This window comes from Candidatus Microthrix parvicella Bio17-1, assembly GCF_000299415.1.
GTDB lineage: Bacteria > Actinomycetota > Acidimicrobiia > Acidimicrobiales > Microtrichaceae > Microthrix > Microthrix parvicella.
On the sequence record NZ_AMPG01000009.1, the window covers coordinates 1 to 53,805 of the forward strand.

Annotated in this window: 48 protein-coding genes, 1 tRNA gene and 2 pseudogenes; 25 read left to right on the top strand and 26 right to left on the bottom strand. The window is 62.7% G+C overall.

Features of this window, described 5'->3' with window-relative positions; translation table 11 throughout:
- The 3 genes from MPARV_RS0119650 to MPARV_RS21820 all read left to right on the top strand — a co-directional run.
- The coding region (locus MPARV_RS0119650; protein WP_020379477.1) for an RCC1 domain-containing protein at positions 1 to 1,301 on the top strand (1,301 nt) is incomplete at its 5' end.
- Positions 1,302 to 1,765: 464 nt separating this feature from the next.
- Positions 1,766 to 2,197, top strand: coding sequence for a helix-turn-helix domain-containing protein (locus MPARV_RS23260; RefSeq protein ID WP_238538860.1), 432 nt, complete (start codon positions 1,766 to 1,768; stop codon positions 2,195 to 2,197).
- Between the two features lie 1,025 nt (positions 2,198 to 3,222).
- On the top strand, positions 3,223 to 3,711 hold the full coding sequence (locus MPARV_RS21820) for a cupredoxin domain-containing protein (RefSeq protein ID WP_020379480.1): 489 nt from the start codon (positions 3,223 to 3,225) through the stop codon (positions 3,709 to 3,711).
- A 45-nt stretch (positions 3,712 to 3,756) separates the two neighbouring features.
- On the opposite strand, the gene MPARV_RS0119670 is transcribed toward MPARV_RS21820, so the two are convergent.
- The 5 genes from MPARV_RS0119670 to MPARV_RS23265 all read right to left on the bottom strand — a co-directional run bounded on the left by MPARV_RS0119670 (position 3,757) and on the right by MPARV_RS23265 (position 9,568).
- Positions 3,757 to 4,617, bottom strand: coding sequence for a M48 family metalloprotease (locus MPARV_RS0119670; protein ID WP_162143630.1), 861 nt, complete (start codon positions 4,615 to 4,617; stop codon positions 3,757 to 3,759).
- A gap of 23 nt (positions 4,618 to 4,640) precedes the next feature.
- Positions 4,641 to 5,036: a BlaI/MecI/CopY family transcriptional regulator gene (locus MPARV_RS0119675; protein WP_012226033.1), complete on the bottom strand. Its 396-nt coding sequence runs from the start codon at positions 5,034 to 5,036 to the stop codon at positions 4,641 to 4,643.
- Positions 5,037 to 5,492: 456 nt separating this feature from the next.
- Positions 5,493 to 5,999, bottom strand: coding sequence for a sortase domain-containing protein (locus MPARV_RS0119685; protein WP_157789751.1), 507 nt, complete (start codon positions 5,997 to 5,999; stop codon positions 5,493 to 5,495).
- Between the two features lie 163 nt (positions 6,000 to 6,162).
- Positions 6,163 to 7,818: an IS1634 family transposase gene (locus MPARV_RS0119690; protein WP_020379483.1), complete on the bottom strand. Its 1,656-nt coding sequence runs from the start codon at positions 7,816 to 7,818 to the stop codon at positions 6,163 to 6,165.
- 325 nt (positions 7,819 to 8,143) lie between these two features.
- Positions 8,144 to 9,568, bottom strand: a complete 1,425-nt coding sequence (locus MPARV_RS23265; protein ID WP_235045327.1) for a D-alanyl-D-alanine carboxypeptidase family protein — start codon at positions 9,566 to 9,568, stop codon at positions 8,144 to 8,146.
- 429 nt (positions 9,569 to 9,997) lie between these two features.
- On the opposite strand from MPARV_RS23265, the gene MPARV_RS0119700 reads away from it, so the two are divergent.
- The 5 genes from MPARV_RS0119700 to MPARV_RS0119720 are packed head-to-tail and all read left to right on the top strand — an operon-like array spanning position 9,998 to position 16,008.
- Complete coding sequence (locus tag MPARV_RS0119700; protein WP_031279496.1) at positions 9,998 to 10,213, top strand: heavy-metal-associated domain-containing protein; 216 nt, start codon at positions 9,998 to 10,000, stop codon at positions 10,211 to 10,213.
- Positions 10,210 to 11,184: a hypothetical protein gene (locus MPARV_RS0119705; protein ID WP_020379486.1), complete on the top strand. Its 975-nt coding sequence runs from the start codon at positions 10,210 to 10,212 to the stop codon at positions 11,182 to 11,184. The genes MPARV_RS0119700 and MPARV_RS0119705 overlap by 4 nt, the downstream gene beginning before the upstream one ends.
- Positions 11,177 to 13,504, top strand: a complete 2,328-nt coding sequence (locus tag MPARV_RS0119710; protein ID WP_051012079.1) for a heavy metal translocating P-type ATPase — start codon at positions 11,177 to 11,179, stop codon at positions 13,502 to 13,504. Before MPARV_RS0119705 ends, MPARV_RS0119710 begins: the two co-directional genes overlap by 8 nt.
- The gene (locus MPARV_RS0119715; protein WP_020379488.1) at positions 13,504 to 15,630 is read left to right on the top strand and encodes a heavy metal translocating P-type ATPase; all 2,127 of its coding nucleotides are present in this window, start codon (positions 13,504 to 13,506) and stop codon (positions 15,628 to 15,630) included. The genes MPARV_RS0119710 and MPARV_RS0119715 overlap by 1 nt, the downstream gene beginning before the upstream one ends.
- A 48-nt stretch (positions 15,631 to 15,678) precedes the next feature.
- Positions 15,679 to 16,008 carry a metal-sensitive transcriptional regulator gene (locus MPARV_RS0119720; RefSeq protein WP_012226026.1) on the top strand — a complete coding sequence of 110 codons (330 nt, stop codon included), beginning with the start codon at positions 15,679 to 15,681 and terminating at the stop codon, positions 16,006 to 16,008.
- A 26-nt stretch (positions 16,009 to 16,034) separates the two neighbouring features.
- On the opposite strand, the gene MPARV_RS0119725 is transcribed toward MPARV_RS0119720, so the two are convergent.
- Genes MPARV_RS0119725 through MPARV_RS0119735 form a run of 3 tightly spaced genes read right to left on the bottom strand, consistent with a single transcriptional unit; the run spans position 16,035 to position 18,120 of the window.
- A complete protein-coding gene (locus tag MPARV_RS0119725) occupies positions 16,035 to 16,901 on the bottom strand; it encodes a cytochrome c biogenesis CcdA family protein (protein WP_012226025.1) in 867 nt (288 codons plus the stop codon).
- Positions 16,898 to 17,593, bottom strand: coding sequence for a hypothetical protein (locus MPARV_RS25070; protein ID WP_157789752.1), 696 nt, complete (start codon positions 17,591 to 17,593; stop codon positions 16,898 to 16,900). Before MPARV_RS25070 ends, MPARV_RS0119725 begins: the two co-directional genes overlap by 4 nt.
- 17 nt (positions 17,594 to 17,610) lie before the next feature.
- Complete coding sequence (locus tag MPARV_RS0119735) at positions 17,611 to 18,120, bottom strand: TlpA family protein disulfide reductase (RefSeq protein ID WP_051012076.1); 510 nt, start codon at positions 18,118 to 18,120, stop codon at positions 17,611 to 17,613.
- A gap of 223 nt (positions 18,121 to 18,343) precedes the next feature.
- On the opposite strand from MPARV_RS0119735, the gene MPARV_RS0119740 reads away from it, so the two are divergent.
- Positions 18,344 to 18,682, top strand: coding sequence for a hypothetical protein (locus MPARV_RS0119740; RefSeq protein ID WP_012226022.1), 339 nt, complete (start codon positions 18,344 to 18,346; stop codon positions 18,680 to 18,682).
- A 118-nt stretch (positions 18,683 to 18,800) separates the two neighbouring features.
- Entirely contained in the window at positions 18,801 to 20,150 is a 1,350-nt protein-coding gene (locus tag MPARV_RS0119745) for an APC family permease (RefSeq protein WP_012226021.1), read from the top strand.
- On the opposite strand, the gene MPARV_RS23270 is transcribed toward MPARV_RS0119745, so the two are convergent.
- Positions 20,107 to 20,691 carry an alpha/beta fold hydrolase gene (locus MPARV_RS23270; RefSeq protein ID WP_012226020.1) on the bottom strand — a complete coding sequence of 195 codons (585 nt, stop codon included), beginning with the start codon at positions 20,689 to 20,691 and terminating at the stop codon, positions 20,107 to 20,109. The genes MPARV_RS0119745 and MPARV_RS23270 overlap by 44 nt on opposite strands.
- A 557-nt stretch (positions 20,692 to 21,248) precedes the next feature.
- Here MPARV_RS23270 and MPARV_RS0119755 point away from each other — a divergent pair.
- The 6 genes and pseudogenes from MPARV_RS0119755 to MPARV_RS0119780 all read left to right on the top strand — a co-directional run.
- Complete coding sequence (locus MPARV_RS0119755; RefSeq protein WP_012226015.1) at positions 21,249 to 21,638, top strand: c-type cytochrome; 390 nt, start codon at positions 21,249 to 21,251, stop codon at positions 21,636 to 21,638.
- Between the two features lie 79 nt (positions 21,639 to 21,717).
- Positions 21,718 to 23,115 (top strand): copper resistance CopC/CopD family protein, encoded by a 1,398-nt coding sequence (locus MPARV_RS0119760; protein WP_012226004.1) that lies wholly within the window; start codon positions 21,718 to 21,720, stop codon positions 23,113 to 23,115.
- Positions 23,116 to 23,221: 106 nt separating this feature from the next.
- Positions 23,222 to 23,692 (top strand): DUF2752 domain-containing protein, encoded by a 471-nt coding sequence (locus tag MPARV_RS23275; RefSeq protein WP_012226003.1) that lies wholly within the window; start codon positions 23,222 to 23,224, stop codon positions 23,690 to 23,692.
- Between the two features lie 349 nt (positions 23,693 to 24,041).
- A complete protein-coding gene (locus MPARV_RS23280; RefSeq protein WP_012226001.1) occupies positions 24,042 to 24,353 on the top strand; it encodes a hypothetical protein in 312 nt (103 codons plus the stop codon).
- A gap of 41 nt (positions 24,354 to 24,394) precedes the next feature.
- Complete coding sequence (locus tag MPARV_RS0119775; RefSeq protein WP_020379495.1) at positions 24,395 to 24,769, top strand: helix-turn-helix domain-containing protein; 375 nt, start codon at positions 24,395 to 24,397, stop codon at positions 24,767 to 24,769.
- A 26-nt stretch (positions 24,770 to 24,795) separates the two neighbouring features.
- Positions 24,796 to 25,791: pseudogene (locus MPARV_RS0119780) on the top strand (IS1634 family transposase); the annotation flags it as partial.
- A gap of 143 nt (positions 25,792 to 25,934) precedes the next feature.
- Here the strand turns inward: MPARV_RS0119780 and MPARV_RS26220 are convergent.
- The gene (locus MPARV_RS26220) at positions 25,935 to 26,273 is read right to left on the bottom strand and encodes a type II toxin-antitoxin system PemK/MazF family toxin (protein ID WP_081582482.1); all 339 of its coding nucleotides are present in this window, start codon (positions 26,271 to 26,273) and stop codon (positions 25,935 to 25,937) included.
- Complete coding sequence (locus MPARV_RS25075) at positions 26,236 to 26,457, bottom strand: hypothetical protein (RefSeq protein WP_012225989.1); 222 nt, start codon at positions 26,455 to 26,457, stop codon at positions 26,236 to 26,238. Before MPARV_RS25075 ends, MPARV_RS26220 begins: the two co-directional genes overlap by 38 nt.
- A 110-nt stretch (positions 26,458 to 26,567) precedes the next feature.
- Here MPARV_RS25075 and MPARV_RS0119795 point away from each other — a divergent pair, with 110 nt between their 5' ends.
- On the top strand, positions 26,568 to 27,485 hold the full coding sequence (locus MPARV_RS0119795) for a helix-turn-helix domain-containing protein (protein ID WP_020379499.1): 918 nt from the start codon (positions 26,568 to 26,570) through the stop codon (positions 27,483 to 27,485).
- Between the two features lie 36 nt (positions 27,486 to 27,521).
- Here the strand turns inward: MPARV_RS0119795 and MPARV_RS0119800 are convergent.
- The 3 genes from MPARV_RS0119800 to MPARV_RS0119820 form a co-directional block, all read right to left on the bottom strand.
- Positions 27,522 to 28,687 (bottom strand): IS3 family transposase gene (locus tag MPARV_RS0119800; RefSeq protein WP_085951978.1). Its coding sequence is split into 2 segments (ribosomal slippage): positions 27,522 to 28,435 and positions 28,435 to 28,687, totalling 1,167 coding nucleotides; the frame shifts between segments, so codons are not numbered across the junction.
- A gap of 757 nt (positions 28,688 to 29,444) precedes the next feature.
- Positions 29,445 to 29,852, bottom strand: coding sequence for a type II toxin-antitoxin system VapC family toxin (locus tag MPARV_RS0119815; RefSeq protein ID WP_020379500.1), 408 nt, complete (start codon positions 29,850 to 29,852; stop codon positions 29,445 to 29,447).
- 2 nt (positions 29,853 to 29,854) lie between these two features.
- On the bottom strand, positions 29,855 to 30,085 hold the full coding sequence (locus MPARV_RS0119820) for a hypothetical protein (RefSeq protein WP_020379501.1): 231 nt from the start codon (positions 30,083 to 30,085) through the stop codon (positions 29,855 to 29,857).
- A gap of 215 nt (positions 30,086 to 30,300) precedes the next feature.
- Here MPARV_RS0119820 and MPARV_RS0119825 point away from each other — a divergent pair, with 215 nt between their 5' ends.
- Positions 30,301 to 30,633: a hypothetical protein gene (locus MPARV_RS0119825; protein WP_020379502.1), complete on the top strand. Its 333-nt coding sequence runs from the start codon at positions 30,301 to 30,303 to the stop codon at positions 30,631 to 30,633.
- A gap of 1,291 nt (positions 30,634 to 31,924) precedes the next feature.
- Here the strand turns inward: MPARV_RS0119825 and MPARV_RS24040 are convergent.
- Positions 31,925 to 32,200, bottom strand: coding sequence for a type II toxin-antitoxin system RelE family toxin (locus tag MPARV_RS24040; protein ID WP_081582483.1), 276 nt, complete (start codon positions 32,198 to 32,200; stop codon positions 31,925 to 31,927).
- Positions 32,197 to 32,517 carry a type II toxin-antitoxin system Phd/YefM family antitoxin gene (locus MPARV_RS0119840; RefSeq protein ID WP_202948870.1) on the bottom strand — a complete coding sequence of 107 codons (321 nt, stop codon included), beginning with the start codon at positions 32,515 to 32,517 and terminating at the stop codon, positions 32,197 to 32,199. Before MPARV_RS0119840 ends, MPARV_RS24040 begins: the two co-directional genes overlap by 4 nt.
- Before the next feature lie 1,808 nt (positions 32,518 to 34,325).
- Between MPARV_RS0119840 and MPARV_RS0119850 the strand changes: the two genes are divergently transcribed.
- From MPARV_RS0119850 to MPARV_RS26230, 3 genes and pseudogenes are all read left to right on the top strand, one after another.
- On the top strand, positions 34,326 to 35,084 hold the full coding sequence (locus MPARV_RS0119850) for an HAD family hydrolase (RefSeq protein ID WP_020379507.1): 759 nt from the start codon (positions 34,326 to 34,328) through the stop codon (positions 35,082 to 35,084).
- 534 nt (positions 35,085 to 35,618) lie between these two features.
- Positions 35,619 to 36,044: an HIT domain-containing protein gene (locus MPARV_RS26225; RefSeq protein ID WP_081582485.1), complete on the top strand. Its 426-nt coding sequence runs from the start codon at positions 35,619 to 35,621 to the stop codon at positions 36,042 to 36,044.
- A gap of 906 nt (positions 36,045 to 36,950) precedes the next feature.
- A pseudogene (locus MPARV_RS26230) lies at positions 36,951 to 37,181 on the top strand (integrase core domain-containing protein); the annotation flags it as partial.
- Between the two features lie 108 nt (positions 37,182 to 37,289).
- Here MPARV_RS26230 and MPARV_RS25755 read toward each other — a convergent pair.
- The 3 genes from MPARV_RS25755 to MPARV_RS0119885 form a co-directional block, all read right to left on the bottom strand.
- The gene (locus tag MPARV_RS25755) at positions 37,290 to 37,472 is read right to left on the bottom strand and encodes a hypothetical protein (RefSeq protein WP_020379511.1); all 183 of its coding nucleotides are present in this window, start codon (positions 37,470 to 37,472) and stop codon (positions 37,290 to 37,292) included.
- A 66-nt stretch (positions 37,473 to 37,538) separates the two neighbouring features.
- Complete coding sequence (locus MPARV_RS21840; RefSeq protein WP_051012077.1) at positions 37,539 to 38,690, bottom strand: IS110 family RNA-guided transposase; 1,152 nt, start codon at positions 38,688 to 38,690, stop codon at positions 37,539 to 37,541.
- 1,139 nt (positions 38,691 to 39,829) lie between these two features.
- Entirely contained in the window at positions 39,830 to 40,336 is a 507-nt protein-coding gene (locus tag MPARV_RS0119885; RefSeq protein WP_157789753.1) for a hypothetical protein, read from the bottom strand.
- Between the two features lie 249 nt (positions 40,337 to 40,585).
- Between MPARV_RS0119885 and MPARV_RS0119890 the strand changes: the two genes are divergently transcribed.
- Complete coding sequence (locus tag MPARV_RS0119890) at positions 40,586 to 41,794, top strand: ISAzo13 family transposase (protein WP_420886298.1); 1,209 nt, start codon at positions 40,586 to 40,588, stop codon at positions 41,792 to 41,794.
- Positions 41,795 to 42,326: 532 nt separating this feature from the next.
- On the opposite strand, the gene MPARV_RS0119895 is transcribed toward MPARV_RS0119890, so the two are convergent.
- Positions 42,327 to 44,522: a type ISP restriction/modification enzyme gene (locus tag MPARV_RS0119895; RefSeq protein WP_020379514.1), complete on the bottom strand. Its 2,196-nt coding sequence runs from the start codon at positions 44,520 to 44,522 to the stop codon at positions 42,327 to 42,329.
- 252 nt (positions 44,523 to 44,774) lie between these two features.
- Between MPARV_RS0119895 and MPARV_RS0119900 the strand changes: the two genes are divergently transcribed.
- Positions 44,775 to 46,079: an IS1380 family transposase gene (locus tag MPARV_RS0119900; protein WP_020378501.1), complete on the top strand. Its 1,305-nt coding sequence runs from the start codon at positions 44,775 to 44,777 to the stop codon at positions 46,077 to 46,079.
- Between the two features lie 154 nt (positions 46,080 to 46,233).
- Here the strand turns inward: MPARV_RS0119900 and MPARV_RS0119905 are convergent, their stop codons facing one another.
- The gene (locus MPARV_RS0119905; protein WP_020379517.1) at positions 46,234 to 48,780 is read right to left on the bottom strand and encodes a restriction endonuclease; all 2,547 of its coding nucleotides are present in this window, start codon (positions 48,778 to 48,780) and stop codon (positions 46,234 to 46,236) included.
- 458 nt (positions 48,781 to 49,238) lie between these two features.
- On the opposite strand from MPARV_RS0119905, the gene MPARV_RS23285 reads away from it, so the two are divergent.
- Together MPARV_RS23285 and MPARV_RS0119915 are read left to right on the top strand one after the other, a co-directional pair.
- Positions 49,239 to 50,264 carry a VldE C-terminal domain-containing protein gene (locus MPARV_RS23285; RefSeq protein ID WP_020379518.1) on the top strand — a complete coding sequence of 342 codons (1,026 nt, stop codon included), beginning with the start codon at positions 49,239 to 49,241 and terminating at the stop codon, positions 50,262 to 50,264.
- Between the two features lie 143 nt (positions 50,265 to 50,407).
- Positions 50,408 to 50,791, top strand: coding sequence for a hypothetical protein (locus MPARV_RS0119915; protein WP_157789754.1), 384 nt, complete (start codon positions 50,408 to 50,410; stop codon positions 50,789 to 50,791).
- 230 nt (positions 50,792 to 51,021) lie between these two features.
- Here MPARV_RS0119915 and MPARV_RS0119920 read toward each other — a convergent pair.
- The 5 genes from MPARV_RS0119920 to tuf form a co-directional block, all read right to left on the bottom strand.
- Positions 51,022 to 51,094 (bottom strand) — tRNA-Trp (locus MPARV_RS0119920).
- Between the two features lie 115 nt (positions 51,095 to 51,209).
- Positions 51,210 to 51,578, bottom strand: coding sequence for an anti-sigma factor (locus tag MPARV_RS0119930; RefSeq protein WP_031279525.1), 369 nt, complete (start codon positions 51,576 to 51,578; stop codon positions 51,210 to 51,212).
- Complete coding sequence (locus tag MPARV_RS0119935; RefSeq protein WP_020379521.1) at positions 51,568 to 52,317, bottom strand: RNA polymerase sigma factor; 750 nt, start codon at positions 52,315 to 52,317, stop codon at positions 51,568 to 51,570. Before MPARV_RS0119935 ends, MPARV_RS0119930 begins: the two co-directional genes overlap by 11 nt.
- Positions 52,318 to 52,333: 16 nt before the next feature.
- Positions 52,334 to 52,495, bottom strand: a complete 162-nt coding sequence (gene rpmG / locus MPARV_RS0119940) for a 50S ribosomal protein L33 (RefSeq protein ID WP_012229764.1) — start codon at positions 52,493 to 52,495, stop codon at positions 52,334 to 52,336.
- A gap of 9 nt (positions 52,496 to 52,504) precedes the next feature.
- Positions 52,505 to 53,692, bottom strand: a complete 1,188-nt coding sequence (gene tuf / locus MPARV_RS0119945) for an elongation factor Tu (RefSeq protein WP_020379522.1) — start codon at positions 53,690 to 53,692, stop codon at positions 52,505 to 52,507.
- Between the last annotated feature and the right edge of the window lie 113 nt (positions 53,693 to 53,805).

Below are 53,805 nucleotides of genomic sequence, written 5' to 3' on the forward strand. Positions count from 1 at the left end.
TCTCGCCGTCGGGCAAGGTCACCCGAGCACCAATGGCCCTGTTCTTGTGGCGCGCCGCCGGAGAACCCGCACCTATGGGAGCCCACGGGTTCACCGACATCCCACCCAACAGCTACTACGAGACCGCGGTCACCTGGCTCATCGAACAACACATCACCTCCGGCACCAGCCCAGGCAAATACTCACCATCAAACCCCGTCACCCGAGCACAAATGGCCACGTTCCTGTGGCGTTCGAATTGCCCGCCTGCACCACCAATTTCGGCGTTGGCCGTTGGCGGTAGCCATTCGTGCGCAATCAAAGAAGATCGCACGGTGTCGTGTTCGGGGCGGAACACTTCCGGCCAACTCGGCAACGGAACCGCCAACCAGAGTCTGTCGCCGACACCAGTCACCGGACTGGCGGACGTCACCACCATCAGCGCTGGGCTCCAAACATCATGTGCAGTGAAATCTGATGGCACCGCAGCTTGCTGGGGCTACAACGCCAGTGGGCAACTCGGCGACGGAACCCTCACCCAGAGGTTGACACCAACACCAGTCGCTGAGCTGACCGACGTCACGGCCATCAGCGCCGGGACCGATCACTCGTGTGCGCTGAGTCAGAGCGGCACCGTCTCCTGCTGGGGAGCAAACGGCAATGGGCAACTCGGCGACAATACCCTGGACGGCATCTCGACGCCGAAACCAGTCCCGGGACTCTCCGATGTCACTGCTATCAGCGTTGGCGACCGCTTTTCGTGTGCGCTGACGTCTGGCGGCACTGTGTTCTGCTGGGGCTACAACGTATTTGGGCAACTCGGTAACGGGACCACCGACCAGAAACTGACCCCAGCACCAGTGTCGGGGCTCTCCGGCGTCACTGCCATCAGCGCCGGGGCGCAACACGCTTGTGCGGTGAAGTCTGACACGACCGCAGTCTGCTGGGGCGACAACAGCGGGAGACTCGGCAATGGCATCATCGATCGGTCGTCGACTCCAACGGCGGTCTCTGGTCTCGACAACGTCAAGACCATCAGCGCCGGAGTCAAACAATCGTGTGCGGTGAAACTCGACGGGACCGCAGTCTGCTGGGGGAGCAACGCTTACGGCCAGGTGGGCGACGGCACCAACGAAGACCGGTTGACCCCCCAACCCGTCTCAGGACTCACACACGCCGACACCATCGGCACCGGTTCTTTTCACTCGTGTGCGCTGAAACAAGATGATACTGCAGTCTGCTGGGGCGCAAACTACAACGGTCAGTTCGGTGACGGCACCAACACTTCTCGATTGACACCAACACCGGTGTTCAACGTCTAGCCCAAGTAGAACCGGGTAACGCCACTGGGGCCAGTCTCACATGGGCGCACCGATTGTTGAGCGCCATGCCTGATGAGCATGGGGGCCTGGGTTTGAGACACGTTGCGTGAGGACGGGGTCGTCCTCACCATCATGTCCACCCTAAGCGAAGGGGCAATCAGGACGAACCGACCGTTCTGGTGGTGAACGTCAATCGGAGGTCAGGCTTCAACACGAACTCGCCCTCCCCGCCGGCCGTCCCGACGGCCACACTCAAGGAATGCTCTTCTTTGCTGTTCGTGCTCGATCCCGAAGCCGCCGCCACCCGCGTCACCGATGGCGTCCAGCCCTGCCCAGCATCGGACTGCTCAGAATTCCTTCAACCCTGGGGCACCGCACGAACCCGACCGGTGCGACTTCTCGGTGGTGGCACCGACTCGGTGACCCCACGACGCGCACGCTGCCGTCAATGCGATCGCACCCACGTGTTCATCCCAGTCCGGGCGTTCCCCAGACGCACCGACAGCATCGAGACCGTCTGGGCGGCCCTCGCCGCCGCCGCTCAGGGGCTGGGACACCGGAAGGTCGCCGAACAGGTCGGGGTGCCCGCCACAACGGTCAGAGGCTGGCTGCGTCGAGCACGGGCCAATAGCGACATCATCGCGAATCGAGCCAGAATCTTCCGGTCCGACCTGGAGCGCTACAAGCCCGATCATCTTCCAAAGTTCGACACGCCGCTGGCGTGCATGGTCCACACGGTCGCCGGTGCAGCATGCGCGTGGAAGCGGCGCTTCGGAACAGCCCCACCGGTGCCCGGCTTGACCGGCACCCTTCAGCAGATCGGGTCGTTCATCACCGGCGGCTGGCTGCTGATCGCGAACGTGCCCCTCTCAAAGCAGTGGTGGAGACCCGGCTGACACCCATCCCGGTCTGCTTCGTCGCGCCCGAGAACCCGCCAACGACAGTTCCGATGAGGACGCACACCCCAAATCCATCCTCACCATGAGTGTCCAGCCCATCCTCATCCAAGCTGGCGGTCAACACCGATCAGTAGCGCCTAGCTCGTTGGTGAACGCAACCCTGGTATGGGCTACTCCTGCAGCGGGGTCTGGTGCTACACGGGGCTTTCTGCCCCGGCGGGGCAGAAGCGTCGAGACTCTACCGAGCGCAGGCACCTGAGGCGTCTGTGGGCCGGTTGAGCGAGCGGCGCTCCCCCAGGCTGCGTTGGCGGGATCGTCTGACCACTCCGTGAACGCCGCCGCGTAGGAGTCGGTGAGCTCCGACGCCCGCAGCAGACGGACTGCACGCTGCACGACAGCGGAACGCGACGCGACTCGGTGGGTCTTGGCATAGTCGTCGAGAAACTCGACACCTAGTTGGCCCGTCAGGTGAAACGGCTGGGCGCATGATTGATGAGCGTTGCGTAGCTCAGGGAGCAAAAGTCGATCGCGGCCGGTTGGAGTACGCATCCGGGGATGTTCGAACGCTGATTGGGCCAGCGCACAACCACCTGGGCGAGAAACGCCCCTCGCGTGGCTTTCGCCCATCATTTTGCTCATCGTTGGAAGCCGAAGGTTGAGAGTTCAAATCTCTCCTGCCCTGCAAATCAGGTCCCTTACGTGGCCTCACTTGGCTTAGTTGACGCTGCGGACTTCGCGTCCGCCTTGCAGGTTGCGGCATCTTGACGGGGCGACCGTTGTGCCCTCGCTGGTCACAGCGGAGCGCTGTAGCGGGGGAGATGGTAATGGCGCCAGGGGCCCACGGCGCGCACTCCGCCAGTCACGAGCAATACGGAACCCGATAGTGCGATGGGCATTCAAGCTCATGTGTCTCCGATCCTCTGAGGCAGGATCCTCGGCACCCACAGTCGAGCGAACGTGATGGTACGACAGCTTGTAGTAGTCTTGGGTGAGCCCTTCCCCCGATCATCTCTGGAGTATCCGTGCCCTTTTCCAAGACTGCTGTTCCCGTACTCGCAAGCGCCGTGCTGCTCTTCGCAGGCTGCTCGGACCAGGATGCGTCCGGCACGGACGGTCAGACATCGGAGTCGTTCGAGTTTGGTCAGCCTGCCAAGTCCCAGGAGTCCGACCGCGTGATTGAGATCGAAGCTAGCGATGACTTCCGCTTCGATCCGGAAGCCGTGGATGTCAAGAAGGGCGAGGTCATCACGTTCACCGTTAACAACGTTGGCGAGGTTCCACATGAATTCACCTTGGGACCCGCGGATGTACAGGACGAACATGCTGAGGAGATGGCGGAGATGGGAGACATGGAGATGGACGGCGACCCCAATGCCATCTCAATCGGTGCGGGCGAGACCAACAGCCTCACTTGGGAATTCACCGAAGCAGGCTCGCTGCTCTTCGGGTGCCACATCCCGGGCCACTATGAGGCAGGCATGGTCGGCGAAGTCGACGTGGCAGCGGACTAACTCATCATCGCTGAGGCACCCGTGGTGGACGTCGGGTTGCTGTTCTCAGTCGAGTCCGCAGATGTGAAGGAGAAACGCCACGAGGTGGTGGAACTGGACGGTTGACCCGGCCACGCTGATGACCAGTCCGGCCATACCGAGTGACACCCAGGCGACCGTGGCTGCGGCGAATCCGGTGGGAGGGGCCATGAGCGCCTCGACGCGCCCCCTCGCTCCCGACCCGTTGATGCCAAGCGCAGCGGGCCCCAAATCAGAGTCCGAGGCCGCAAGCGCCGCACGGGCCACCGCACGTGCGACCAGGCGCCGGTCGCCGACCTCGTTCACGGCGTCCTCGTCTGCCCATCGCTCGGTCGCAAACCGAACCTGGCGGTTGAGCGGCGACAGAAGCGGTACTGCGGCGGCAGCGATATCGGCCACTTGCCGGAAGCGGTGGTGGTGGCGTCGCAGGTGCGAGTGCTCGTGTGCGTACAGCACGCGTCGCTCTGCGCTGTCGAGCGTGTTGAGCATGCCCTCTGAAACGATCACACGACCTGGTCGGCCTGGAACCGCGTAGGCCATCGGCGCACTCGATCGTGCGACGTCATCATGGGTCATCCGCAAGGTCGCTCGCCGGGCGCGAACGCGAGCCCTCACCGATACGGCGCTCGCTGCCAGGGCAGCCCATGCCCCAATACCCAGGGGAGCCGGTACCCGGTCATGGGACGTGAACAACACGTGACACCACCCGATCGCTCCCGCCAGGCGTGGTTGTTCCGCCGCGTAGCCAGCCGCAAGAACGGTGAGGGCCCACAGCACCGCCAGCGCTGCGCCGACCGAGAGCACCGTCAGGGTCCAGGTCGCCCAGTCGGGACGCAAACGTCGCTGCACCCACGCTGCTCCGGACGCTGCGACCACCGCAACAATCATCGGCAGAACAAGACCGAACACCATCAGTCGTCGAGCTCGGACAACATCGCTCGCAGCGCTTCGGTATCGGTCTTGGAGAGCTTGTCCACGAACTGGGTGAGCACTGCCGAGTGGTCGGGGGTTCGCTCCAGTTCACCACCCATGCGCTCAGCGAGGAACTCCGCCTTTGGAAGCGTCGGAGCGTAGGCGTAGGCACGCCCGATCCGCGATCGCGTGACCTGGCCCTTCTTCCACAACCGGGTGAGGATGGTCATCACCGTCGTGTAGGCGAGGTCACCGTCGATGGCCGCCTGCACTTGTGCAGGGGTTAGGGCGTCACTGGATCGCCACAGCTCTTCCAACACGCTCGATTCGAGGGACCCCATCGGGCGCCGTTCCCCCACATTCGCCTCCTCTGCGATCGCCTCAGCCTTACTCAAGACTCCACGCGAGGTAGTTCTCTGCGTGTGCCCAGATCTGCCAAGAGACGTTAACCTATTGCTACGACATGACGTAGTAACCACCGGGATTTTGCTTACCGTCGGCCTTGCCGAGTTCACAAGCTGGGAATCCACCGGTTGATCCAGGTAGACGCGAACCACAAGCAGTACAAGAACGGCGGGAGGGCAACCAGGTACACGATCCACCTTCTTGAGCCCACCCCAAGGCCGATGACGCAGTCCACTAGCCACACGCCGAACGCGGCGCCTGACCAAGCCAGCGCCGGTGGAAAATTCGCCGGCTGCCACCCGAGTTCGTCAAGTGTCTCCTCGGGGCCAGCGGCCGACCGCGACGATGATCCGCTTGGCCGCCGAGTACTTCAGGTGACAGGCGGTCAACGTCAGCCGGTTGTCGCCAAAGTCCTCCAGCACCGACAAGTCAGACGGCGGAACAATCTAGTGGGCGGGCCCCTGCTCATCAGCCGGCACCAGTTCGTCGATGCGACGGAAAGGTGCGCCGTAGGTGACCCGGTGACCGGCGATGGATGCGTTGCCCTTCTGCCCGGGAAACGGCGTTCCCGGGTAGTGGCCGGGTCCCGCCTTCAGATCGTCCTTGTCGGTGCCCTCGATGAACAATTTGCGCATGTCGATGCCAGCCTGATTTTGGCTGGGCTTGAGGTGCATGACCCCGAGGCTTTCGCCTTCGGCGGGTTTGGGTAGCTTCTTCGAGTCGGCCGGATCGATATCACCCAGCGAGTCAGTGATCTCGTCAAGCGTCTGCGGCTCATCATCGGTTTTCGGCTCGGCACCGGCGGAGGTGCTGCCAGAAGTGGCTCCGGGTGTGGTGGTGAGGGTTCGGCTGAGCTCGTCGGTGAGGTCGCCCTGGAGTTGCGATTCCTCCAGTTCGGTTCCCCAGAGCTTGAAGGACACGAACAAAAAGACGATGACTCCAACGGAAACCATCGTTTTGCCCAAGCCGGACAAGCCTGCGTTCCGCAGCTGATGGACTGGGCTAGGTGCCTGGATCCTTGTGTGGGCGCGGAAAAACGGCTCCCAGCGGTATGGCAGCCGTGTACCTAGGCGTTTTGGTGCCCTTGGGCCCGTTTCGGGCCGTGTGGGGGCCGGTTCAGGTGGTGGTAGGTGTGATGCTGGTGTAGGCGGCGGGTTCTTTGAGACCGACCGAGCCCAGGATTTTCTGTTGGGCGGGGGTGGTAGCGGTGCGTCGCTCGATAGTCCCGGCTGTGCCGGTGAACGTGCCGAGGTGCATCTGGTCGAGTTGGTGGCGGATGTTGGTCCACGTGTCGTTGGTGCGGGTCTCGACGATCCGGATGTGGAGCAGGGCGAGCCAGCACAAGATGACGTGGGCTCGGATGCGGTCTTCGAGCCGGTGGTAGACGGGCCGGAGGTCCAGGGTGGATTTCATGTCGCGCCAGCCTCGTTCGACTTCGAGGAGCTGTTTGTAGCCGAGCGCGATGTCCTCGACACTCAGCGACGGATCGGCGGTGCGTAACAGGTATTTCCCGTCAAGCTTCGCTTCGGCCTTGATGGCTGTCTTGTCGACACGCAACAGCCCGGTTTTGGTGGTGCGGAGGTAGCGGCGCACAGCTCCGGGAAGCCCTGTGGCCAGCTTTGTGCGTTCGTCGTGGGTTGCTTGGTCGGTCCCGTCGATCGCTGTTTGGAGGCGTCCAACGAGTTGGGTTCGGATCAGCTCGTCGCGTTCGGCTTGTTCGGGGTTGTGACAGATCACGAACCGGTCACGTGCCGCACCGTCGTCGATGATCACTTCCTTGACCCGCAGATTGCCGCGGATCTCGTGGTAGCGGCCCGGCCGGGCCAACACCAGGGCGGCTTCGGTGTTGCCCCTGATTTTCTCGCCGATGATGTAGTTCCCGCCGGCGCGTTGGAGATAACGGCGGTTCTCAGCAGAGGAGAACCCCCGGTCCGCAACCCAGATGACGTGCCCCAGGCGCCAGTCCGCGAGGTCGTCTTTGACCTCACGGATCAACGCCTGGTCGTTGGTGTTCCCAGCCCAGGACCACACCCGAATCGGGATACCTGTCCTTGTGACGGCCATCCCGATCACGACCTGGGGGAGATCGTCACGGTGGTCCTTCGATTTCCCCCACGTCCGGAACCCGACGGTCGCCCCATCAGCGGGTGTGTCGGCGGAGGGAGTCTCAAAGTAGGTGGAGGTCGTGTCGAAGAACAACAGGTCGACCTCAAGGTTCAACAGATCCGCGGTCGCCCAGTAGACCGACTCGGCGAGTTCGGTTTCGCATTCGAGAAGCCAGTCCATCGCCCGATAACACGCGTCCGAGCCCATGTCGTCGAGCCCGTCAACGTGGGTGCGTTCCCCAACCCACGACGTCGCTGCAAGCTTCGACCCAGGGTCAACAGCCCGGTTCGCGACCAACGCGAACAGGACACGTTCCATCTTCGGGTCCAACCGGCGGCCTTTCAACAGGCGCCGTAGCGTTTTGTTGATGCCGAGCTGGGACCAGACCCCGTCGAGGACATAGTTGGCGCCCATTGGCCGTGACCCCACGAACACCAGCTCGTCGGTCCCCGACATCGCAAGGTTGTCGCCCGCAGGCAGCAACCGTGACAGCGAGTCGATCAGCCGACGAATCGCTTCGAGGTCGACGGTGTCGGCACGACCGAAGCTGTGGATCACCCTGGTGATCGACTGTCCAGCGACCGGGTCCCAGTCGTTGTGGGCCAACTGGAGGTACGCGACCTGGGTGCCATCGGCGCGTTTGCGTTTCACAGTCTTCACATACATGACGCCTAGGACTGTAGCTCACACGCCTGTAGTTTGATGGCCTTATGGCGTCAGGCGTGTACCTAGGCAAATTTTGCCTTGGCGAACCCAAAACCCTTTCGTATCAACGATTCCGGCCGGTCGGACACCTAGAAACCCCGAATAGCTGCGGAACCCCGGACAAGAACCGTGCGAGCATCAGTCAATAACAAGGGTGGGTGACGCACTTGGTATGGCGGCCGAAGGCAGCCGGGAGCTGGGTGTCTTCGTGCATTACGCGGTTGTCGTCAATCACGGGGGACGTTACCGAACCTTGCGATCGCAAGGTCGGTGTCACGACCCATCATTAGCTCCCACTGGTACTCCAGTGCCACGGCTCGCCAGGCAGGTTGCGGAAGCCGTATCTGGCCGCATTGGCCTTCAGCCAGTTGTAGCCCGGGCTGCCGTAGCGAAGTGCCGGGCCGCCAGCCGTGAAGTCGATCGCCAAACCCTTCTCGTGCTGCGACGATCCCGGACGGGCGGTCGGAGGCCTGCACGAGGAGGCTGGAGCCTCATACAGGGCATAGTTGGACGAACCGCAGTTGCTGCGGCGAACACGGATCTGGTCGGACGGGTCGCGGAACCCGCCGCCTCCGAAGTTGATGCCCGAGGCTCGTGCAGCTCCGAGCAGACTGGCGAGGTTGCCGGCGATTGATCGATGCACCCGAATGCCGCCGACGCTGACGATGTTGCCACTTCCGGTGATGCCCACCGGCGCAGCTCCTCCGCCGCCCGATGGAGCCGGAGCCGAGGCCGGAGCTTTGGTCGGAGCCGGAGCTTTGGTCGGAGCCGGAGCTTTGGTCGGAGCCGGAGCTTTGGTCGGGGCTAGAGCAGGACCCGGTTTCGAGGCTTGTGCTTGTGCCTGCGCCCTGGCTTCCGCAGCTGCTTCTGCCTTGGCTTTCTGAGCCACTTCGGCCTCGTGTTCGTCGACCGCGGCCTGCAGGTCTGCCGCCTGCTTGAGTTTGGCCTGTTGAAGCGCGGCGAGCTTGGCTTCGCGTTCCTCCTCAGCCTTCTTCAGCTGCGCAGTCAGTGCCAACTGTTGCTCAACCAACTCCGACGACAGCTTCTCGTCCTGCACGGCCAAGCCTTCTGCCTCAGCGGAGGCCGACGCGATCCGGTTGGCTACGTCTTCCTGGAAGTCGAGCTGCTCGGCCTGCGCCGCCTGAAGCCTTCCCAACCGTGACGACACCTCGCCCCGCCGGTCCTCTTCCCGCTCCGTCGCGGACTTGGCGCTGGACCGAGCCGCACGGAGGTCTTCTTCGGTTGCCCGAAGATCCTCGATCTGGTTCCGATCGTTACCGGTCACCAAGTTGAGGTAGGTGCGGCGGGTCATCAGTTCGGCCGGTCCGGAACTGTTCGACGCGGCGCTCAAACTCTGGCCGGGCATAGTCACGAACGCTTTGGCGGCACGGTTTGCGAGACCGTCACGCAGTTTCCCCAGCTTGATCTCGGCATCGCCAACCCGGTTTTCAGCCTCCTCGGCCTGACGCTGCGAATCCTGCACGCCTTCCTGAGCCTGCAACAGCAGGTCTTGCTGGGAGCCGACGTTCTGGTTGAGGTCGGTGAGGGCAGCGGAGACCTTGGCGTCGTCAGCTTCGAGGACATTGATCTGCGAAGCCTTCGAGGCCCGCCGTGTTCGAACTCGCTCCCGCTCGTTTGCGAGGCGCTTTGCTTCCGATGCGGGATCGGCCCGGTCGGGTGCTGCACCGACCAAGCTGGCGGGAAGCGACACCGAGGCCACGCTGGCGACGAGAGCAACGGCTACCGCCACCCACCCCGATCGCCACCGAGTTTTGACCGTCGGCGAATGCCGCCAAGCGAAGATCGGCTTCACGGGTGGGCTGAGGGAACGCATCACACCTCTTGGGGAAGTGAACGGGAGAGTCGGAGACAACCCCGGGACCTGAGGAGCGGTTAGGGCGCACCGCTGGGACTGCACGCAAGCGCGCGACGGAAATGTCGGTTTAGTTACGGTCTTGTAACGATAGCGCAGCGGGGGGTGGCTTGCAGGATCGGCTGACTCAGTTCTGCCCGGCGAGCCGCTTTCGGGAATCACCGGACACGAACATCAGGCCACGCGCTCCGTCCAGGAGTAGCTTGACTAATACCCTATAGGGGTATAGGGTACCGCATCGACCCCCAAATGCAGGAGCAGATAGCGATGGACACAACCACGTACCAGGTGACCGGAATGAGCTGTGGGCATTGCGAGGGTGCGGTCCGAGTCGAGGTGTCGGAGATCCCCGGTATCACCGATGTGAAGGTCAGCGCAGACACCGGCCACCTCACCGTGACGGCCGACGGGCCCGTCGACGACGCCGTCGTGATCGCTGCTGTCGAGGAGGCCGGGTACGAAGCCGTGCGGCAGCAGACATGAAGGCACCTGCCCGGCTCGGCCTCTACGGGTTGGGTCTCGTGATCGTGTTCATCGTGGCTGGATTCACGGCCAACGCGGTCGTCCCCGAGGAAACCGCACAGAACTGGGTTGATGAAACGGCGCAGGCCAACCAACACGGCGAAGGAAACATGACGGACGCCTCCGGGCAGGGAGGAACGTCATCCGTTGCACTCTCGCTGGGCCTCGGCGTCGCCAACGACGGATACCAGCTCACCGACCTGGTCGCCCCCGCCCAGATCGGTTCGGAAGGTCCGCTGTCACTCGTCATCTCCGGACCCGATGGGCAACCGATGACGGACTTTCAGTCCGAGCACGAGAAGGAGCTGCACCTGATCGTTGTGCGCGCGGATGGGCAGCACTTCCGTCATGTTCACCCCAAGATGAGTGTCGACGGCACCTGGTCGATCCCATGGCAGTGGGATGCGGCCGGAACGTACCGGGTGTTCACCGATTTCGTCCCCGCAGCGACGGGGGTCGACACGACGATTTCGAACTCGGTGCAGGTCGCCGGGGACTACGACCCGGTTCCGACCAAACCGGCCACAGCGACAAAGGTGGATGGCTTTGAGGTCGACGTGAAGGGTGACTTGGTTGCCGGTGAATCGACCAAGCTGACGATGACCGTCCGCCGCGGCGGCCAGCCGGTCACGGACCTGGAACCGTATCTCGGTGCATTTGGGCACTTGGTGGCCTTACGCGAAGGCGACCTGGCTTACCTGCACGGCCACCCCTCCGGGGAGGCTCCGCACGCTGTCGAATCGTCCGGGCCTGAGATCACCTTTGAGGTCAACGCCCCGACCCCGGGCCGATACCTGCTCTACCTGAACTTCCAAGTCGACGGACGGGTGCACACCGCCCCGCTGACGATCGACGCCCGAACTGAAGACGACGAGCAGGACCGCAACGGCAGCGTTGAACCTGGCGATGACCACGGAGGCGATCATGAGTAGTGAGACGGCCACGACCACGGCTGAGAACACCAGCGGCAGCGTGGAGTTACGGATAGGCGGCATGACCTGCGCGTCATGCGCAAACCGAATCGAGAAGAAGCTCAACCAACTCGACGGGATCACCGCCAGCGTCAACTACGCGACCGAGAAGGCCCACGTCACCGGGCCGGACGACCTCGACCCGCAGACCCTGATCGCAGAAGTGGAGAAGACCGGCTACACCGCCGTGCTCCCCTCCCCGCCGCAAAGCTCCAACTCCGAGGCTGAGGTCGAGTCTGCCGAGGACGCCGAACTGCGTTCCCTGCGTCAGCGGCTGATTGGCGCAACGGTTCTGGCGGTGCCCGTGATCGCCATGGCAATGATCCCCGCCTTGCAGTTTGACTACTGGGGCTTTGCCTCGCTCGTGCTGGCCGCACCGGTGGTGCTGTGGGCCGGATGGCCCTTCCACCAGGCGACGTGGATGAACCTGAAGCACGGTGCGGCCACGATGGACACGCTGATCTCCGTGGGCACCCTGTCCGCGATGTCGTGGTCGATCGTCGCCTTGTTCTTCGGCACCGCCGGACAGCCCGGGGTGGTACACCCGTTCGAATTCACGATCTCGCGCAGCGACGGGCTCGGCAACATCTATCTGGAGGTCGCCGCAGGGGTGATCACGTTCATCCTCATGGGTCGCTACTTCGAGAAGCGCTCCAAACGCACTGCCGGCGCAGCCCTTCGGGCCCTGTTGGAACTCGGCGCGAAGGAGGTGGCAATCCTGCGCGACGGCAAAGAACAGCAGGTGCCGATTGAGGAACTCTCTGTCGGGGACGAGTTCATAGTCCGACCCGGAGAGAAGATCGCCACCGACGGCACCGTCACCTCAGGCAACAGCGCGATCGATGCCTCCATGCTTACCGGCGAGTCCGTGCCGGTCGAGGTCGGCGAGGGAGATGCGGTCACCGGCGCCACCGTCAACGCCGGAGGGCGCTTGGTGGTGCGCGCCACCCGGGTCGGCTCGGACACCCAGCTGGCACAGATGGCCCAGTTGGTCGAGGACGCCCAGTCCGGCAAGGCCGAGATCCAGCGCCTCGCCGACCGCGTGTCCGGCGTGTTCGTGCCGATCGCGATCGCGATCGCCGTGGCCACCCTCGGGGCATGGATCGGGGCCGGGTTCCCCCTGTCCGCAGGCTTCACGGCCGCGGTGGCGGTGCTGATCATCGCCTGCCCCTGCGCCCTTGGCCTGGCAACACCGACGGCACTCCTCGTGGGCACCGGACGAGGCGCCCAGATGGGCGTGCTGATCAAGGGGCCAGAGGTGCTGGAATCGACCAAGCGCATCGACACGATCGTGCTCGACAAGACTGGCACCGTGACCACCGGACAAATGACGCTGACCGACGTCATCGTTGGATCCAGCACAGACCGGGCCGAACTGCTCCGTCTGGCTGGAGCGTTGGAGGATGCCTCCGAGCACCCCATCGCCCGGGCCATCGCCGCAGGGGCCACCGCCGAGGTCGGCGACCTGCCCACGCCAGAGTCATTCGAGAACATCGAAGGCAAGGGGGTGCAGGGAGCGGTCGAGGGACGAGCGGTGCTCGCCGGACGCGAGACGCTGCTGGCCGAGTGGTCCCAGCACCTCGACGAGGATCTGCGGATGGCCAAGCAGGCCGCCGAGCAGCAGGGCAAGACCGCGATCTCTGTCGGCTGGGACGGACAGGCCCGGGGTGTTCTGGTGGTCTCCGACCAGGTCAAGCCCACTAGCGCCCAGGCGATCGAGCAGTTCAAGCATCTGGGGCTGACCCCGGTGCTGCTCACTGGTGACAACCAGGCCGTGGCCGAGCAGGTCGCCGCCGAGGTCGGCATCGAGCGGGTCATCGCCGAAGTGCTCCCCAAGGACAAGGTCGACGTCGTCGCCCGGCTCCAGGCCGAGGGCAAGGTCGTGGCGATGGTCGGCGACGGCGTCAACGACGCCCCGGCGCTCGCACAGGCGAACCTTGGCCTGGCGATGGGCACCGGCACCGATGTAGCGATCGAAGCCGCAGACATCACGCTGGTACGCGGCGACCTGCGAGCTGCGTCGGATGCGATCCGCCTCTCCCGCCGCACGCTTCGCACGATCAAAATGAACTTGTTCTGGGCCTTCGGTTATAACGCCGCGGCGATCCCGCTGGCCGCCTTTGGGCTGCTCAACCCGATGCTCGCCGGCGCAGCGATGGCGCTGTCGTCGGTGTTCGTCGTGTCCAACAGCCTCCGGCTGCGGACGTTCAAGACCCGCGCCGAGGATCCCGCACCAGCTCCGGCCAAGCCGGAACCGGCAATCAGAATGGGACCGCAATGATGAGCCACGAACACCCGGACAGCTCGCACACCGACGTGCTCGATCATTCCGACGAGCACGTCAAGACCGCTGACAGCGGCGAACACGGCGAACACGGCGAACACGGCGAACACGGCGAACACGGTCACAGTGATCACGTCGGGCAGTTCCGTCGTCTGTTTTGGATCATGTGTGTCTTCGCAGTCCCGGTGGTGGGGTTCAGCGAGATGTTCGCCGACCTGGTTGGCTATCAGTTGCCCGACGCCGCCTGGGTGTTGTGGGTTTCCCCTTTGCTGGGCACAGTCATGTACCTCTGGGGTGGCTCGCCCTTCCTGACCGGGGGTATCTCGGAGGTCCGCGCTCGCAAGCCGGGGATGATGCTGCTCATCAGCCTGGCGATCAGCGTGGCCTTCATCGCGTCGCTGGGAGCGAGCCTGCAACTGCTCGATTCGGAGTTGGAGTTTTGGTGGGAGCTCGCACTGTTGGTGGTCATCATGTTGCTGGGCCACTGGATCGAGATGCGTTCCTTGGCCCAAACCACCTCGGCCCTGGACTCGCTCGCCGCCCTGCTTCCTGATGAGGCGGAGAAGGTCGATGGAGACGAAGTGATCATCGTCTCACCTGCCGAACTGGCCGTCGGCGACGTGGTGATCGTCCGACCCGGAGCGTCGGTCCCGTCCGACGGCAAGATCGTCGAAGGTTCCGCCAGCATGGACGAATCGATGGTGACCGGCGAGTCCAAGACGGTCCGACGCGACGTGGGCGAGCACGTGGTTGCGGGGACGGTAGCGACCGATTCGGGCCTGCGGGTCGAGGTGACCGCGATCGGCGACGACACCGCATTGGCGGGCATCCAAAAGCTTGTCACCGATGCCCAAGCATCCACCTCCCGTGCCCAGCGCGTCGCAGATACCGCCGCTGCATGGCTGTTCTGGTTCGCCCTGGGCGCCGCCGCGATCACGGCCGTGGTCTGGTCGTTGTTGGGCATGCCGGACGACGCGGTGGTTCGGACCATCACGGTGCTGGTCATCGCCTGCCCACACGCACTGGGTCTGGCGATCCCGCTGGTGGTGTCCATCGCCACCGAACGAGCCGCCCGTGGCGGGGTCCTGGTCAAGGACCGCCTTGCGTTGGAATCCATGCGCACCGTCGATGCGGTCCTCTTCGACAAGACCGGCACGCTGACCAAGGGCGAACCCACCGTCACCGGGATTGAGCCCATCGAGGGACGAACCGCAGACTCGGTCGTCATGCTGGCCGCAGCAGCCGAGGGCGACAGCGAGCACCCCCTCGCCAAAGCCATCGTTGGCGCCTCACAGACCCGTGAGCTGGACCGGCCCGGCGCCACCGACTTTTCTTCCTCCCCGGCGGTCGGGGTCAAGGCAACGGTGAACGGTGTGGTCGTGGAGGTCGGGGGGCCGTACCTGCTCGAGCAGCACGCATTGAACGAACTGCCCATTGCCGATGAATGGCGCACCGAGGGCGCCATCATCCTCCACGTCCTCGCCGACAACACCGTGATCGGAGCGTTGCGCCTGGCCGATGAGGTCCGCCCCGAGTCCTACGACGCTGTCGCTGGCCTGCACGCAGCAGGCTCGCAGGTGGTGATGATCACCGGCGACGCCCAGTCGGTCGCCGACACGGTCGCCGCTGAACTGGGCATCGACCGCGTGTACGCCGGGGTTCGACCCGAGGACAAAGCTGCCAAGGTTGCCGAACTGCAATCCGAGGGCCACAAAGTGGCGATGGTCGGTGACGGTGTCAACGACGCACCAGCCCTCGCCAGGGCCGATGTTGGCATCGCAATCGGTGCCGGTACCGACGTCGCGATCGGATCGGCCGGGGTGATTCTGGCCAGCTCGGACCCGCGCTCGGTGCTCTCGGTCATCGACCTCTCCCGCTCCTCGTACCGCAAAATGAAGCAAAACCTGTGGTGGGCCGCCGGCTACAACCTGATCTCGGTACCGCTGGCCGCTGGAGTGTTGGCGCCGGTCGGGTTTGTGCTCCCCATGAGCGTCGGCGCCATCCTCATGTCGGCATCTACCGTCGTGGTAGCGCTCAACGCCCAGTTGCTGCGCCGACTCGATCTGAGTCCTGCCCAAAGCGCCGCCAAGCTTCTCGACCGTCAATTGGTCGAACAGCCGTAGGCGGCAATCGCACGAATGACCCGCATCTCACCAGACAGGAGCAGTCGAATGGCCAGCAGTACAGAATTGCCGCCAGCAGTGGAGGAGGCACAAGCACCCCGCGGCTACATCAGCGACAAGGACCGTTACCTCGCCCGGCTCAAGCGCATCGAAGGTCAGGCTCGCGGCATCCACCGGATGATCGATGAGGACACCTACTGCATCGACATCCTCACCCAGATCAGCGCCCTGACCTCCGCCCTGCAGAACGTCGCCCTCGGCCTGGTGGACGATCACCTCAAGCACTGCGTCGTCGACGCCGCCACGACCGGCGGGCCCGGGGCCGAGGACAAGCTGACCGAAGCATCGAAAGCGATCGCCCGACTCGTCAAGTCCTGACCCTGTCGATGGCGAAGAGATTGGCGCTATTGATTGTCGTCCGTTTTCTGGGTTACCCGGCGATCTGATGTGATCTGACCGACAGCGGTGATCGTCGTCACGGCCACCAACACGATCATCCCGAGCCGCACCGCCCCGACGCTTTCGATGAACGTGATCACGTTGATCCGCCAGCGTTCCCCCGTGTCGATCACCGCATCGGTCGAGAGGTCGCCGCTGTACACGGCGAGTTCCCATCGGGCGTACCAGATGGCGTAGAAGCCACTGAGGACCATCAGCGCTCCGCCGACGCGCGAGGCGTACTGGGAGAACCGGCGGAGTCGATGCCCCGGTTTGGGTCGGGCCAGGGCGGCCGATGCCGCGATGGCCAGGATGATGGTCCCCATGCCCAGCCCGTATGCGACGAAGGCGAGTAGGCCCCCAGCCAGGGACCGATCGAGCGCAACGGTGGTGATTGCCAGGAACGGTCCGATGGTGCAGGACAATGACGCCAAGGCATACACGATGCCGTAGCTGACCATAGCCATCGCACCACTACCGCTCGCGGCCCTCAGCGTGAAGCTGGGCATGGGCAATCGACGACCGGTCATGACCGTGATGCCTGCCAAGACCAGGACTCCGCCGATCACCATCGTGACCCAGGGCAGTTGCCCACGGATCTGGTCGGCAAGCGAACGCAGGAGGACGCCCAGCACGACGAACACCAACACGAAACCGATCGTCACCGAAACCGCCGACCAGACAGCCCGGCGCAAGCGGCGCTCCAGCGGGCTGTCCACCTCGTCGCCGGCCACGAACGAACCGACATAGGCCGGGAGCAGCGAGAACCCACATGGATTGATCGCGCCAACCATGCCGGCGGTCAGAGCGAGGATCAGGATGGAGGAACTCACGGTGTTGCTCGTTCGGTCGCACGGCGCGCACCGAGCATGAGCAACGCGCCGGTGGCTAGGCCAGCCACAATGGTGATCACGATCGACGTTCGATGCTGGCGAGAAAGCCCACCTCCCACTTTCGGGAGCCAGATCGACCCGATGCTCAGAATGAGGCCGATCAAAGCCACCGCAACCGACACGATCGCGCCCGATGGCCATCCACGCTCGCCCAGCCACCGGACAAGCACGGCAGCCGCGATGGCTGACGCTCCCATCAGGATGCCGACGGGCAGCATGGGCGTGGAGAGCCCATCGGGTGTCAGCACCACCGGAGTCGGCGGCCCGTAGCAACCGTCCCGAAAGAGGCAAGCTGCCTCGTAGCCGCCGTAGGCCACCATGGCGACCGGTGCCAGGGCGGCGACGCGGGCAACTGGATGCACATTGGAACGGCGGGCGGACCAGGCAACCATCAGCGCAGCAGCGGCGACGGCCGGCCAGAACTCGACCCCGCTGCGAATGACGATCATGTCCGAGATACTCCCGATGGCGCGTGGATCATCGAGTGCCAGCGTGCTCAGGCGCCCAACCACCAACCCAACGAACCCGGGGACCAACAGGACGTCGAGCGCGCTCACCGTCGAGTCGAATGTGTCGGGCGGGTGCACTCGCCAGGCGAACGACGATGCAGCCCAAGCAACGATGACGCTCATGAGGAGGCCGTAGTCGATCACTGGAGGGCATTCTCAATCACGGCAGCAAGACGTTGTTCCGAGATTCCACCCGTGACGGTGACCTGCAGACGGCCGTCGGCCCCGAACACGTAGGTGGTCGGATACGCGGTGGCCGCGAGTTCGGCGCGGACCTTGCCGGTGGCGTCGAAGACGTTCGGATAGGTCAATCCGAAGTCGTCGAGAAACTCCTGCGCGGCCTCCGGTGAGTCGTTGGACGCGACGCCGAGGATGACTACCCGATCGTCGTAGGTCTGGGCCGCCCGCTGAAGGAGTGGCATCTCGGTGCGGCATGGCGCGCACCAAGAAGCCCAGATGTTCACGATCACAGGGGTCCCAAGTTGCCCGACCAGCATCCCCTCGAACTCCTGCTCGCTGACCGCCAAGATTTGGCCTTGAGCGGGCAACGGGAGCGGCCGTCCTGAGGCCTCGAAGTCCACCTTCGAGGGTTCGCGGAGGGCCGCGATCCCGACCACAACCGCCAGGGTGATCATGGCAATCGGTGTCATCCATCGTCGGAGCCGCGACCGTGCTGGGCTCGAGGCTGGACGCTCATCCGACAGGTCAGACACCCCCACAAACTACTACAGGTCGTCGTAGCAGCGATCATCCACTCTCGAGGCCGGACGTCACAATTGGCCTTGCGGCACCGCCGTCAGGCGCGTCGACCGGAGAACTACTACAACATGTCGTATACTCGCCCAGGAGTGGGACTGACTCGCAGGAGCACCAATGCCCGACCCTCAAGAGCAAGACTGCACAACCATCCGGAAGCGACCAGAGACGCCGTCCGGCTCGAGTAATGCCGGGCCGGACCTTGAAGCGCTCGCCCGCTATTCGGCGAATAGGTCTGGTCTGGTTATCCGGCCAGGCTGGCATCGCATCGCAGGGTGGCTCGGGATTGGGCTTGGGCTCATCATCATGACGCTCAACGATGCCATGAGACTCGGCGACGACCTGAGGCTGTTGCCCTACGGCCACACGGAGGTGTACCTGCTCCTCGGCATCGCTGTCGCTGGCGCCTCGACTTGGTTTCTCGGGATGTTCGACCGGCAAACGGGCTACCGCTGACCCTGGCGAGCGGCGGTGGGCTCGGCCAGTCGTTCTTGAGTCCATGCCCTCCCGTCGGACCATCCTTCCCAACAGGTGCCAGGGCGACGCTCTCAGAATCTGACGAACAAGAGGAACCATGACGGGTCATGATGAAGGCAACAGCGATCGCCAGGCACCTGATGACGTTCCCGGCTCTCTGACGCTTTCAGGTGCCGTCGCGTTAGGCACCGGCGTGATGATCGGCGCCGGGATCTTTGCTATCACTGGCCAGACAGCACAGCTGGCGGGCGACCTGTTTCCGCTGGCGTTTCTTGCCGCTGCCATGGTCGCTGCCGCGAGCGCCTACACCTACGTGAAACTGTCGAATGCCTTCCCGTCATCGGGCGGGGTCGCGATGTTCCTGCACGAGCAGTACGGACCGGGCACAACGACCGGTGTGTTCGCGATCTTCATGTACGTGTCGATGGTGATCAACGAGAGCTTGGTTGCCCGCACCTTCGGCACCTACGTGCTGCAGATCGTCGATCTTGAACCTGCAGGGTTCTGGGTGCCCACGCTCGCCGTGGGCCTCCTGGCGGTTGCTTTCGTCGTCAACATCGCAGGGAACGCCGCCATGCAGAGTACGCAACGCGTCATGGCGGCGATCAAGATCGTTGGGTTGGGAGCCTTCGCCATTGCGGGACTCTGGTTTGCTGAGGCAGCGAACTTCACGAACGGTTCTGCTGCCCAGGTCGACCCTTCCATCGAGGGGTTCCTTGCAGCGGTCGCGTTGGCCATCCTGGCGTACAAGGGGTTCACGACGATCACCAACAGCGGAGGTGAGATCAAGGACCCTCACCGAAACACGGGCAGAGCAATCGTCATCGCCCTTGCGATCTGCGCCGTCGTCTACCTCGCCATCGCCGCAGCAGTAGCGGGCAATCTCACCGTGCCCGAGATCCTCAAAGCTGAGGACTTCTCACTGGCTGAAGCTGCTCGTCCTGCGTTCGGTCAGGCGGGCGTGTGGTTCACATCTGTCCTGGCCGTGGTGGCGACCGCCTCGGGTGTCATGGCGAGCGTGTTCGCAGCGTCGCGGATGCTCGCCATGTTGACCCGCATGACACAAGTGCCTCACCGTCACTTCGGGATGTCAGGATCGGTCCGCATGCACACCACCGTGTACACCGTCGTCTTCGCTATGGCGCTCGCTGCAGCATTCGACCTTCGCCGCATCGCAGCCCTCGGAGCGATCTACTACCTCCTGATGGACATCGCAATCCACTGGGGTCTCCTCCGCCGCCTCAAGGAGAAAATTGAATTCAACCCTGCGATCGTGATGGCTGCAATCGGACTCGACGTGGTGCTGCTCAGCGCGTTCGTATGGGTCAAAGCATCCACCGACACCCTCGGCATCATCGTCGCCGTCATCGGCATCGTCGTGATCGTCGCTGGCGAGCGATTGTTCATGCGCTCTCACACGAGACCCGATGGCACGATGGCCATGTGAGCTGAACCGCATGGCCGCTGCCAAGGCCGCTGGTGGTCAGGCTCGGGATCTGGGTCAGGGAGCGTTCCGCAACTGCTCCAGGCACCGGCCGGCATGAGTCGTGGGTAGGTGCTGCCGCCCAACCGGCCAGCGTTCGGTGTCGGCAGTTCAACTGGCAGGCCCACTCCGCTGCGCGGGTATTGCCGGCAAAGAGGCGAGCCATCGCTCCCATGGATGCAAGCTCAGCCTCGACGCCGGCAGCGTTCCAGCACACCGGCGCGCCCCAGCCCACGATTCGACGGATCTGGCCGCCTCGCCGGGCAGCCCACCGGAGCGCAAGCGCACAGCCCATCGAGTGCGCACCCACAACCACCGGTCGATCTCCCACACCCAACTCGTCCAACAGGTGGTCGAGGGCGTCGAGGTGACGCTCTGCGCTGAAGTCCCTCAGCGATTCGTCAAGCGAGCGCCCGAACCCGAGAAGGTCGGGAACAATGAGTGTGCCGTCGTTGGCCAGCGGGTCGAACTCGGCCCCAAACGTCGCCTGTGGCAACCAGCCCATGCAACAGCACAAACGTGGTGTCACCAACTCCACCAGTTCGGGCGTACATGCCGTCGATAGTGCGGCCGCCCAGTTGAGGTGTGCTCCACCGGCGCACAACATCCGAGCGTCGGTGCCGCAAGGTCCACCAAAGCGGCCCCAAGGAGATGGGGACGGCTACCGCGACTCGATTCCTGGTGCCGACCGTCCCGCTTGGAGCTGCTGCCCCGCGGCCGTGCCACCACTGGCTAGGAAGCGGGCATCGCAACAGACGCAACACTTGAGGGTCGACACTCCGCACCCTTCAGCTTGCCTATGCCCGGTGACGAGCAGTAGCGACAGTGTGTCGCACAATGCCCCCTTTGCACCTGCCAGGCTGAACCGCATGCCCTGGCCGCCGACCCAACACAAATGCACGATCATGAGCCAACCCTGCGCACGTTACGACATACTGTAGTAACGATGAGTTCTCAGCACGTCAGTTCACCCGCAGAGCCACCACCACCTTCATGGGTCCGCTCATGCCGGTAGCACAAGGGAGGGGCGCCGACGGGCCATCATGGCTCTCGAGACGAGGAATGCCCAAGTGGTTGGGCGCAACCCTGCTTGGCGTTCCGTTCGTCGTAGCGCTCATTGCGTTGGGCTCATGTGGGTCAGACGGCGAGCCTGTGGTTGAACCGTCGTCTGCAGCCGCGAAATCCGGCGAGGCGGTCTACGCCAACTCGTGCGCTGCGTGCCACGGACTCGACCTCGAGGGCACCGACAAGGGCCCCTCCCACCTCTCGGTCGTGTACGAACCCGGGCACCACGGCGACGACGCGTTCCGATCGGCCATCGCCAACGGTGCGCCCCAACACCACTGGAACTTCGGCGATATGCCGCCCGTTGAAGGGCTCTCGGCTGGCCAGGTCGACGATGTCATTGCCTACATCAGAGGCGAGCAGGAGCGGCGCGGCCTCCAAAACTAAGAAGCCATGTATCACGGCTTCGCCGATACACGACCAAACGACCCCAAGATCAACCCCCTTACCCTCCCCCCCCGACCACATGAGATCACTCCACCGAGCAGCAGTCATCCTCGGCCTCCTAGTTGGGGCTGCGCTGATGTTCGCGGCACCAGCGGGCGCACATACCGGGTTTGAATCGTCCGATCCTGCCGACGGCACCTCGCTTGGCGAACCGGTCGGAGAGGTCAACATCACGTTCTCCGGTCCGGCCGAGCCCGCCGGTGATGGCTTCCAGGTGTTGGACGGGTCGGGTGACGTTCGCGCACCCTCCTCGTCGACGAGCGAGCCAATGACAGAAACGACAGCGGCTCCCGCAGACGGCACCACCGAACCGCCCACGCAGGCGGCCGACGAGGGCGAGGTGGCACAGTCCTCTCAGCTGGAGGGGTTCCTTGAATCCGAGGGTCAATCCACCACAGCGACGCAACGGCTGGCCGACTTCGGCCGAATCGTCGGCGTGCTCGGCGTACTCATCGGGCTTGGGGCGTTGGCCTTTGCCGCATGGGTGCTTCGCGGCGAACGGACCGACACTGCTCTCGTATTGAGCTGGGTGCGTCGGGGTGGCATTGCCATCACGTTGGGGGTGTTGATCGAGATCGCAGCCCAGGCCAATCTGGAGGCGGCAGGTGCGTGGGGCGACACGCTGACCGGTTCGAGCCTCGGCGCAGCGCTGACCAGCTCGTTCGGAATCGCCGCCCTCCTCCGGATCGCAGGCGGTGGAGCCTTGCTCATCGGAACCCGCATGATCACCACCCGAGCGCGGGACGGCGAGATGGGCTCCGTCCCAGTCGTCGGCCTGCAACGAGAGCTGGTGTCCGCTGGAACCGATCAGGGTGCGCCACCCGATGCACCTCCAGCGCCGGTAGCGGCTTCGGCCGACCGTGTGTGGCAACCCGTGCCAGGATCGAGTGTTGCGCTGACCGGCGTAGCGCTCATTCTGATGGCGCACGTTTTTGCGGGCCACACGGTGACCGAGGGGTTCCGGCCGCTGACCGGGCTACTCGACATCGTCCACGTCGCAGCCGGGTCGGTCTGGGCCGGTGGCCTCGTGATGCTGATCGCCGTCAGTTGGAATCGCTACCAGGACGACCGAGACCTGCGCACCGAGGAACTCGCCATCCGGTTCTCGTTCGTAGCAGCGGTTGCACTGGCTGCGGTCACCATCGCTGGCGTGGTCGTAGCCGTCATCATCCTCGATTCGGTGTCGGAGTTGTCTTCCACGCCCTGGGGACGGCTGCTCGTAGCCAAAGTGCTGGTGGCAGGCGCCGCGATCTCGGCAGGTGCCTACAACCATCGTTTCCTCGTGTCCGAAATGACCGCCCATCCAGGCGATGAGGGTCTCATCGCCTGCTTCAGGTCTGTTGTGGCCATCGAGCCAGCACTGCTCCTGATCGTGGGGATCGTCACAGCATTCCTGACCGGAGCATCGTCGTCATAGCCGCCATGCTCAGCCCCTCAACGCTGCACCACCATCGCCGACTCAAGAGCGACCGGAATCGGTACCGAAAGCGGATCTGGTCGATCATCCACTATCGGAGGACACCATGAGCCAGGCATCAGCACATGGGTCCAAGCCCAAAAACCGTTCACATCTTGGCGAGATGCGAGCCAGCCTCGGTACCACCGACGCCAACCCTTGGATCACCCGCCTCTCACTCGCGGGCCTGATCACCGCAGCCCTCCTGGCGGTAGTCGGAGGTATGCCGTTCGACCTCCCGATGCCGACCCACGGGATCGGATTGGTGACGCCAACCTGTGGACTGACGCGCGGGTCAATCGCTCTCGTCAGAGGCGACGCAGCGCTGGCCTGGCGCTATAACCCTGTGAGCCTCGCCGTGATTGCCTTCGGCGCCTTTGGCTTGGCGCGGGCGACGGTCGGGATCACCACCAAACGCTGGCTCAACCTGTCGCTTCGCCTCACCACGACAGCATGGATCGTTCTCGGTGTCTTGTTCGTCGCCCTGTGGGTCTACCAGCAGGGCAACGCTGACTTCGTGATGAACGCCCGTGGGTAATCTCGCTCGGGACTGCGATCAGCGTTAGGCCTGCCGTCGGCCGAGGACAGCGCGCCGCTGGACGAGCAACCCGCTGCACCAGCCAGGCCGACGCAACGCTACGGACTCTCCACGACCATTGAGACCCAGCGGCGCCTTCAGAACTATCAGGTCCTGTTCATCTTCGACCCACGTCGCTAAACCCCCACGCCGGTAACCACCAACCACTGTGCCGCCCTACGGTCGTTATGAGGGAGAATAGGTGTTGCCGGGAGAGACACTCCCAGGAGGAAGCATTATGGCAACAGAATCGACTCGTGTTGATGTGAGGTCCCGCCGGTCGTGGCCGGTGGCAGAGAAGGAGAGGATTGTGGCGGCCTATCGGGCTGCTGACACCCCGACCGGGCGGGGTGAGGTGATGCGCCGTGAGGGTGTGTATCAGTCGTTGGTGTGGCGGTGGGGCCAACAGATCGACGCCGGCACGTTGGGCACCAAACGTCCTGGCCCGAAAGCGACGGGGAAGGACAAGGCGAAGATCCGGGTGCGGGAACTCGAAGCGCAGCTGGAGCGGGCCAAGGACCGGAACCGCACCCTCGAGGAGCTGGTGGTGACCCAGGGAAAATGCTTGGCGCTGCACGTCGACGTGAGTGTCCACGGCAGCGCGAACTCCCCGAAGTTCTAGTCACCAACATCGAAGGGTGGGCCGAGAGGGTCGGGGCCGAGTTGGCTGCGAAAGCGTTTGGTGTGGCCCCGAGAACGTGGCGTCACCACGCCCAGAAACAGCGGGGCGAACTGCCCGAGCGCCCATCGAGGGCGACCGGGAAACCCAGACGTCCGCACCCGGCGAAACTCACCGACGAGGAGGAACAGGAGGTGGTCGACACGTTGTGTTCGGAGGAGTTTGTGGATGTTGGTGTCGACGAGGTGTTCGTCACCATTCTCGATGACGGTATCTACTTGTGCTCACCGTCCACGATGCACCGGATCCTGAGGGATCGTGGCCTCAATGGGCAACGCCGCCAAGGGAACCCTGGGGTGCCCCGACACCCCGTACTCGTCGCAGTGTTCGATGATGAACGGATCGCGATACCCAGCTGACCACAACGATCCAACTGGACGTGCCGAGAAGTCATCCTCCCCGTGATGATCTCCCACAGGTCGTGATCGGCATGGCCGTCACGAGGACGGGGATCCCGATCCGGGTGTGGTCCTGGGCCGGGAACACCAACGACCAGGCGCTGATCCGTGAGGTCAAAGACGACCTCGCGGACTGGCGGTTGGGGCACGTCATCTGGGTCGCGGACCGGGGGTTCTCCTCTGCTGAGAACCGGCGTTACCTCCAACGCGCGGGCGGGAACTACATCATCGGCGAGAAAATCGGGGGGAACACCGAAGCCGCCCTGGTGCTCGCACGGCCTGGCCGTTACCACGAGATCCGACACAACATGCGGGTCAAAGAAGTCGTCAGCGACGACGGTGCCGCAAGGGACCGGTTCGTGATCTGTCACAACCCCGAACAAGCCGAACGCAACGAGCTCATCCGAACCCAACTCGTTGACCGGCTCCAAGAAGCGATTGACGGGACCGACCAAGCGACCCACGACGAACGCACAAAGCTGGCCACAGGGCTTCCCGGCGCGGTCCGCCGCTACCTCCACACCACCAAAACCGGGCTGTTGCGTGTCGGCAAGACAGCGATCCGCAACGAAGCCAAGCTCGACGGGAAATACCTGTTACGCACAGCGGATCCGTCGCTGAGCATCGAGGACATCGCGCTCGGTTACAAACAGCTCCTCGAAGCCGAACGGGGCTGGCGCGACATGAAATCCACGTTGGACCTCCGGCCCGTCTACCACCGGCTCGAAGACCGCATCCGACCCCATGTCATCTTGTGCTGGCTCGCCCTCCTCCACATCCGGATCATCGAGACCCGCACCAACCAAACGTGGACCAACATCCGCCACCAGCTCGACCAGATGCACCTCGGCACGTTCACCGGAGCTGCGGGCACCATTCGGCGGCGCACCACAACCAGCACCGCCCAACAGAAGATCCTGGCAGCGGTCGGCCTCAAAGAACCCGCCGCCTACACCAGCATCACACCCAACACCCCCACCTGAACCAGCCCGAACCGGGCCCCCCAGGCACCAAACCGCCTAGTGACACGGCTCCCGCACCGCCCAGAGCCGTTTTTCCGCGCCCACACAGGGATCCAGGCATCTAGCCGACCCAGTCAGCTGCGGAACCCAGGCATTAGGCCGAATCAGAATCCGAGGAGGTCTGCTATCAATTCCCGGATCTGTTGCAGGGCGACTGGCCCAACATTCCTAGCCGTCTGCTCGACGACTCGGTCGACGCTGATAGTCGTCGGGAGGTGGGCTTGGGCAGCCCCGACCTCGGCGATTTCGACTTCGCTGAGCCAGCCTCGTTGGTTGGTCGTGCAGGGCACGACAAGAATCGCGTGTTGCCTGAACGCCAAGACGTCGTCAGACGTGACGACGATGGCTGGCCTGATGAAACCCGGCTCTCCTCGAGCGGGGGTCCCGAAGTCACAGCGGAGGACGTCACCTGCTCGCATCGGCCACGTCGTTCGCAGAAGCATTGAGCACCGTTACGTCGTCGGCATCAGGTGGAGCGCTGGCGAGTTGGGCACCCATGAGTCGGCGCCGCTCACGCCGGATCAACCTGTTGAGCTGCGCATCCAAGGTGAGGCCGTCACGATCGGCGAGCTGCCGTAACGCATCGCGAGTGCTGGTGGACACTTTGATGGTAGTGGGCCGAATCATACTAGGCAGTATACCGGACGGTCCCTCCTGGGTTTGCGTGCCGAGAAGTCATCCGCCCTTTGATCCTGAGGATTCTAGGTGGTCCTCGAGGTCGGTATCGTCGACGTCTCGTGGACCTGCTTCCCTCGCTCGCACGCCTCGTTCTCACCAGAATCGGCTGGGTCTTCGCCAACGGCGACTCCCGAGACGCCGAGATCCTTGCACTCCGACACCAGATCCTCGTGCTGCAACGCCAGATCGACCACCCGAGATTCATCGAAACCGACCGCACGATCCTTGCACTCCTGAGCAGCACCACCGATCGCACGCGCCGGGCGACGACGTTCCTGATCGTCCGGCCCGAAACAGTGCTTCGATGGCACCGACGACTCGTTGCACGGCACTGGACCCAACCGCCCACACCAAAGACGGGACGCCCACCGATCGACCCCGAACTCCGGCGTCTGGTCATCCGCCTCGCCAACCAGAATCCCAATTGGGGGTACCGGCGTATCCACGGGGAACTCGCACGGCTCGGACACAAACTCGCCGCGTCGACCGTCTGGAAGATCCTCCGCGCCGCCGGGATCGACCCGACACGCGACCGGACAGGCCCATCGTGGTCAGAGTTCATCCATTCACAGTGGAAAGCCGTTCTCGCGACCGACTTCGCATGTGTCGACACCGCGCTGCTTCGCCGATTCCATGTTCTGTTCGTCATCGAGGTCGCCACTCGGCGGGTGCATTTGGCAGGGATCACCACCACCCCGACCAGCTCCTGGACCACCCAAGCCGCCCGCAACCTGACGATGAAGCTCGACGATAATCATCCGTTCAGATTCCTGATCCGAGACGGTGCAGGACAATTCACCCGATCCTTCGACGCAGTCCTCGCCGGATCCACAATCACCGCAATCAGAACACCGCCACGGTCACCTCAAGCCAACGCATACGCCGAACGGTGGGTGCGCACGCTCCGTCACGAACTCCTCGACCGCACCATCATCTGGAACGAACACCAGCTCCGGTCCCTGCTCGAGGAATGGTGAGCCCCGCGTTTCTCGGACAGTGATCTGTGGCAGCCCTTACGCTGCCCGTGTCTCGTCGCGATAGCTGTCATGCACTTCAACCGGTGTCCGGTAACCGATCCCCGAATGAAGCCTGGAACGATTATACCAAATCTCGATCCAATGCGCAATACCCGAAACAGCCTTTCTTCGTGTCGGGAACACTGTCCGATAAACGAACTCGTTCTTCAACGAAGCAAAAAACGATTCCGCCATAGCATTATCCCAACACACCCCGGTCTTACCCATCGACCCAACCATGTCATTTGATGCAAGGAACGCTTTGAACTCCTCAGAGGTGTACTGCGCCCCATGATCCGAATGAAAGATGGCATTCGACTGAATGCCACCAGCGTCGATCGCGGCCTGCAACGCGTCGATCACCAGACCGGTGCGCATATGGTCGGCCATCGCGAACCCGACCACCATCTTCGAGAAACAATCGATCACCGTCGCCAAGTACACCCACCCTTCCCACGTGCGGATATAGGTGATATCACCGACCAGCTTCACGCCCGGCTCCGCGGCGGTGAAGTCCCGGTCGACCAAGTCCGCCGTGCTCGGCGTGCCGTCAGGGTCGGTCGTTCGCCTGTATGGCCTGGGCTGACAGGCAACCATGTCACCCTCGACCATCACCCGACGGACCAGTTCAAGGCCGGCAGCGATCTTCTTGCGGCCCAGCTCGGCATGGACCCGACGGTGCCCGTAGGTGCCATCGGATGCATCGAAGACCTTGCGGACATCGACCGCCAGTTCCTCGCGTCGTTCCGCGGTTGCTGACAGCGGACGTTTCCGCCAGTCGTAGTAGCCGGACTTCGACACGCCCGCCCACAAACACATCTTGGTGACCGGGTAGTTCGCCTTCTCGCCGTCGATGAACTCGTACTTCGAGATCACCGATACTCCTGGGCGAAGAAGGACGCCGCTTTTCCCAAGAACTCGTTTTTCATTCGGAGTTCCCGGTTTTCGGCTTGGAGTTCGCGGAACTGGATACGTTCGGCTGGGGTCAAAGGGTCCTCCTCGATCGGGTGGGCATCACGGTACTTGTTGACCCACACACCGAGTGTGCCCGGGTTGATGTCCAACTCGTTGGCGACCGTGGCGATCGGCCGGGAACCGTCGATCACCATTTTCACGGCCTCGGCCTTGAAAGTGTCAGAGTATTTTGTTCGTTTGCGTACCATATTGGATTCCTTTGTGTCAGTGGATGTTATCAATCACCCACTGTCCGAAATCCTCGGGGCACCCCAGAATACCTCGAGCACTACAACAACCATCGCCCCCACCAGGACTCCACCAACGAGCACCCACCGACACCGCCGACGTCACCCCGATCGGCACAGACCAACCAATCCAACGTCACCCAACCTGCGCCGGACTCATCAACGAGTACCGAACCGCAGCCTGAGCCGTTTCCCGGTCAACCAACAGCCACCGAAAACGCCAGCTTCAACGCGCCAACACACCAACCGCATCACCGCATCACCGCATCACTTCCAGGTCGCCGGAGAAGATGCCGGATGAATTCTCGGCATCAACAAGTCGCCCGTAGGGGACTTGCATTGCATGGCAGGAGAGATTTGAACTCTCAACCTTCGGTTTTGGAGACGCATAGAAACCCGCCGTGAAACCCCAAAAACCCTTCGAAACTGGGAAGTCCGACGGTTTCGATCGATTCAACCCCCTCATTGAGGGTTCCAACCATGGGCAAAACCATGGGCAAACCGACCACCCCTCCGGACAGCGCGACCCGGCCGACAACCTGGGCCGGTCCCGGACATCTATCGCGACGCCAAGGACACCGCGTCACGCGCCCTTGATTGCGTGACTCCGAACCCCACCGGGTGCCCGAACTCATTCACTTCGATGCACCGCTGACGTTGACCGGCCTCAAGTCTCGGCCCGGCAGCTGACATCTGTCGCCACCCAGGCGCGGGTCGGCTACGGGACGAGTTCGAATGCGTCACAGTGGGCGGGGCGGACGACGGTGAAGTGGCGGCGGTCGAGGGTCGCTACACGGGTTTGGTCGAGCCGCTCGGCGATTGTGATGACACTGGCGTCGGTACCGCCGAGGGGAAGGTCGACGTACTTTTCGACGAGATCGGCGACACGGTCCAGGTCGGCCCGGGTCAGCGACTCGATCACCACATCGCCCTGCGCGACAGATCGGAAGAACGCCGCTTCTGCTCTGGGCCCGAGTTGTCGTGCAATCAGGTACGCGGCCTCGGCGATGACGAGATGGCTCGTGACAAGTTGATCGGCCGTCTCAACGATTTCGACGCAGGCGATGTGGTCGGGGTCAGCGTCGTCCGCTGCGGCGAGAAGGACTCCGGTGTCAACAATGAGCACGATCAGTCGCGCCCGAACCCTTCGGCCAACATTTCGTCGGCGTCGCGTGCTCCGCGTCCCGACGTCGACGAGCCGATCCCCACGAACGCGAGTTTACGTCGGGGGGCCGCGGCCCCGTCGGGGAAGCTGGCAGCGATCTCGGCGATGAGTTGGTCAAGGGTGATCCCGCGGCGGTTCGATTCGGCTTGGAGGCGGGCCTGGGCCTCGGCGGGAAGATCAAGCGTCACGGTCATGGGTCCCATGTTAGAGCGCAACGGTGACACTCGAACAGGCCAACAGGATTGTCCTTGCGGCTAGGTGCCAGCAAGCGGGCCCTCATAGTTGGTCCACGACGAGCGGGTCGTCTCTCCAACTTGGACCAGCCGATGGGCTCGACTCAGTGGCCTCTACCCGGCCCTGGCCCACCTAAGGATCTTGCACGGGTTAGCGCCGCGTAGGATACGGGTCCATGGGCTCAGAGCCGGTCGAGATTGAGGTACCGGAATTCGATTCAGCTGCCAGTGTGTTCCGGACTTGGGCAGGCCAGGGCGCACCCGTTCACCTCGTCTTCGGTCCCGACCCGATCCTGGCGGTGGACCTCCCTGGCCGACGCGGGTACCTCACAGATGAAATTTATTTCGCAGTGGCGTGGGTCGCCGAAGGAACTGAAGATCTGTTGCAGGCGCTGCGGGCCCAAGGCATCGATGCCATCCAGCGCTCTGAAAGGGGCGGAACCGAGGTGCACGAAGACTTGTTGGACATGTTAATGAGGAACGGCAACGTCCTGCGTTCCCAGCCATAGCCGTTCGTAGTACCACGCAGATCCGGCTCCCGCGGCCATGCCAGTTGGCCGGACCCGGCCTGTTCAGGCCAGCGCAGGCCAACTGCGAGTCCCGTCCTCTTCCCCACGGACTAGCAACGACTCTCCCAGCCAGCCGGCCGAAACGGACCACCGTCGACAGACGTCGCCACTCGGGCGTACGGATCAATGGTGTAGATGTCAACTACAAGCGGCCTTCCGGCCGTGATTGTGTGAAGGACGCGGCGGCACCCCGGTGGCACTACTGGGTTGGGTGGCGACGAGGTGCCAACCACTGTCGTGGTCGGCTGGATGTCGGCGGGAATCGCGGACCTTGAGCCACATCCTGCAACCAGCGCGACCAGGCATGAATAGACCAACACCGACTTGATGGTCCTACTCGTGCCAGGCGAAGGACCCTTGAGCCAAGTCACGGGCCACCTCCCGAACGTCCAACTCGGCCGGACCCACAGTGGCATCTTCTGCCGGTGCATCCGGCGGCTGCCGCGCCGACCGCTGCGGTCCCATGACGCCATCTCCGAGCGCCGAGTCCCCGGTGGTGGATGCCGTACCCACCCAGCACTTCCGTGTTGGAAGCCTCGCTGTGCCTGTGCGTGTGCGCGCCTGAGAGAAGTCATCCGCCCTTTGATCCTGAGGATTCTAGGGTCCCCTTCGAGATCGGCATCGTCGACGTCTCGTGGACCTGCTTCTCTCGCTCGCACGCCTCCGCGATCACACGAATCGGCTGGGTCTTTCAACCGGTGACTCCCGAGATGCTAGCAAGCACTAGCGGAAATCGAACATCCATCAAACTCCTTGCCCATGGAAAAGCCCCTCAGAACTGCTACCAAATGCAGTTCAAGGACGAAATTCAACACTCGCAAAATCGGCTACATCCCAGTCCCCCGTAGGGGACTTGGCCTTGCAGGGCAGGAGAGATTTGAACTCTCAACCTTCGGTTTTGGAGAGGGCTGAAAACCCGCCCACAAGCCCCAAAAACCCTTCGAGACCGCGAATCGCGAGAGATTCGAGCCGTTTCGACCCCCATTGTGCGGTTCCAATGATGGGCAAAATGATGGGCAGGATCGCGACGCCGTCGACAGCGTTCGCCCAATCGCGGAATCACCCGAGAGCCCCGCAACGGCTCCCGCAAGAAACCCGGCTCGACGGGGCGCCCCGCTTGTCGCGTCGCCCGGCGCAGTGCCCTCGGCTGCGTCGGACCTCCCTACGCATCGCCGAGGGCAGGGCTGAACCGGGCGCACGCAGCGGCCGACCCGGTTCCCGTGATTCGGGCCTACTGGGGTCGGTATACGTCGCTCCGGTGCTGGACCGTTGCGACTCTGACCTGGCGTTCCTGTTCATCGATCTCATAGACGACCCGGAAGTCGCCGCGGCGGGCACTATAGGAACCCTCCAAGTCGAACCGGAGCGGCTTCCCGACCCGATACGGATTCTCCGAGAGGCCGCCGTGGACGAACTCCACACACGCAACTACGACCTTCTCTGGGAGCCGGTTGAGTGATCGCCTGGCCCGAGGCGACCACACGACTTCGAACCGCTCCTCGCTCATTCAGCCCTGACCTGCGCAAGAACCTCGTCACGGGTGAGAACCTCACCCTTACCTCCCGCAAGCTCAGCTCGACCCTCGCTGATCTCGTCCATCAGTTGGCGGTCGCTCAGGATCTCAAGAGTCTCTTCGAGGGACTCAAGGTCTTCGACACTCAACATCACGACCGCAGGCCTGCCGTGCTTCGTCACAACCACCCGGCCATGCTCTCGTTCGAGCCCCTCCACTACCTCCGAAAGCCGATTCTTGACGTCCGCCAAGGCGAGATGTTCCTGAGCCGTCATGGCCATAAGTATGGCCAGAATACTGGTCGGCGTCAACCCAAGGTCCTGACGCCTGGCCAGACGGAAGTGCAGGCCCGGCCTCGCTTACACACAGAACTCGACAGTCCCTGGGCGGTCGCGCTCATGTAGCCTCCCAACCATCGTGCGACGGAAGCTCGGTAGGCCGGTTCAACTGGGCACACCTCGGAAGCTGAGTGCCCTTGTCTGTTCGTGTGGGCTCTTACTCCTGCTGGTGGCCTTCGCCTGCGGCACCGATGAGCAAGTGGAGAGGGATGCGGAACGCCTGAAGAATTTCCGCGTGTGGGACTGGGTGATAGCGGGGAATTCGCCCGACAGGGTTACGAGCAGCCGGAACTCTGCATTGGGCCGGGAAGGGGCCAACCTCATTGGCACCGGCTATTGGACACTTCCTCGGAGTACGGACCCAGTCGAGGTGCTACAGGAGTTTCAGAATGAGGGAGTTGAGTTGACGTTTGTTTCGTGCGAGCCGCTCAATATGGGCTTTGGAGGGACCATGGAGGGTTTCGACACTGATCTAGGATTCTCGGGTGAGCTACGTGACGATTCTCTGTTCATACAAATCGAACTTCCGCGAGAGGTCGATCGCGTGCCAGCCGGTGCCTACAAGCAGGATCTGGTCGACGGACCCGCTGAGTGCCGGGCGGAGTTGGAAGTCAACTCGAATCTCGGACCGAGCTGAGAGAGTCCGATTTTCGCCATGCGTGACGTAGCTCTGACAGCACCAGCAGTATCTGAGGGTGAGTCCCATCATTAAGTGTGATGGGACACGTGGGCTATCGGGAGGGGCTACCCGCCCTCCCAGGCGAGTTCACGCCCCGGAGAGCGCCCCGATGAACACGTCGTCATCAAACCGGTTCCGGTTCGTCTCCCATCGGCTTGCCTTTCCCCCTTGGTCTGCCTGTCATGATGACCGCCCAACCCAAGGATCAGGTCGCCATCAATCAACTTACGAATCAGGCCCGAGGGGCATGCTCCGGGTAGGGGGAGTCCCGTCGAGTGGTGAGCTTCGATGCGCGATCGAGGGCTGGCTGGCCGCTCCAAGGGCCCGCTCAGGCGTGAGAGGACCCCACGGAGTGGTCCGCGCTAGCCGTCCAGATTGCGCTGACGAGTGAGCGCTAGCGGAAATCGGACGTCCACCGAATTCCTTGCCCATCAAAGAACCCTTCAAATTTGATAGGCAAGAGGGTTTCGGAGCACAATTCCAAATCGCCGAATCGCCTACATCCCAGTCGCCCGTAGGGGACTTGACTTGCAGGGCAGGAGAGATTTGAACTCTCAACCTTCGGTTTTGGAGAGGGCTGAAAACCCGCCCACAACCCCCGGAAATCCTTCGAAACCCCGAATCGCGTGGAATTTGAGCGGTTTCGACCCCCTTTGTGCGGGTCGAATGATGGGCAAAATGATGGGCAAAACTGTGGACGCTGCGGTGGCGGTGGCGGGCTCCGCTGTGCCCACCGCGAAAGCTCATTCACTCATCCCGCCGTCGCCCGAACCTGGCCGAGCTGCAACTCTTCCTCGGCGATCTTCGGCCAGCTCGATACGACCGTTGCGTCACTCAACACCGTCGGCGTTGGCGCCGACCGGCCACGCATACACACAGCGTGCAACAGTCCCTTCCCCGGTCATCCAGCACCACCCCGGACGCCAGCTTCAACGCGTTCCACGACGCGATCAGCATTGCCGCATCAGTTCCAGGTCGCCGCAAAAAGCACCGAATGACTTCTCGACACGAACAAGTCTGAGGCCAGTTGCGGGGTGTTTGCAGCGGTGATCAAGCCCGGAGCGTGATCTCGTGTCGCGGCCGTGGCTGGTAGAGTCAAATCATGACAACCGGCCAGAGCAGCGGCAAACCATGTAGCAAAAAGCCGGATGTCGCTCTCTTGGACTTTGATGGCACGCTTCGCTCGGGCATCGCCATCTTGGATTTCACTGCTCAGCTCATACAGACGTTTGACCTCTCTTCTGTCTATACAAAGATTCAACGCTCAGTCGCCCTATACCAAGATGGTCAGCTCGGATACGATCAACTGACGGTCGATCTACCACGACTCTATGCTGAGGCTTTACGCGGACTCGCCGTTGACGATGTAAAGAATCAGGCCGATGCATTCGTGGCCAGCGATCCGATTGCGAGAGAGAAAGACTCATTCGCGCGTGAACTGACCAAGATGTTGGGTGCCGCAGGACTAGGAATTTTCGTGATTTCTGGCGCACCAGCCGTCGTACTTGAAGCGTTCAGTGGAGTGTTGAGATTCAGTGAATATTACGGCGTTGAAGTAGGGGTGGATGGCTCGAACTACGATGGCCGCCTCATGCTGAATCCGGCCACTCGATCGGCCAAAACTCTGCTAGTCAACCAGCTGGCCGACCGTTGCGTCCCTCGGTTTGGCGCTGGCGACTCTGATGCTGATGCGCCACTACTCGCGTCATCACCGTTGGGCATAGTAGTCGGTATGGAAGCCAAGATTTCGGCCAGCTACGAGACCCTGCGGCTTGCGGAGCAGGGGAGTTGGTCCGCAAGCGACCGCGGGCGGTTAGAACGACTGCTCAAGTTGGTCCTGGGTGGTTCTCTTGGGCGCTGAGAACGTCGTACAGATCCTAGCCGGGGCGGTCGTGGGTGCTGCCCTACAACCGGCCGCGTCTGACTTCTGGGGATGGCTTAGGTCCCGCAAACACGCGATGGCTGGTGTCTGGTGGCAGATCATCCCAAGTGAGCATGGCCGACCGGCGCGCCTTGACCGGGTCGTGGTACGCAGAGGCTCCGGAGTTCAGCTAGTAGGCAGGATCTCGAGGGTCCACCCGACTGAGGAAACAGGCAAGCACTGGTGGTTCAATGGTCATCAAGGTGGGAAGGATCTCGCACTGGCATTCGGGCCGCGCAAGGCGCACCCAGACCAGTCGAGCTTCGGGTCCATTGCCCTGCACGCAGTGCCAATAGCGAGTGGGCGAGAGTGGGTCGGAGCGTACTATCGGCCGGGATCTGATCTTGGGCGCGACCGGATCGACGCGCCCAACTTGGAGGCGATACCAATCCTTTGGACTAGATCGAAGAAGCAGCCTCCAGACTGGCTGGATATGGCCGATAGGATCACTACTCTTGGAGACGAGAGTACATAATGGCAGCCGAACCAGATCCCTACTGTGATCTCATACTGGCAGGCAAGGCGCCGGTGGACGTTGTTCTTGAGGGCCATGAATTGCTTTCCTTCCATCACCCGAGTCCATCGTTCGCTCCAGTGCAGGTTATGATCATACCCAAGAGGCACATTCTGTCTCTGGCCGACCTAGCGGTGAATGAGACGTCGCTGTGTGAAGAACTGCTGCGGACTCTCGCCATGCTGGCAGCCAGGGTCGAAGAGGAGCATGGCCAGGCTCGAGTTGTCACGAATCTGGGAGGTCTTCAGCGTTCCCGCCACATGCATTGGCACATCATCGCTCAAGCTGAGAGGGTCGAGCCTCCGGAGCAACCCCGAAACGAAACAGAACGATTGTGGCGGGAATACTGGCGCTATCGAGAATGGGTCGACTCGCCGCGCGAATAGCGATTGGCCGCACGGTTGCCAGTTTAGGGCCTGGAAGTAGTTGACTGGCGAGCGAGGGCGTGACCGGGGGCTACCTGCTTGAGGGGTCACCGGTTCGACACCGGCGGGCACCGCGCGTCCTACGCCGGGCTCGCCCCCGTGAACCGGCAATCCTGATGGTGCCGAGAAGTCATCCGGCCAGTGTTCCTGAGGGTTTCGGGCCGAAGTCGAGACCGGTATCGCCGACGACTCGTGGACCTGCTTCCATCGCTCGCACGCCTCGTTCTCACCCGAATCGGCTGGGTCTTCGCCAGCGGCGACTCCCGAGACGCGGATCCTTGCGCTCCGCCACCACGTCTTCGTGTTGCAACGCCAGATCGACCGGCCAAGGTTCAACGAAACCGACCGCACGATCCTTGCCCTCCTCAGCAGCACGATGGATCGGACGCGCCGGGCGGCGACGTTCCTGATTGTCCGACCCGAAACCGTGCTGCGATGGCATCGTCGACTTGTCGCACGGCACTGGACCCAACCGCCCACACCCAAACGCGGACGCCCACCGATCGACCCCGACCTGAGACGTCTGATCATCGGCCTCGCCAACGAAAATCCCGACTGGGGGTACCGGCGTATCCACGGGGAACTCGCACGGCTCGGTCACAACTCGCCGCGTCGACCGTCTGGAAGGTTCTCCGTGCCGCTGGCATTGACCCGACACGCGACCGAACCGGGCCGTCGTGGTCGGAGTTCATCCATTCACAGTCGAAAACAATTCTGGCTACCGACTTCGCTTGTGTCGACACCGCGCTGCTTCGCCGATTCCACGTTCTGTTCGTCATCGAGGTCGCCACACGGCGTGTGCACTTGGCAGGGATCACCCCCAACCCCACCGGCTCCTGGGCCACCCAAGCCGCCCGCAACCTGACGATGAAGCTCGGCGATCGTCACCCGTTCCGATTCTTGATTCGCGATGGTGCTGGCCAGTTCACCCGATCCTTCGACGCAGTCCTCGGCGGCTCCGGAATCACCGCAATCAGAACACCGCCGCGGTCACCTCAAGCCAACGCGTTGGCCGAACGATGGGTGCGCACGCTCCGTCACGAATTCCTCGACCGAACCATCATCTGGAACGAGCGACAGCTCCGATCCCTGCTCGAGGAATACGTCGAGCACTACAACAGCCATCGCCCGCACCGAGGACTCCACCAACGGGCACCCAACGACACCGGACGTCACCCCGATCGGCATAGACCAACCGATCGAACGTCACCCCACCTGCGCCGGGCTGATCAACGAATACCGAACCGCCGCCTGAACCGCTCCCTGGTCAAGCAGCAACACCCCAAGCGCCGGCTTCAACGTGCCCGCCAACACCAGCAGCATCACCGAATCAGGCAGAAAGGCCGGCGAATAGGGACCGGACGACTTCTCGAAGCCTCTTTGTGTCAAGGGGTTCTTTCGGGGTGATGGTGGGCGCGTTCGGTGGGGTCCCTGGCGGAGGTGCCGGGGTCGGTCCTATCGTGATTGTCGGGTCCGGGAAGTGACTTGTCCGAAGCGCCGGTGTTCAGGATTCAAGCCGGCCACGCTGGATTGCAGAGTCGTTCCTGGTTGTCCTCCCGGACCCACCTGCCGTTCAGCTCGCGGCTGCCCGTTTCGCGTCGGCGACGAGGTGGCTGTAGACCCGATCAGAGATCCGTCGTTTTTCAACGAGCGGGTCGCTTCCTTGTTGGATCTACCTTCGGCGATTTTGCGGTCGTAGAACACTCGGCCTTCGTCTCCGGAGCGGATCTGAACGACAGCGGCGATGTGGATCGCGAAGTTGAGCTGCCGGTTCCCCCGCGGGTTGAGCCGGTGACGGACCTTGCCGCCCGAAGACGCTTCGATCGGCGCTGTCGCGTTGTAGGTCGCGAAGTGTGCCCGGGTCGGGAACCGGCCGATGTTCCCGGTGTAGCCGATGATCGTCGCCGCGCAGATCGGGCCGATCCCGACGATGTCACACAAGGTGGTTCCCGACGTGACGACGGCCGTCTCGATCCGTTGCTTTGATGGCTTCAACAACAGGTCGAGGCGCGCCACGTCGTCGAGGAGTTCACCGGCGATCAGCACCCGGGAACGTGCCACCTCGTCGGTCACTTCGACCCTCTTGAGGAGCTCGATCGCCTTCTGTGGTGTGGCTTTTGGCCCGATCCCGCCCGCTGACAGTTCGGTCGTCAGAGCTGAGAGCCGAACGATCAGCTTGGCTCGGAGCTGCGCTGTGTCGCGGTGGCGTTTCACCAACAGGCGCAACACCTGGGCGTGATCATCTGTGGTGACCCGACAGAGCCGGTCCGACCGCATCGCTGCGATCGCGACCGAGCGGGCGTCGTTGGGGTCGTTCTTCTGGGAACGTCCCGATCCCAACACCCTCACCCTCGAGGCCAGCAGCGGTGGCACGTCAAACACGGTCTCCCCAGCGGCGACAAGCTGTTGGGCCAACAGATAGCCGAGTCCGCGGGCGGACTCGACCGCCCACTCCGGGCCGTCGAACTGTCCCGCCCAGGAACGCAACCGCGTCGTCTGTGCTTTCGAGGCTCGCAGGGTGAACTCGTCGAGGACCCGTTCGTCGCCGTCGATCGCGACCGCTGTGTGGGTCGCTTTGTGAGGATCGATTCCGATCATGATGGTCATGGTGATGTCGCCTTCCGGTCAATGGGTGGGGACCGTGGCGGGCATTCCTGATTCGGGTTCGATGTGCTCTCGCCTCTTTCGAGCCACGCCACAGCAAGAGAATCCGGCCGGCAGACAGTTCGAAAAGAAGCCAGCCTCAACCGAGGCGGCAGGCACTAACCGAGCCAGCCGACCGGACCCTCACAACGCTACGGAAACACCGCAACGTCCACCAGCAGTGTTAATCAGGCACCAACAGGAGGAGGCCCATCCGTTCACAACCTCGCCGACCTACCTGCCCGCTGGTTGCGGGCCGAACTTGCAAGCTACCGGGCACCATCGAGCCGCCCAATGTCGACGAGGAAGACTGGTTCGGCGGCAGCGGCGTCGGCTTGAGTCAGCTTCCGGTTCACCACAAGCCAATACGGGCCTTGGCAGATCAAAGTGTCCGCTGCCGTGATCTATCCTTCTCCAGCTGCCGATGCTCAGTCGGGTACATCCAACAAGCATGCGCGATACGAAGCTATCGATCCAGCGATGATCAACGTTGAAAGGCCCAGGCAAACAGTGGGAAGTCCTGCGGACTCTCGAGATTCGAACGAGTTCAGAGTGCAGACGAACCAAGCGGCCGCAAGCGCGAGGGCGCGGAGGAGGCCCTGAATGCGTTCTAACGTTGCCGCAATCGCGTCTCGCGGTCTCTGGTCATATCCCATCTCCGAATGAAGATCCATCCACCGCGCGAAGGCAAACTGCGAATCGCTGTCACAGCCTGTCAGCAGCACCGCAACTGGGTTACGACCACCGTCACCCGACGAGAATCCCGACTCAGCAGTCGCAATCTTGGCAATAGAAGCCCAGTTAGACAATGAAGCCAGTTTGGAAACCCACGCCGCTATTCCGGAAGAGAACGCTAGGGGGTACCAGAGCTCTACCCAACCCGATACGTCGCTACTCAAATTCAGTTCTGAGAACTCGCTGAAGTCGCCTGCCACCACGACAGCGCTGCCGAGGACGAGCAGGACGAGTGTACGTCCTGCCCACCTTGCGCGTGGCGTCAACTCATCGAGCTTAGCAAAACAGATCCCACTCACATCACCTGAGCTCAGCCCTCCCCGACGCAACTCCTCAAATATCCGGTCAGCTCTAGACATGGTCGAACCTCACGAGTCGTCATCGTCGTGCGGCCTGGTCGTCGGCGACAACGCCAGCGGCGTATGCGGCAGAGCGAGCACCTGCTCGGTCCTATCCAACGATTGCGCATGCAACCATCCCGCCGCAGCCGAGTCTCGGATGTCCGTCCTTACGACAGTCGCCTGTTGGGTGATTGCGATGGCCATCTTCCGAGGTTCGGTCCCAACGACGCGGTCGATGTCCTTGCGGCCCGCCAACGCCTCGTTGATTCGATAGACTCCAAGCCCCCATTCAGGCGGACATCCCTCAACTTCACAGTTCAAACCCACTCCCGGCCCATCATAGAACTCAACAGCGCTAGGCCTTTCGCGATCGTCCATGCTCACTAAGACGACCGCGGCATTGTCTATGCCCAAAATAGCACTAGTTTGAGCAGGCAATTCCCCAAATGCTGACTTCAGGACTTTGACGAGTTCGCTCCATAGCACCCACTTGGCTTCTCCTTTCCAACGCTCCGGAAATCGGCCCAGAAACACGGAGAAGTAGCTCCCAGGCTGCTCCGAAACAACGCGAGTTAGATGCACCCCCACGCTGCTGAGACAATCACGTAGGAGTAGAACTGCGTCCTCTTGGACTTGCATGTTTGCACTCGAAAGGACGTCGATCAGGACCATGTGCTCGCCTGGCCTCGCTCGGCGAGCTCTCGGCAGCCATCCAACCATGGAATCCTCGTCCTCAGGGTCCGCCATGAGATTAGACGCGCGGTGTAGTTTGGGCGTGTGGAGATCACCGATGAGGCGTTGAAGGACTGTTTGGGGGCGGTTCTGCCGCATCTGGATGAGCGGCAGCGTCGCTTGTGTGCGGGTGCTGTGGCAGAGATGGTCGGTCGTGGCGGGCGCACGAAGGTCGCCAAGTTGACTGGTATGTCCCGTTCGACGGTGATCAAGGGAGCAAACGAGATCGTGGCCGGCGCGGAGGTGAGCGACTGGGTCCGCGAAGAGGGCGCTGGTGACAAACCCGCGATCGAGAAACAGCCCGGCTTGTGGGAAGCGATCGAGGAGTTGGTGTCGCCAACGACACGGGGTCATCCGATGTCGGCGTTGCGGTGGACCCTGAAGTCGACCTACGAACTGTCCCGAGAGGTCAAAGCTCAGGGGTTCGTTGCGTCAGCAGAGCTGGTCCGGCGCCTGTTGGCCCAGAACGGCTATTCGTTGCAGGCCCCATCGAAGCAGGCCGAAGGGTCAACGAACCCCGACCGGGACGGCCAGTTCCACTATCTGGGTGGCCTCGTCGACGCGTTCTTGGACTCGGGTGATCCGGTGCTGTCGGTGGACACCAAGAAGAAGGAACTGTTGGGCAACAAGTCCAACGGTGGCACCGAATATCAGCCCAAAGGCGAACCGGTCCGGACCGACGTCCACGACTTCCCCGACCCGGCCTTGGGCAAAGCAATCCCCTACGGGGTCTACGACGTTGCGAACAACGAAGGTTGGGTATCGGTCGGTGACACAGCCGACACCTCCGAGTTCGCCGTTGCGGCGATTGAGAAGTGGTGGGACACCCTCGGCAAACACAAGTTCCCCAACGCGACCCGACTGTTGATCACCGCCGATTGTGGCGGGTCGAACGGGTACCGGGTCCGAGCTTGGAAATGGCATCTCGCCCGACTCGCCGAACGAACGGGCCTGGACATCACGGTGTGTCACTACCCGCCCGGCACCTCGAAATGGAACAAGATCGAGCATCGGATGTTCAGTTTCATCACGATCAACTGGCGAGGCCGCCCTCTCACCAACATCCGCACCGTCGTCGAGCTGATCTCAGCGACGACCACCCAAGGCGGGCTCACCATCCAGGCCGCCTACGACGCCCACGTCTACCCCAAAGGCGTCAAGATCACCGACGCTCAGTTCAACGCAATACCGATCACCAAACATGACTGGCACGGCGACTGGAACTACACGATTAGCCACACACCCCAAACGTCCAACTAAACCCGCGGCGGGCCCTCAGTATGGTCCAGGTGGAACCCGAGCAACGCGGCAAAGCTGGATTCAGTCGACCGGGGAAGCAAGAGTAGACTCACCACAATTACAGCCCCAGCCAGAAGGATCGCTCCGAAGGCAACCGATGCTTGGCTGAAATTATACAGGTAAGGCAACCTAACTCGACCCTCTTCCGCATATATGTGTACAGTTACCCCTGCGAGAATCGCTGGAAGAAGGTAGGGAAGAAGGCCTCGGAGAAACCTCCTTAATGATCTTCTTGCGATCGAGGAAGATCTCCGCAGCAAGTCGTAGGTCGAACTAACTTGCGCAGATTCGTCGTCTTGACTAGCTGTTTGGCAAACCAAGAACGCTATGGATGTGGCCAGTCCAAAGGCCACGGTGACGGGAGCCAAGTTGGGCGCCCCAGCAAAGGCCGTTGAAGCCACAAGCCAGAAAGCCAACGCTGCAGCGCTTCCAGCGATCCCGGCCATGGCAGCCCGGAGGCGCACTGAAATCATTCTTGATTTTCTGGCTGGAGTCATGAGGTTCGACCTAGTTGTGATGATGCGGGAAAAAGGGAAGGTAAGGATTCGATGACGTCGAGAGTTTGGAGTGAGAGGGTGATGACGCGGCCGATGAGGTCGAGGATGTATCGGGGGTCGTCATGTTCGTCGGCCCAGTCGTTGGGGTCGTTGACGATGCCGGAGGCCTTGTCGGTCTTGATGTAGTAGCGATCGATGATCCAGTCGACGCCGCTGCGGGTTCCGAGCTTGTAGTCGTGGGCTCGTTCGGGGATGCCGGTCAGAGTGAGGTGCGGGTTGTAGATCAGCTGGGTGCGGTCCGGGACCTTCTTGCCAGTCTTGGGGTCAGTCACCTTGGGGTAACGCATCTTCTTGTCGCCGACGCGGAGGACCGACGGGTCGGTGGTGGGGTCGGCGCCGTGTTGCCACTGCTCTTCGAGCGGGTAGGGCTCGACGGTTTCGTAGCCGATGTGGAGTCCCATGAGTGCTGCGCCAGCGTCTCGGTAGGCGTCGAAGGAGGCCCGGTTGCCGGGCAGCGGAACGCGGGGTGCTTCCTTCTTGAGGTTCGATTCGTACCGCTCCCGGAACTCTGGCGAGTGGAGGGCGCCGTAGACGAAGTGGAAAACGTCGTCGTCGTCGATGTCGGGCCCAAGGGTTACTTGGAAGCGGCGGACGGCATCGGGGTTGAGGTTGGAGACCTTCCTCCAGCCGGACTCGCCGCCAAAGAGACTGTCAGCGTCGTCAGGCTCCTCGTACCGCCAACGGGCCAAGAACGATGTCGCGTCAGAGCCGATCAGATGGAGACAAGGGATCGTGTCCGTGGCTGTGACGCCAAATGGGGATTTTGAACCCTGCGTGACAATGCTGATTCCCCGGTTCGTCGCCTCTGGCGTGGGGTAGAGCTTCGGTAGCTGGTAGGTGTCGTTGTTGACGGTTCTATCGAACGCGACACGCTGCTTTAGGAACGGCCGATACAGGCTGGTGCGGAGCATGTCGTCGGTCAGTTCGTATCGCTGGCCTTTCGCCATGCGAGCGAAATCACCTCGGTCCCAGCTGTGTTTCGTGTCATCTCGGTCGGCGAACGCGGCGGCCCCCTCCTTGGTGTCGGCCACCCCCTCAGTCGCCACGGCACGGAGGTAGTCGCCAACCTGAGAGTTGTAGTGGCTGATCATGCGCTCGACGTTGGCCGAGAGTTTCGATTGAGAGGAGTTGTAAACCCACGCGTCCCTCGCTGTGACGAGACCGAGTGTCTTGGTGTGGAAGATGCCGCCAACTCCCGCTAGCGGGATGTGCATGTCGTATGTGGCATCACGCTGGTTGATCCAGTCGCCGGAGGAATTCGGCTGGACTGAGTCCCAAAGGAGGTTGGCAACGGTGGCACGTTTGACCAGTTCAAGCTTGGCCTGCCGGTTGAGGTAGTCGCCGATGTCGTGATAGTGGATTTGTGCGCCGCCGGTGGGGGGTGATCCCGGTTGGCGGATAAGGAGGGTGATGGCCACGGTGTTGCGGCTTCCCGATCCGAACACCTTCCCGCCTTCGCGTCGTGATTGTTCGCCGGACGTTCGTTGGTTGCCGCGTAGGTTGTAGATGTAGATGTGGTGGAATTCGTCGGCGAGGGTGAGGCGGATCCCATCGCCTGAGTTGGAATCAATCCAGCCGCCGTTGGAGACGAAGCCGACGATTCCGCCGTCGGGGGAGGCTTGGATGCGGTTGGATGCCCAACGGATGGCACGGATATACGAGTCGTAGAGCTTGGACTTCAACGTCGCTGAAGATCGCTCGGCGTACGTCGATGCGATCGATGCATCGAGGGTGGGATAGTCGAGGTTCTGATTGTCGTCATTCTGGGACGTCTGCCCGACGGAGTACGGCGGGTTGCCGACGATCACTCTGATGTCGAGCGTCTTCTGTTTGTCGGCCCGGGCGTTGTTGCGGGGGAAGAACAGTTCGTCCATTGGGTCCCCTGCTTCGGAGAGCTGGAACGTGTCGGTGAGCACGATCCCATCGAACGGCATGTACGCGTTGCCTTGAGCGAGGGCGTTGTAGGTGGTCTCAATGTTGATTGCTGCGATGTAGTACGCGAACAGGACGATCTCGTTGGCGTGGAGCTCCTCCCGGTACTTGCGGTCGAGGTCTTCGGGTTGTATCAGGCCGGAGTCGAGCAAACGGGAGATGAAGGTGCCGGTCCCTGTAAACGGGTCGAGAACGTGCACGCCTTCGTCAGAGATGGTGGTTCCGTCGAAGTGCTTGACGAGGAGATCGTTGACGGAGCGGTTGATGAAGTCGACGATCTCGACAGGGGTGTAGACGATACCGAGTGCTTGGACAGTCTTAGCCTGGATCCACCGGTGGGGTTTGCGTGTGACATGAGTTGAATGTTCCTCAACGCGACAAGTGCCCCCTTGGGGTGGGAAACTTCGAGTGTTCAAAGCACAAAGATTTCCACGCACGAGGAGGCACTGCCGGTGAGCAGTCTGGTCTATGGCAACGGTCCGATCAAGATCGACTTTGACGATCCGAAACTGTCTGGTGATGGCGGGCTGATGTTGGTCTCAGCCATGTTCGAACGGTTGGGTGTCGCCGAGACCGCACAGCGGTGGGTGAACGTCCAAGGGGATGGGTCGGCGAACGTCGGACCGAAGCTGGAAACGCTGGTCGCCACGATGATCGCGGGTGGTTCCCACATCGACCACGCCAACCGGCTCCGCGCTGGTGCTACCAACCAGCTGTTGGCTCATCACACGTATGCGCCGTCCACGTTGGGCACGTGGCTTCGGTGTTTCGACAAAGTGTCGGTCACCCAGCTCGATCTGCTCGCGGGTGAGTTGTTCGTCCGGGCGTGGAACGCCGGGCTGGCCCCGTGGCGTCACGGCACCGTCGTCGTCGATTTCGACTCGACGATCGCCCGGGTGTTCTCCTCCGCGAAGGAAGGCGCCGCCTACGGCTACACCAAAGAGTTGGGCTATCACCCGCTGGTCGCCACGATCGCCGACACCGGGGAGATCGTCGCGTGTGGGAACCGTGACGGCAACGCCCACACCGCTGCCGGTTCGCGTCGGATGTTGTCGATCGTTGTTGGTCGGCTTCGGCGGGCGGGGCACGTCGGACCGATCGAGATCCGGGCCGATTCGGGGTTCTGGTCCGAGAAGTTGATCGACCGGTGTGTTCACCTGAATGTCGGGTATTCGGTGACGGTGAAACGAACTTCGCGGATGTGGGACCTGATCAACACGGTTCCCGAGGACCGTTGGGAGCCAATCGTCTATCCGGCCGGTGTTGCCCAGGTCGCCCAGATCTTCGATGACAAGTGGGGGCGGATCATCTGCCGTCGGGTCCGTAACACCGCCGACGGTGCGCTCTTTGATACGTGGGAACACCACGCGTTCATCACCTCGAACGGGCTCCCAACCGTCGAGGCCGACGCCTACCATCGTGCCCACGCGATCGTGGAGTTGAACATCCGTGATCTCAAAGCCGCTGGGCTCGCCCACATCCCGTCGGCAGACCGTCACGCCAACGCCGCGTGGGTGATCTGCGCGGGGATCGCCCACAACATCGCCCGCTGGGCGACCAACTTCGACACCGACGGGTTCCCGGTCCGACAACGCACCACCCTCGCCACGATCCGGCACCTGTACATCGCGTTCGCGGTCCGGGTGTGTCGCCCACAAGGCAAACCGAGGATCTCCGGACCTCTCGACTGGCCCGCAGCCGAATGGATCCAAGCATGCAACTCCTCGATCGCGGCCATGCCCCGCTGGTCGGGATAGCTCCCACCCTGGCGGCCCCGAACCCGCCATACAACACCGACCGTCCGGACACACCCCACCCTGCCACGATCCTGGTTTCGGCGCGCCCCGAACCACAGAAACCACACCAAACCATGAATGGGCGTCAGTCAAACGTCACAATCCGCGACTGTTATCAAACACCGGTGGATCCAGGCTTAGGGAGGGCCTTGCGGAAGAACTGTTCGTAGAGCTCGGTGATGACGCGTTGGCGGCCGTCGGCGGTGTCGATCCCGCCGATGAGCATGCGGATGTGTTCGTAGAACCCTTCGAGCGCTGCGGTTTCGGCAGCGAGGTTGGCGTCATCGAGGGTGGCGATCATGGTGTCCATCACTTGGGACACGGGGTTGGCGGCGGTGAACTGGTCGTGGCCGAAGAGCGCTTCGAACACTGGCCGGGTGATGAGGTGCTGGGAGAGCATCCCGATGGCGTCTTCGCGGGTGACGGCATCGTTGAGGTTGTTCTGGAGGGCGGCGAGGAACTCGTCGAACCGGGCGACAGCCTCGGGGTTTTGGTCGGGATGGGCAAGGAGTCCGCGGATGCGAGTCTCCTGGGCTGCGGCGATCTTGGCGATGTCGTCGGCCCAGTTGGCCATGTACTTGCGGTTGCCGACCTTCTCCACGATCCGGGCGTAGAGGGCGTCGTGCCACTCGTGAAGGTCCGGGAGTTCGAGCTGGGTGCCTTTGGCTGATTCGGTGGTCTTGAGCTTGTCGCCGGGGTTGGCAGGATCGTCGCCGCCGTTGCCGAGACCGATCCCGATCACCCGGATCTTCGATGACGTCTTGTTGATGTCGATCTTGTTGATCTCGGCTTCGAGGCGCTCGTCGTGGGACCGGAGCGCTTGGAGGACCTGCCAGACCACCTTGTAGCTCTTCTGATCGCGAAGGGCGTCCTCGGGCGCGACACCGGCCGGGATCCCGACCGGCAAGATCACATACCCAAAGTCCTTGCCCTCTGCGAGGCGCATCACCCTGCCGACCGCCTGAACGACGTCGACGATGCTCTTCCGGGCCTGGAGGAACAGCACCGCGTCCAACGCTGGTACATCGACCCCTTCGGTGAGGCACCGGGCGTTCGACAGCACTCGACAAACGCCCTGGCCCGGTGGTTCCTCCAACCAGGCAATCGCTTCGGACCGGACCTTCACGTTGGTCTTGCCGTCAACGTGCTGGGCTTCGACCTTCACTGCGTTGCGGTGCTTGCGGTCCTCGAACACCTCGTTGGCAATCTCGGGGAACGCATCGGTGAACGCCTTCGACTGCTTGATGGTCGACGAGAACGCGACCGCCCTCCTCATCGGAACGTCGTCGTCATCGAACTGCGGTCCGCGTTTGGACAGGCCATGCCAACAGCCCACGATCCGCGACACATCGTCCAAGCCGAGCTCACCGTCGGTCTTGGCGAGCTGGCGTTGGAACGCCGACGACACGGCGTCCTCATTGACCGCCAACACGATGACCTTGTAGTCACACAACAGGCCTTGAGCGACCGCTTCGCCAAAAGCGAGTTCGTGAAAGATCGGCCCGAACGTCGACACGTCGTCCATCGACGCCACCAACACGTCGCCCTCGGCCGCCTTGGCCTTGGCCTGGTCCCCATACACCCGGGGTGTTGCGGTCATATACAGCCGCTTAGCGGCGTTCACGTACTCATTGAAATGGACCTTGGTAAACGTCGACTGGTCGTCGATGTCGGAGAAGGCGCCGGTGGTGCGGTGGGCTTCGTCGCAGATCACCAGATCGAACTGACCGATCCCGTCCTCCTGGGCCTGGGTGATCACATCAATCGACTGGTAGGTGGAGAACACCACCGTCATGTTGCTGTCAGTAGCCCGCGCATTGACCGCGTCCAAGAGCGCCTGGGTGTTCGTGGACGCCGGGATCGACAGGTCGTTGGCCGACATGTCCTCGTCGCTGCGCCGTTTTCCTGCGTGGGCGTCCGAGCAAACGGCGAACGTCGCCAGCGACACCTCAGCGTTGCTCGCCCACGCCTTCACTGACTGCGACAGCAGGTTGATCGACGGCACCAGGAACAGCACCGAGCCCCCGACACCCACCTGCTTCTCGGCCAAGCGAAGCGATGTGAGGGTCTTGCCGGTGCCGCACGCCATGATTAGCTGCCCGCGATCCGCCGTCTCCAGCCCCGCCGTCACGTCGTCGATCGCGTCAACCTGGTGAGGGCGGAGCTTCAGCGGATCCTGAAGCGCCAACTCGGCTGGCTTCTCGATCCTGAACGAGTTCCAATCGAGAGCAGACTCCTCAAAGTCGGCCACCCGCCACATCGTCGTGTCCTTGGCGTGGCTATCGAGGTTGACCTCCACCTTGGGGGACTCCGCCCCGGCCGTGGACACGATCATCCCCGAAGTGAACTCGGGCCGACCCAACATCCCTACAAACGTCGCAACGTTCGGCCACGACAACGACGCCGTCGGTGCATAAAACTTGCACTGGATCGCCACCAAATCCCCGGTGCCCCGCTCACGAGCCACCAAATCGATCCCAGTGTCGGCCGCCCCAGCACGGCCAGGCCAGTCCATCCACGACCACACCGCATCGAACCGCTCCGCCCACACCGGATCAGTCTGAAAATACGCCTCGCAAAACTCCTCGAACCGGCGACCCTTCGCGGCCTGCGACTTCGCCGCCCCCTCGAACTCCTCCAACAACTGCCGGAACGTCGTCACCCAGCATCTCCAACCCCTCGGGAACCTACCTGCGAGGGTAGTTCGGACGAGCGGGTCAGCCGCCACCTCAGCTCGGTGAGCTGACCCTGAGGGAGCTGGATACCCCTCCTGCGGAGCGAGCGGCGGTCCTGGTCAGCTCAATTCGTCGTCAGCGAGTACGACCCGCCGTATCGGAGGAAAAGGCACATCTACGCTCGTAAGTGACACCGAGATTTCTCTCCTCCGGAAAGAGGCTGCATCCCAGTCGGGCTGCCCGAGCTGAGAGTTCTTGTACGGTTTGAGCAAGGCTTCAAGCACCCCCTTGAAGCCAGGCGGGACTAGCCACCTCGCTAGAGCCTCACCATCAGGCGGGCTTCTGGTTCCGCCGGGTCGCCTGCGCTGATGGTGGGGCTCGCTCCGCCCATTCCGGAACCGTCTCTCGCCGACCAATCCCACTGCGCGGCGGTAGCGCGTTGGCGATGAAGATCCTCGGAGCGTTGATGGCCGCAATCCTTCTTGGTGGTGGAGCGATGATGGGAATGGGCTACTCGCACCAACAGCAAGCGGCGGCCGCATCCATCGGCGGGGTGTCGTGTGTCTTGCCGCCCGGCCAGGGTCTTCCTGCTGTCGGACCGTGGCCAGACACGCTCAACCCCGTCCATGTCGCCCAGGTGGCCGCCGCCGCTGGTTTCACCGGTGAGGACCTCACGCTGGCGGTCGCTATCGCTTCAGCCGAGAGCAGCCACCGACCGCACTTGACCAACCAGAACACCGACTCCCATCGCAGCGTCGACTACGGGCTCTGGCAGATCAACGGCTACTACCACCCCGACAAGATGGCGATGGGCGACTGGGGCAACCCGTGGGACAACGCCAAGATGGCCAACGCCGTCTGGTCCGAGGCGGGCGGATCGTGGAAGCCGTGGGTCACCTTCAACAAGGGCCGTCATCAGCCGTTCATGGCAACTGCGTCCGCGGCGGCGACGCTCCTGACCAAGCTCGGGACCGATGCCGGTACATGCATCCCCGGCCCGGCTGGTGAGGGTGGCGCCGCCTCCCCCGGCGGCCCCGCAGCTTGTGCGGCCGTGTCGGGTGCCGTCCCTGCAAGTCAGACCGTTCCTGTTCGACACCGTCGAGGCACGACCACCGTCCACCGGTGTATTTCCCCTCACGTCGCAGCGCTGTTCGCAGCGGCCCAGGCGGCTGGACTCCCGCTTGGCGGAGGTGGATACCGCGACCCTCAAGGTCAGATCAGAACCAGGCGCAACAACTGCGGGCCCTCGAGCTACGACATCTACGAGAAGCCGTCGACCGCCTGTCGGCCGCCCACGGCCAAGCCCGGGACCTCGATGCACGAACGGGGGCTGGCGATCGACTTCACCTGCGGCGGCCAGACGGTCCGACTTGGCGACCAATGCTCCCGTTGGCTGCTCGCGAACAGCAAACGGTTCGGACTCACGAACTGGCCTCAGGAATCCTGGCACTACAGCTCGAACGGCCACTGATCCACGTGGCGATCCAGCCTTCGATGCTCCCCCGCTCCACCTACGGTTCTTCCTTGCGGACGGTCATCGAGCCGGACGGTTGGCAACGCCTCCGGCGTGCAGCGGGACGAACGACTGGAGGGTCGTGCGCATGGTGTGGCGAGGTGACGATCGCCCGTAGGTGGCGGACCTGGGAAACCCATGAGATGTGGTCGTTCGACGTGGCCACCAAGCGCCAGGTGCTCACCGCCATCGTCGCTTTGTGCCGCACCTGCCACCTCACCCAGCACGTCGGCTACGCACGCCGTGAAGGGCTGGAGGACGACATCGTCGCCAGGACCATGGAACTCAACGGATGGTCCGTTGCTGAGACCGCGCGGGCGATCGCTCAAGCCGAGCACCTCGCATCACGACGCGGACGGACCGCATGGGACCTGGACCTCACCCGGTGGCGGAACCACATCGAGCTGCCGGACTGGCCCGAGCTGTTCATCCCGGCCGACGCTCGACGGGCAGCGGTGGTACGCACCATCACCGGCACGCCCTGAGCGTCACTCCCTCCCGTTACTCTGCGCCCATGGACACTGCTCAGCTGATCCAGTCGGTGAGGGACGGCGACTACCCGCAGGTCGCCACCGCCGTCGCGATTCCGGCCGGGCACCGGGCACTCACCGTCACGCCCGGAGTCGTGTGGTGGCGCTACGGCGCTGGGTGGGACCAGGGAGAGAACATTGAGGTCACCACAACCAGCCATGACGCCCGTAGGGAACTTGACTTGCAGGGCAGGAGAGATTTGAACTCTCAACCTTCGGTTTTGGAGACCGGTGCTCTGCCAATTGAGCTACTGCCCTTCGCAACACCCGAAGGTGTTGGTGAACCCGCAAGCCTACCGGAGGCGGCTACCCGACCGGAAGCTGAATGCTCGATCCGCCAGCCGGCAGCACCATTCAGCGTGGGAGGACAGGTTCAGGCCGAGGCCGCTGCGGGCCGCGACCGGCGCGACCGAGCGGCGATCAACACGCCCCCTGTGAGGCCGGCGGCCGTAGCTGCAACGATTCCCCCGACGTAGGCCACCCGGCGGCGGTTGATCAACGACCGAATGGCCTGGTGTTCGCCAACCTCACCGACAGCGGCCAGCAGTTCTGGCAATGCACCCGGCGCCGGCTCAATCACCTCGGTTCGCAACGAGTGCATGGCCCGGAGCAGCTTCCGATACTGCACCAGTTCTGCTTGACACCGAAGGCACGTCTCCACATGGGCGCGATGCGCCGCCTTCAGTCCGTCGGTGCCATCCACTGCCTGCGGCAACGAATCGGCGATGTCCTCACAGATCACGGCTGCCCACCACAATGTCGGGCAACAGCTGGTCGCGCAGCTGATGTCGGGCTCGGTGTAGCCGCACCTTGGACGCCGAGACCGAAATGCCGAGCTGATCGGCGATGTCCTCGTGGGTCAGGTCGTAGATATCGCGCAAAACCACCACCGCCCGGAGCTTGGGCGCCAACGTGCCCAGCGCCTCGTCCAGACGGGCCCGCAGTTCGGTGCTCTCCGCCCTGCCAACCGGATCGCGGCTGGGCTCGGCGTCCGTTGGTTCCGGCTGATCGTCCAGGGCATCGTGGCGATGCCGGGAACGCTTCTTCAGGTGGGTCGATGCACAGTTGGCCGTGATGCGGTACATCCAGGTGGAAAACTTGGCGTCGCCCCGAAACTTGCCGATGCTGCGGTACCCGCGCAGGTAGGCCTCCTGTGCGACATCGAGGGCATCGTCCTCCGACCTGCACAGGCGCAACGCAAGGGTGAATACATCCCGGTAGGTGGCGGCCACCAGCGATTGGAAGGCTTCGCGGTCCCCGGCTTGTGCCGCCTCGACCCATGCCGACATCTGTTTGTCGCCCGCCGGGCCGTCGGGCACGGCGTTCAGAATGCGTGCCAGCGGCGGCACTGTTGAGTAGAGGTCGGGTGGGGTCGATGTGAGTTCGACCGAGACGGCCCCGTCAACGTTACGCAGCGGCTGAATCCGGGACGCGCCATGGCGGGACGCTGGGCGTCCGGCCATGGGTACATTCTCGGTCATACAGCCGACGCTGGGGTCAGCGAGTCTCGCGGTGCACGGTGTGCTTGCGGTCCCACGGGCAGAACTTGGAGAGTTCCAAGCGTTCCCGGGTGTTCACCTTGGACTTCACCGTGGTGTAGTTGCGACGCTTGCACTCGGTGCATTCCATCGTCGCCTTGATGCGCTTGTCAGATGCCATAACCAACCCTCACTTGATGATCTTGGTGACTCGGCCCGCACCAACCGTACGACCACCCTCACGAATCGCGAACCGCAAACCCTCTTCCATCGCGATCGGCGCAATCAACTCCACCGTCATCGACGTGTTATCCCCAGGCATCACCATCTCCTTATCCGCCGGCAACGTCACCGTCCCCGTCACATCCGTCGTCCGGAAATAAAACTGCGGCGAATACGCCGAGAAAAACGGCTTATGCCGACCACCCTCATCCTTGGTCAACACATACACCTGACCCTCAAAATCCGTATGCGGAGTAATCGACCCCGGAGCAGCCAACACCTGCCCACGCTGCACCTCATCCTTCTCCACACCACGCAACAACGCACCAATATTGTCCCCAGCCTGACCCTCATCCAACAACTTACGGAACATCTCCACACCCGTACACGTCGTCTTCTGCGTCGGCTTCAAACCAACAATCTCAATCGCATCACCAGTATGAACAGCACCCTGCTCAATCTTCCCCGTCACCACCGTCCCACGACCAGTAATCGAGAACACATCCTCAATCGGCATCAAAAACGGACGATCCAAATCACGCTCAGGCTGCGGAATATACGCATCCACCTGCGCCATCAACTCCATCACCTGATCCTGAGCAGCCTCATCACCCTCAAGCGCCTTCAACGCCGACACCGGCACCACCGGAATATCATCACCCGGGAACTCAAACTCGCTCAGAAGCTCACGAACCTCAAGCTCCACCAACTCCAACAACTCCTCATCATCAACCATGTCAACCTTGTTCAACGCCACAACAATCGACGGAACACCCACCTGACGAGCCAACAACACATGCTCACGAGTCTGCGGCATCGGACCATCAGCCGCCGACACCACCAAAATCGCGCCATCCACCTGCGCCGCACCCGTAATCATGTTCTTAATATAATCCGCGTGACCAGGCATATCCACATGCGCATAATGCCGGTTCTCAGTCAAATACTCCACATGCGACACATTGATCGTGATCCCACGCTCACGCTCCTCCGGAGCCTTATCAATATTGTCGTACGCAGTCGCCTCGTTCCCCTCCACCCGATCAGCCAACGTCTTCGAAATCGCCGCAGTCAACGTCGTCTTACCATGGTCAATATGACCCATCGTCCCCACATTCATATGAGGCTTGTTCCGCTCGAACTTCTCCTTGGCCATGAGTGTTGCTCCTTGTCAGGTGGGGGTGATTGTGGTGGGGGTGATTGTGGTGGGGGTGATTGTGGTGGGGGTGATTGTGGTGGGGGTGATTGTGGTGGGGGTGATTGTGGTGG

Coding starts and splice junctions, on each gene's coding strand:
- MPARV_RS0119690 (WP_020379483.1), bottom strand. CDS start 7,818: ATGTATGTGAAGACTGTGAAACGCAAACGCGCCGATGGCACCCAGGTC.
- MPARV_RS0119700 (WP_031279496.1), top strand. CDS start 9,998: ATGGACACAACCACGTACCAGGTGACCGGAATGAGCTGTGGGCATTGC.
- MPARV_RS0119685 (WP_157789751.1), bottom strand. CDS start 5,999: ATGGTTTCCGTTGGAGTCATCGTCTTTTTGTTCGTGTCCTTCAAGCTC.
- MPARV_RS24040 (WP_081582483.1), bottom strand. CDS start 32,200: ATGAGCGAGGAGCGGTTCGAAGTCGTGTGGTCGCCTCGGGCCAGGCGA.
- MPARV_RS25075 (WP_012225989.1), bottom strand. CDS start 26,457: ATGATTCGGCCCACTACCATCAAAGTGTCCACCAGCACTCGCGATGCG.
- MPARV_RS0119720 (WP_012226026.1), top strand. CDS start 15,679: ATGGCCAGCAGTACAGAATTGCCGCCAGCAGTGGAGGAGGCACAAGCA.
- MPARV_RS0119825 (WP_020379502.1), top strand. CDS start 30,301: ATGGGCTCAGAGCCGGTCGAGATTGAGGTACCGGAATTCGATTCAGCT.
- MPARV_RS26220 (WP_081582482.1), bottom strand. CDS start 26,273: ATGCTTCTGCGAACGACGTGGCCGATGCGAGCAGGTGACGTCCTCCGC.
- MPARV_RS0119715 (WP_020379488.1), top strand. CDS start 13,504: ATGAGCCACGAACACCCGGACAGCTCGCACACCGACGTGCTCGATCAT.
- MPARV_RS0119705 (WP_020379486.1), top strand. CDS start 10,210: ATGAAGGCACCTGCCCGGCTCGGCCTCTACGGGTTGGGTCTCGTGATC.
- MPARV_RS0119670 (WP_162143630.1), bottom strand. CDS start 4,617: ATGATTGTTGCGGTGGTCGCAGCGTCCGGAGCAGCGTGGGTGCAGCGA.
- MPARV_RS26225 (WP_081582485.1), top strand. CDS start 35,619: ATGGCAGCCGAACCAGATCCCTACTGTGATCTCATACTGGCAGGCAAG.
- MPARV_RS23275 (WP_012226003.1), top strand. CDS start 23,222: ATGAGCCAGGCATCAGCACATGGGTCCAAGCCCAAAAACCGTTCACAT.
- MPARV_RS0119740 (WP_012226022.1), top strand. CDS start 18,344: ATGCCCGACCCTCAAGAGCAAGACTGCACAACCATCCGGAAGCGACCA.
- MPARV_RS0119710 (WP_051012079.1), top strand. CDS start 11,177: ATGAGTAGTGAGACGGCCACGACCACGGCTGAGAACACCAGCGGCAGC.
- MPARV_RS23285 (WP_020379518.1), top strand. CDS start 49,239: ATGAAGATCCTCGGAGCGTTGATGGCCGCAATCCTTCTTGGTGGTGGA.
- MPARV_RS0119735 (WP_051012076.1), bottom strand. CDS start 18,120: ATGACACCGATTGCCATGATCACCCTGGCGGTTGTGGTCGGGATCGCG.
- MPARV_RS0119745 (WP_012226021.1), top strand. CDS start 18,801: ATGACGGGTCATGATGAAGGCAACAGCGATCGCCAGGCACCTGATGAC.
- MPARV_RS0119820 (WP_020379501.1), bottom strand. CDS start 30,085: ATGACCGTGACGCTTGATCTTCCCGCCGAGGCCCAGGCCCGCCTCCAA.
- MPARV_RS0119935 (WP_020379521.1), bottom strand. CDS start 52,317: ATGACCGAGAATGTACCCATGGCCGGACGCCCAGCGTCCCGCCATGGC.
- MPARV_RS25070 (WP_157789752.1), bottom strand. CDS start 17,593: ATGAGCGTCATCGTTGCTTGGGCTGCATCGTCGTTCGCCTGGCGAGTG.
- MPARV_RS23270 (WP_012226020.1), bottom strand. CDS start 20,691: ATGGGCTGGTTGCCACAGGCGACGTTTGGGGCCGAGTTCGACCCGCTG.
- MPARV_RS0119850 (WP_020379507.1), top strand. CDS start 34,326: ATGACAACCGGCCAGAGCAGCGGCAAACCATGTAGCAAAAAGCCGGAT.
- rpmG (WP_012229764.1), bottom strand. CDS start 52,495: ATGGCATCTGACAAGCGCATCAAGGCGACGATGGAATGCACCGAGTGC.
- MPARV_RS0119760 (WP_012226004.1), top strand. CDS start 21,718: ATGAGATCACTCCACCGAGCAGCAGTCATCCTCGGCCTCCTAGTTGGG.
- MPARV_RS0119755 (WP_012226015.1), top strand. CDS start 21,249: ATGCCCAAGTGGTTGGGCGCAACCCTGCTTGGCGTTCCGTTCGTCGTA.
- MPARV_RS21840 (WP_051012077.1), bottom strand. CDS start 38,690: ATGACCATCATGATCGGAATCGATCCTCACAAAGCGACCCACACAGCG.
- tuf (WP_020379522.1), bottom strand. CDS start 53,692: ATGGCCAAGGAGAAGTTCGAGCGGAACAAGCCTCATATGAATGTGGGG.